The 56,880-nt window shown below is 71.5% G+C and carries 49 protein-coding genes and 1 pseudogene (2 of these 50 cut by a window edge); 25 read left to right on the top strand and 25 right to left on the bottom strand.

Going from position 1 to position 56,880, the window contains the following annotated elements:
* On the top strand, positions 1-994 hold the final stretch of the coding sequence (locus tag AB0C38_RS25110) for a glycoside hydrolase family 2 TIM barrel-domain containing protein (protein WP_360677485.1). Its footprint begins 1,805 nt before the window's first position; 994 of the gene's 2,799 nt are visible here — the last part of the coding sequence; its start codon lies beyond the left edge, outside the window; its stop codon occupies positions 992-994.
* Positions 995-1,120: 126 nt separating this feature from the next.
* Positions 1,121-1,918, top strand: coding sequence for a maleylpyruvate isomerase family mycothiol-dependent enzyme (locus tag AB0C38_RS25105; RefSeq protein ID WP_360677483.1), 798 nt, complete (start codon positions 1,121-1,123; stop codon positions 1,916-1,918).
* On the opposite strand, the gene AB0C38_RS25100 is transcribed toward AB0C38_RS25105, so the two are convergent.
* The 3 genes from AB0C38_RS25100 to AB0C38_RS25090 form a co-directional block, all read right to left on the bottom strand.
* A complete protein-coding gene (locus tag AB0C38_RS25100) occupies positions 1,908-2,876 on the bottom strand; it encodes a hypothetical protein (protein WP_360677481.1) in 969 nt (322 codons plus the stop codon). The two genes, AB0C38_RS25105 and AB0C38_RS25100, sit on opposite strands and share 11 nt — an antisense overlap.
* 138 nt (positions 2,877-3,014) lie before the next feature.
* The gene (locus tag AB0C38_RS25095) at positions 3,015-4,043 is read right to left on the bottom strand and encodes a HAMP domain-containing sensor histidine kinase (protein WP_360677479.1); all 1,029 of its coding nucleotides are present in this window, start codon (positions 4,041-4,043) and stop codon (positions 3,015-3,017) included.
* Positions 4,044-4,060: 17 nt separating this feature from the next.
* Complete coding sequence (locus tag AB0C38_RS25090) at positions 4,061-4,720, bottom strand: response regulator transcription factor (RefSeq protein WP_360677477.1); 660 nt, start codon at positions 4,718-4,720, stop codon at positions 4,061-4,063.
* 100 nt (positions 4,721-4,820) lie between these two features.
* On the opposite strand from AB0C38_RS25090, the gene mptB reads away from it, so the two are divergent.
* Positions 4,821-6,266, top strand: coding sequence for a polyprenol phosphomannose-dependent alpha 1,6 mannosyltransferase MptB (gene mptB, locus AB0C38_RS25085; RefSeq protein WP_360677475.1), 1,446 nt, complete (start codon positions 4,821-4,823; stop codon positions 6,264-6,266).
* Here the strand turns inward: mptB and AB0C38_RS25080 are convergent.
* Positions 6,173-6,937 (bottom strand): helix-turn-helix transcriptional regulator, encoded by a 765-nt coding sequence (locus AB0C38_RS25080; protein ID WP_360677473.1) that lies wholly within the window; start codon positions 6,935-6,937, stop codon positions 6,173-6,175. The two genes, mptB and AB0C38_RS25080, sit on opposite strands and share 94 nt — an antisense overlap.
* Here AB0C38_RS25080 and AB0C38_RS25075 point away from each other — a divergent pair.
* A pseudogene (locus tag AB0C38_RS25075) lies at positions 6,874-7,898 on the top strand (SDR family NAD(P)-dependent oxidoreductase). The gene AB0C38_RS25080 and the pseudogene AB0C38_RS25075 sit on opposite strands and share 64 nt — an antisense overlap.
* On the opposite strand, the gene AB0C38_RS25070 reads toward AB0C38_RS25075, so the two are convergent.
* On the bottom strand, positions 7,852-8,433 hold the full coding sequence (locus AB0C38_RS25070; protein WP_360677471.1) for a TetR family transcriptional regulator: 582 nt from the start codon (positions 8,431-8,433) through the stop codon (positions 7,852-7,854). The pseudogene AB0C38_RS25075 and the gene AB0C38_RS25070 sit on opposite strands and share 47 nt — an antisense overlap.
* Before the next feature lie 90 nt (positions 8,434-8,523).
* Between AB0C38_RS25070 and AB0C38_RS25065 the strand changes: the two genes are divergently transcribed.
* Positions 8,524-9,384 carry an SDR family oxidoreductase gene (locus AB0C38_RS25065; RefSeq protein ID WP_360677469.1) on the top strand — a complete coding sequence of 287 codons (861 nt, stop codon included), beginning with the start codon at positions 8,524-8,526 and terminating at the stop codon, positions 9,382-9,384.
* A gap of 11 nt (positions 9,385-9,395) precedes the next feature.
* Positions 9,396-10,127, top strand: coding sequence for an SDR family oxidoreductase (locus AB0C38_RS25060; protein WP_360677467.1), 732 nt, complete (start codon positions 9,396-9,398; stop codon positions 10,125-10,127).
* A 13-nt stretch (positions 10,128-10,140) separates the two neighbouring features.
* Here AB0C38_RS25060 and AB0C38_RS25055 read toward each other — a convergent pair whose 3' ends face one another.
* On the bottom strand, positions 10,141-13,200 hold the full coding sequence (locus tag AB0C38_RS25055; protein ID WP_360677465.1) for a LamG-like jellyroll fold domain-containing protein: 3,060 nt from the start codon (positions 13,198-13,200) through the stop codon (positions 10,141-10,143).
* Positions 13,201-13,403: 203 nt separating this feature from the next.
* Between AB0C38_RS25055 and AB0C38_RS25050 the strand changes: the two genes are divergently transcribed.
* From AB0C38_RS25050 to AB0C38_RS25030, 5 genes are all read left to right on the top strand, one after another.
* Positions 13,404-14,837 carry an NB-ARC domain-containing protein gene (locus AB0C38_RS25050; protein ID WP_360677463.1) on the top strand — a complete coding sequence of 478 codons (1,434 nt, stop codon included), beginning with the start codon at positions 13,404-13,406 and terminating at the stop codon, positions 14,835-14,837.
* Positions 14,838-14,965: 128 nt separating this feature from the next.
* Positions 14,966-16,240, top strand: a complete 1,275-nt coding sequence (locus AB0C38_RS25045; protein WP_360677461.1) for an MFS transporter — start codon at positions 14,966-14,968, stop codon at positions 16,238-16,240.
* Positions 16,237-17,553 (top strand): ATP-grasp domain-containing protein, encoded by a 1,317-nt coding sequence (locus tag AB0C38_RS25040; protein WP_360677459.1) that lies wholly within the window; start codon positions 16,237-16,239, stop codon positions 17,551-17,553. The genes AB0C38_RS25045 and AB0C38_RS25040 overlap by 4 nt, the downstream gene beginning before the upstream one ends.
* Complete coding sequence (locus tag AB0C38_RS25035; RefSeq protein ID WP_360677457.1) at positions 17,550-18,803, top strand: acyl-CoA dehydrogenase family protein; 1,254 nt, start codon at positions 17,550-17,552, stop codon at positions 18,801-18,803. The genes AB0C38_RS25040 and AB0C38_RS25035 overlap by 4 nt, the downstream gene beginning before the upstream one ends.
* Entirely contained in the window at positions 18,796-20,049 is a 1,254-nt protein-coding gene (locus tag AB0C38_RS25030; protein WP_360677455.1) for an ATP-grasp domain-containing protein, read from the top strand. The genes AB0C38_RS25035 and AB0C38_RS25030 overlap by 8 nt, the downstream gene beginning before the upstream one ends.
* A 63-nt stretch (positions 20,050-20,112) precedes the next feature.
* Here the strand turns inward: AB0C38_RS25030 and AB0C38_RS25025 are convergent, their stop codons facing one another.
* The 4 genes from AB0C38_RS25025 to AB0C38_RS25010 are packed head-to-tail and all read right to left on the bottom strand — an operon-like array spanning position 20,113 to position 25,415.
* Positions 20,113-21,417: an NAD(P)/FAD-dependent oxidoreductase gene (locus tag AB0C38_RS25025; protein ID WP_360677453.1), complete on the bottom strand. Its 1,305-nt coding sequence runs from the start codon at positions 21,415-21,417 to the stop codon at positions 20,113-20,115.
* 19 nt (positions 21,418-21,436) lie between these two features.
* Entirely contained in the window at positions 21,437-22,471 is a 1,035-nt protein-coding gene (locus AB0C38_RS25020) for an FAD-binding oxidoreductase (protein ID WP_360677451.1), read from the bottom strand.
* On the bottom strand, positions 22,471-24,135 hold the full coding sequence (locus AB0C38_RS25015) for a class I tRNA ligase family protein (RefSeq protein WP_360677449.1): 1,665 nt from the start codon (positions 24,133-24,135) through the stop codon (positions 22,471-22,473). Before AB0C38_RS25015 ends, AB0C38_RS25020 begins: the two co-directional genes overlap by 1 nt.
* Positions 24,135-25,415, bottom strand: a complete 1,281-nt coding sequence (locus AB0C38_RS25010) for a SidA/IucD/PvdA family monooxygenase (RefSeq protein ID WP_360677447.1) — start codon at positions 25,413-25,415, stop codon at positions 24,135-24,137. The genes AB0C38_RS25015 and AB0C38_RS25010 overlap by 1 nt, the downstream gene beginning before the upstream one ends.
* Positions 25,416-25,800: 385 nt before the next feature.
* Between AB0C38_RS25010 and AB0C38_RS25005 the strand changes: the two genes are divergently transcribed.
* The 7 genes from AB0C38_RS25005 to AB0C38_RS24975 are packed head-to-tail and all read left to right on the top strand — an operon-like array spanning position 25,801 to position 31,897.
* A complete protein-coding gene (locus AB0C38_RS25005; protein ID WP_360677445.1) occupies positions 25,801-26,562 on the top strand; it encodes a response regulator transcription factor in 762 nt (253 codons plus the stop codon).
* Between the two features lie 43 nt (positions 26,563-26,605).
* Entirely contained in the window at positions 26,606-27,013 is a 408-nt protein-coding gene (locus AB0C38_RS25000; RefSeq protein WP_360677443.1) for a cupin domain-containing protein, read from the top strand.
* Complete coding sequence (locus AB0C38_RS24995; RefSeq protein WP_360677442.1) at positions 27,006-27,329, top strand: hypothetical protein; 324 nt, start codon at positions 27,006-27,008, stop codon at positions 27,327-27,329. Before AB0C38_RS25000 ends, AB0C38_RS24995 begins: the two co-directional genes overlap by 8 nt.
* Positions 27,329-28,708: an FAD-binding oxidoreductase gene (locus AB0C38_RS24990; protein ID WP_360677440.1), complete on the top strand. Its 1,380-nt coding sequence runs from the start codon at positions 27,329-27,331 to the stop codon at positions 28,706-28,708. Before AB0C38_RS24995 ends, AB0C38_RS24990 begins: the two co-directional genes overlap by 1 nt.
* A complete protein-coding gene (locus AB0C38_RS24985; protein ID WP_360677438.1) occupies positions 28,705-29,367 on the top strand; it encodes a DUF6875 domain-containing protein in 663 nt (220 codons plus the stop codon). Before AB0C38_RS24990 ends, AB0C38_RS24985 begins: the two co-directional genes overlap by 4 nt.
* 17 nt (positions 29,368-29,384) lie before the next feature.
* Entirely contained in the window at positions 29,385-30,191 is an 807-nt protein-coding gene (ddaH, locus tag AB0C38_RS24980; RefSeq protein ID WP_360677436.1) for a dimethylargininase, read from the top strand.
* 44 nt (positions 30,192-30,235) lie between these two features.
* Positions 30,236-31,897: a S8 family serine peptidase gene (locus tag AB0C38_RS24975; protein ID WP_360677595.1), complete on the top strand. Its 1,662-nt coding sequence runs from the start codon at positions 30,236-30,238 to the stop codon at positions 31,895-31,897.
* Here AB0C38_RS24975 and AB0C38_RS24970 read toward each other — a convergent pair.
* Positions 31,866-32,432: a hypothetical protein gene (locus AB0C38_RS24970; RefSeq protein WP_360677434.1), complete on the bottom strand. Its 567-nt coding sequence runs from the start codon at positions 32,430-32,432 to the stop codon at positions 31,866-31,868. The genes AB0C38_RS24975 and AB0C38_RS24970 overlap by 32 nt on opposite strands.
* A 341-nt stretch (positions 32,433-32,773) precedes the next feature.
* Here AB0C38_RS24970 and AB0C38_RS24965 point away from each other — a divergent pair, with 341 nt between their 5' ends.
* A complete protein-coding gene (locus AB0C38_RS24965) occupies positions 32,774-33,994 on the top strand; it encodes a TetR/AcrR family transcriptional regulator (protein WP_360677432.1) in 1,221 nt (406 codons plus the stop codon).
* On the opposite strand, the gene AB0C38_RS24960 is transcribed toward AB0C38_RS24965, so the two are convergent.
* Positions 33,941-35,152 (bottom strand): oxygenase MpaB family protein, encoded by a 1,212-nt coding sequence (locus tag AB0C38_RS24960; RefSeq protein WP_360677430.1) that lies wholly within the window; start codon positions 35,150-35,152, stop codon positions 33,941-33,943. The genes AB0C38_RS24965 and AB0C38_RS24960 overlap by 54 nt on opposite strands.
* Positions 35,153-35,334: 182 nt before the next feature.
* Between AB0C38_RS24960 and AB0C38_RS24955 the strand changes: the two genes are divergently transcribed.
* Positions 35,335-36,498, top strand: a complete 1,164-nt coding sequence (locus AB0C38_RS24955) for an acyl-CoA dehydrogenase family protein (protein WP_360677428.1) — start codon at positions 35,335-35,337, stop codon at positions 36,496-36,498.
* Here the strand turns inward: AB0C38_RS24955 and AB0C38_RS24950 are convergent.
* On the bottom strand, positions 36,461-37,672 hold the full coding sequence (locus AB0C38_RS24950; RefSeq protein ID WP_360677426.1) for an MFS transporter: 1,212 nt from the start codon (positions 37,670-37,672) through the stop codon (positions 36,461-36,463). The genes AB0C38_RS24955 and AB0C38_RS24950 overlap by 38 nt on opposite strands.
* A gap of 99 nt (positions 37,673-37,771) precedes the next feature.
* Between AB0C38_RS24950 and AB0C38_RS24945 the strand changes: the two genes are divergently transcribed.
* Positions 37,772-38,857 (top strand): helix-turn-helix domain-containing protein, encoded by a 1,086-nt coding sequence (locus tag AB0C38_RS24945; RefSeq protein ID WP_360677424.1) that lies wholly within the window; start codon positions 37,772-37,774, stop codon positions 38,855-38,857.
* On the opposite strand, the gene AB0C38_RS24940 is transcribed toward AB0C38_RS24945, so the two are convergent.
* From AB0C38_RS24940 to AB0C38_RS24925, 4 genes are read right to left on the bottom strand one after another with little or no spacing between them, the layout of a single operon-like run.
* Positions 38,799-39,665, bottom strand: a complete 867-nt coding sequence (locus AB0C38_RS24940; protein WP_360677422.1) for an ABC transporter ATP-binding protein — start codon at positions 39,663-39,665, stop codon at positions 38,799-38,801. The genes AB0C38_RS24945 and AB0C38_RS24940 overlap by 59 nt on opposite strands.
* A gap of 3 nt (positions 39,666-39,668) precedes the next feature.
* Positions 39,669-40,445 carry an ABC transporter permease gene (locus tag AB0C38_RS24935; RefSeq protein ID WP_360677420.1) on the bottom strand — a complete coding sequence of 259 codons (777 nt, stop codon included), beginning with the start codon at positions 40,443-40,445 and terminating at the stop codon, positions 39,669-39,671.
* A gap of 5 nt (positions 40,446-40,450) precedes the next feature.
* Entirely contained in the window at positions 40,451-41,248 is a 798-nt protein-coding gene (locus tag AB0C38_RS24930; protein ID WP_360677419.1) for an ABC transporter permease, read from the bottom strand.
* Positions 41,245-42,246, bottom strand: a complete 1,002-nt coding sequence (locus AB0C38_RS24925; protein WP_360677417.1) for an ABC transporter substrate-binding protein — start codon at positions 42,244-42,246, stop codon at positions 41,245-41,247. The genes AB0C38_RS24930 and AB0C38_RS24925 overlap by 4 nt, the downstream gene beginning before the upstream one ends.
* 285 nt (positions 42,247-42,531) lie before the next feature.
* Between AB0C38_RS24925 and AB0C38_RS24920 the strand changes: the two genes are divergently transcribed.
* On the top strand, positions 42,532-44,685 hold the full coding sequence (locus AB0C38_RS24920; protein ID WP_360677415.1) for a DUF6351 family protein: 2,154 nt from the start codon (positions 42,532-42,534) through the stop codon (positions 44,683-44,685).
* Positions 44,686-44,707: 22 nt separating this feature from the next.
* Here AB0C38_RS24920 and AB0C38_RS24915 read toward each other — a convergent pair whose 3' ends face one another.
* Both AB0C38_RS24915 and AB0C38_RS24910 read right to left on the bottom strand, forming a co-directional pair.
* The gene (locus tag AB0C38_RS24915; protein ID WP_360677412.1) at positions 44,708-45,832 is read right to left on the bottom strand and encodes an aminotransferase class I/II-fold pyridoxal phosphate-dependent enzyme; all 1,125 of its coding nucleotides are present in this window, start codon (positions 45,830-45,832) and stop codon (positions 44,708-44,710) included.
* Positions 45,816-46,445, bottom strand: a complete 630-nt coding sequence (locus tag AB0C38_RS24910; RefSeq protein ID WP_360677410.1) for a PAS domain-containing protein — start codon at positions 46,443-46,445, stop codon at positions 45,816-45,818. Before AB0C38_RS24910 ends, AB0C38_RS24915 begins: the two co-directional genes overlap by 17 nt.
* A gap of 178 nt (positions 46,446-46,623) precedes the next feature.
* Between AB0C38_RS24910 and AB0C38_RS24905 the strand changes: the two genes are divergently transcribed.
* Both AB0C38_RS24905 and AB0C38_RS24900 read left to right on the top strand, forming a co-directional pair.
* A complete protein-coding gene (locus AB0C38_RS24905; protein ID WP_360677408.1) occupies positions 46,624-47,607 on the top strand; it encodes a glycosyl hydrolase in 984 nt (327 codons plus the stop codon).
* A gap of 72 nt (positions 47,608-47,679) precedes the next feature.
* Positions 47,680-48,069 carry an MmpS family transport accessory protein gene (locus AB0C38_RS24900; RefSeq protein ID WP_360677406.1) on the top strand — a complete coding sequence of 130 codons (390 nt, stop codon included), beginning with the start codon at positions 47,680-47,682 and terminating at the stop codon, positions 48,067-48,069.
* Between the two features lie 5 nt (positions 48,070-48,074).
* On the opposite strand, the gene AB0C38_RS24895 is transcribed toward AB0C38_RS24900, so the two are convergent.
* From AB0C38_RS24895 to AB0C38_RS24870, 6 genes are read right to left on the bottom strand one after another with little or no spacing between them, the layout of a single operon-like run.
* Positions 48,075-50,480 carry a glycoside hydrolase family 2 protein gene (locus AB0C38_RS24895; protein WP_360677404.1) on the bottom strand — a complete coding sequence of 802 codons (2,406 nt, stop codon included), beginning with the start codon at positions 50,478-50,480 and terminating at the stop codon, positions 48,075-48,077.
* A 31-nt stretch (positions 50,481-50,511) separates the two neighbouring features.
* Entirely contained in the window at positions 50,512-51,261 is a 750-nt protein-coding gene (locus AB0C38_RS24890) for an ATP-binding cassette domain-containing protein (RefSeq protein ID WP_360677402.1), read from the bottom strand.
* Entirely contained in the window at positions 51,258-52,256 is a 999-nt protein-coding gene (locus AB0C38_RS24885) for an ABC transporter ATP-binding protein (RefSeq protein ID WP_360677400.1), read from the bottom strand. Before AB0C38_RS24885 ends, AB0C38_RS24890 begins: the two co-directional genes overlap by 4 nt.
* Complete coding sequence (locus AB0C38_RS24880; RefSeq protein WP_360677398.1) at positions 52,253-53,149, bottom strand: ABC transporter permease; 897 nt, start codon at positions 53,147-53,149, stop codon at positions 52,253-52,255. Before AB0C38_RS24880 ends, AB0C38_RS24885 begins: the two co-directional genes overlap by 4 nt.
* The gene (locus AB0C38_RS24875) at positions 53,146-54,144 is read right to left on the bottom strand and encodes an ABC transporter permease (RefSeq protein WP_360677396.1); all 999 of its coding nucleotides are present in this window, start codon (positions 54,142-54,144) and stop codon (positions 53,146-53,148) included. The genes AB0C38_RS24880 and AB0C38_RS24875 overlap by 4 nt, the downstream gene beginning before the upstream one ends.
* A complete protein-coding gene (locus AB0C38_RS24870) occupies positions 54,145-55,794 on the bottom strand; it encodes an ABC transporter substrate-binding protein (protein ID WP_360677393.1) in 1,650 nt (549 codons plus the stop codon).
* Positions 55,795-56,002: 208 nt separating this feature from the next.
* On the opposite strand from AB0C38_RS24870, the gene AB0C38_RS24865 reads away from it, so the two are divergent.
* A protein-coding gene (locus tag AB0C38_RS24865) for a LacI family DNA-binding transcriptional regulator (protein WP_360677391.1) crosses the window boundary here: on the top strand, positions 56,003-56,880 show its 5' portion. Its footprint extends 145 nt past the window's final position; 878 of the gene's 1,023 nt are visible here — the first part of the coding sequence; its start codon is at positions 56,003-56,005; its stop codon lies off the right edge, out of view.

The raw sequence follows: 56,880 nt of genomic DNA, 5'->3' as shown, positions 1-56,880 counted from the left end.
GGGCCCCGGTCACCAGGTCCTGTCCCAGGGCCAGGCCGGCGCGCCGGACGTCGCGCCGGGGGCCACCGGCGCGGTGACGCTCGGCCTGCCCGCCGACTGGACCGGCGCCGACGCGCTGCGGCTGAGCGTGACGGACCCGACCGGCCGGGACGTCGCCGGCTGGACGTGGCGCATCCGCAAGGCGCCGGACTTCGCCGCGCGCCTGGTCAAGCCGGCGACCACGGGCAGCGTCACGGCGGCCGAAACCGCCACCGACGTCACGCTCGTCGCCGGAGCCACCCGGGTCACCGTCAGCAAGTCGAGCGGACGGCTGATCGGCGTGCGCCGCGGCGGCTCGCCGGTGTCGCTGGCCGACGGCCCCGCCCCGGCCGGCGGGACGGCCGCGCTCACCGCGTTCAGCCACTTCCGCGACGGCACCGGCTGGGTCGTGCAGGCCGGCTACAGCGGCGACCTGACGTCCGTGCGCTGGCGCCTGGACGCCAACGGCTGGCTGCGGCTGGAGTACCGCTACCGCGCCACCGGCGACCACGACCACCTCGGGGTGAACTTCGGCTACCCGGAGGGGAACGTGCGGGGGCTCACCTGGCTCGGGGACGGGCCGTACCGCGTCTACAAGAACCGGCTGCGCGGCGTGCAGCCCGACGTCTGGAGCAAGCCCTACAACGACACGGCGACCGGGGCGAGCGGGTTCGGCTACCCGGAGTTCAAGGGCTACCACGCGCGGACCTGCTGGGCGGTGCTGGACACCACCGAAGGCGCGGTCACGGTGGTCGCCGCGGAAGAGGGCCTCTTCCTGCGGCTGTTCACCCCGGCGGTGGGACCCGATCCGCAGAACGCGGTGGTCACCTACCCGGCCGGCGAGATCTCCTTCCTGGACGGCATCGCGCCGATCGGCACCAAGTTCCACGGCGTCGCGTCACTGGGCCCGGAGAGCCGCCCGAACGTGGGCGCGGGCGACTACCACCGCACCGTGTACCTGCGCTTCGACGCTTGAACCGGCGCGCGAACCGAAAGATCGAAGATTCTCGGGAGGGGCTGTCGATCCCGGCTATCGTCGTTCGACGCGTAGTCGAAGGCGCCCGCAAGGGGGCGGCTACCCAGACACCGAGGACGCATTCCCATGACTGAACTGAACGCCGAGACCGCCCGTCACGCGATCGTCGAGCACACCCGGCGGCTGGCGGAGTCGGCGGCCGCGGCCGGGCCGGACGCGGCCGTGCCGACCGCGCCGAAGTGGACCGTCACCGACCTGGTCGCGCACCTGGGCCAGACCCAGAACTGGGTCGCGGAGATCATCGAACGGCGGGTCACCGACCCCACGCAGCTGCCCACGGAGGTGGCCGCGCTGCCCACCGATCCCGGCGAGTGGCCGGCGTGGCTGTCGCAGGCCGCGCAGCGGGTCGCGAACGCGTTCTCCGATGACGCGCTCGAGGCGCCGGTGTTCAACGCCGCGGCCGACGAGCGGACCGGGGGGCAGTTCTGGCTCTCCAGCATGGTGAACGAGGCGGTCGTCCACGGCTTCGACGCCGCCATCGCGGCGGGCCGGCCGGTCGACGTCGACGCCGATGTCGCCGCCGCGCTGATCAGCAACCACTTCAGGATGCTCACCTCGCCCACGTGGGAGATGCAGCGGCCGGAGTCCGCGCACGCCATCCGGGGCACCGGGCAGACCCTGCAGTGGCTGGCCACCGACACCGCGGACGGCGAAGGTGCCTGGTTCGTCGAACGGCGGCCGGACGGGGCGACGTGGCAGGCCGGAACCCGGCCGGCCGACGTCACGGTGACCGGCCCGGCCGGAGCGCTGCTGGCGGTCTTGACCCGCCGCGTCCCGCTCTCCGGCATGGCCACCCTCGGCATCGACGGCGACACCGGCCTCGCTCGGCACTGGGTCGACAGCACCGCCCACGTCAGCGACTGACCGCACCGGCCTCGGGGGAGACGGGTACGTGCCGGCCGGACCAGGGCACCAGCCGGGTCCAGCCGCCGAGGGCGCTCGCGAACCCGGCGTCGTCGGCGGGGTCGAGGACGGCGACGACTTCGGGCTCGCGGTCGAGGTGTCCGAAGCGGTTGACGGTCATCGGCGCGTCCGGGCGCTCGCCGGGGGAACCGCTGTGCCCGGCCGGCGCCACCACGTAGAAGACGTCGTTGCCGGTCGCCGGGCCGTCCCGGGGCACGACGAGGTGCGCGCACAGTTCGGGGTCGTGCTCCGCTTCGCCGCGGCCGCCGGCCTGCCGGCAGGCCGCGACCAGTTGTTCGATCCGGGTCAGCCGGTCTCGCGCCGCCCACCGCTGGAGCAGGCCGAGATCGCTTCCCCAGGCGCGTGACAGCCAGCCGGCGGCGCCTTCCGGCAACGGTCCGAGCAGGCCGTTGTGCAGCGCGCGCGTGACCTCGAGGATCTGCCACGCGCGGGAGGACTCGGCGGCCGGTTCCTGCCGGGCCGGGAACACCCGGAGGGCTTCGGCGCGGCCGGCGGCGTCGCCGGCCAGTTCGTCGGCGACGGTCAGCCGCTGGGCTCTCGTCAGGCGGGTCAGCACCCCGGGCAGGTCCAGCAGCACCTCGGCGACGTCGAAGAAGCTCCATTGGTCGTGGTGGCGGTGGCCGTCTCCGGCGAGGGTGATCCGCGGGATTTCGGCGCCGGGCCCGCGCAGGTGGCCGATGAGCGTGGTGAGGCCGGCTTCGATGACCGGGGAGGTGTCGAGCCACGCAGCGGCGTCCCACGAGCCTTCCGACACGTGGGTGAGGTAGACGGCGAGGTCGCGGGCCAGTTCGCCGTCGTCGAGGGTGGTGACCTTCACGGTCTGGTCGTGGTACGCGCCGGGCCAGGTGGCGAGCACGGTGCAGCGGGGGCCGGCGGACATGACGCTGTAGCTGGTCATGGGTGTCTCCTGAACGCGCGGACCACCGGCGGTGCGCGCGGTTCGGCGCTGCACCGTCGGTGAGTGGAAGAAAGAGGTCCGGGAGCTCCGCGGCACGACCGCCAGGCCAATCCGTGCCCCGATTCTACCTCAGCCGGGTCAGGGGAGGACCACGTCGACCCGCAGGCCGCCGTCCTCGCCGGGGGCCGCGGTCACCCGGCCGTGGTGGGCGGTGGCGATCGAGTGCACTATGGACAGTCCGAGGCCGGCCCCGTCGCGGTGGCTCGTGCGGTCGGCGGCCAGGCGGCGGAACGGCTGGAACAGCGCGTCGACCGCTTCCGGCGGCACGCGCTCGCCGGAATTGCGCACGCTCAGCGCGGGTTCGCCGCCGACGACCACCTCGACCCAGCCGCCGGGCCGGTTGTACTTGAGCGCGTTGTCCACCAGGTTGGCGATCAGCCGGTCCAGCAGAAGGGGATCGCCGGGCACGGTCCGCTCCGCCGAGCCGCCGCGCAGGGTCAGCTCGCCTTCGGCCAGCGGCTCGGCGTAGTGGGCGAGGACCTCGGCCACCAGCTCGTCCAGCCGCACCGGCACCGTGCCGGGCAGCCCGCGGTCCGCCTCGGCCAGCACGAGAAGCCCTTCGATCAGCCGGTCGTTGCGTTCGTTGACCACCAGCAGCTGGTCGGCCAGCCGCCGCACGTCGGCACCCCCTCCGGTGACCACCGCGACCTCGGCGAGCGTGCGCTGCACCGCGAGTGGTGTGCGCAGCTCGTGCGACGCGTTCGCGGCGAACCGCCGCTGTCCTTCGAAGCCGAGGGCCAGGCGGTCGAGCATCGCGTTCACCGCGGCGGCGAGCGCGCGCACCTCGGCGTCGGTCTGGTCCAGCCGCATGCGCTGACCGAGGTTGCGCGGCCCCAGCTGCTCGATCGTGGCCGTGAGGTCCGGCAAGGGCCGGAGAACCCAGGACGCCAGCGGGCGGCGCACGGCGACCACCAGCACGACCAAGGCGACCAGCGGGACGAGCCACAGGATTCCGCCCGCCACGCTGTGGCAACCGGTGCCCCGCGGGCACAAGTCGTTGCTCACGAACGTGCCCAGCACGACTCCCAGCGCCTTGGTGAGCGGGTACGCCAGCGCCAGGGCGATGAGCAGTGCGCCGAGGAGGACCAGTTCGACGCGGCCGCGCACCGACGCCCGGGCGCGGCTCAGGTACCCAGCCGGTAGCCCGCTCCGGCCACGGTGTGGATCACCGGTGGTGCGCCGAGCTTCTTCCGCAACGTCATCACCGTGACCCGCACCGTGTTCGTGAACGGGTCGGCGTGCTCGTCCCATGCCTTCTCCAGCAGCTCTTCCGGGCTGACGACCCGCCCTTCGGCCCGCAGCAACACTTCCAGGACGGTGAACTCCTTGGGGGCCAACGGCAACGGCCGCCCGTCCCGGGACGCGAACCGCTTCGCCGGGTCCAGCTCGACGCCGGCGCGCTCGAGGACCGGCGGCAGCGCCGGGCGGGCGCGCCGGGCCAGCGCGTGCACCCGGGCGACGAGTTCGGCGAAGGCGAACGGCTTGGTGAGGTAGTCGTCCGCGCCGAGGCCGAGCCCGCCGACGCGGTCGCGGATGCCCGCCGCGGCCGTGAGCATCAGCACGCGGGTCTCGCCGTCTCCGCCGGCGATCTTCCGGCAGACCTCGTCGCCGTGCACCAGCGGCAGATCGCGGTCGAGCAGCACGACGTCGTACCGGTGGACCGCGACGCGTTCGAGCGCGGCGTCGCCGTCGTAGCAGACGTCCACGGCCATGCCCAGGTGCCGCAGTCCCTCCGTGATGGAGTCGGCCAGCATCCGCTCGTCTTCGGCCACGAGTACCCGCATGGTTTCCTCCCCACGGGCTCCAGTAGATCCCCGGCCGGATAAAGAGCGGATAAAAGCCGATCTTAACGGCCGGTGAGCACCCGCTGACTAGACCTGTCCCATGATCTTCGCCGGAAAGAGCGCCACTGCCTGGGGAACGGCCGGGTCCGTGCTGGTTTCGCTCGGCGCGTTCGGAGCGGGTGCGACGCCACGCGATCCCGTGCTGTCCGGCGCCTGGCAAGCCGGGTACGGCCGGGTTTTCGCGACCGCGGTGCTGTACCTCGGCCTCGCTCTCGTGCTGGCGGCTTGGGTCCGATTGGGACAGTCGGGGGACGCGCGCGAGGTCGTGCGCGCGGCGTGGCTGTGGTGCGTCCCGCTGCTCTGCGCGCCGCCGTTGTTCAGCACCGACCTGTACACCTACCTCGCGCAGGGCGCCGTGGCGCACGCCGGTCTCGACCCCTACACGCACGTGCCCGGCGAACTTCCGGGCGTGCTCACCGAGAACGCCGCCGGCGGGTGGATGTCGGTCCCGTCGCCCTACGGGCCGCTGCAGATCCTGATCGTGAAGGCCGTGGTCGCCGTGACCGGGGAGAACGTCGTCCTCGGCGCGTTCCTGACCCGGCTGACGATGGTGGCCGGGCTGGCGTTGCTCTGTTTCGCCCTGCCCGTCCTGTGCCGCCACCTCGGTGCCCGGCCGGAACGCGCCTTGTGGATGACGGTGGCGAACCCGCTGACGGTGCTGTGCGTGGTGTCCGGCGGGCACAACGACCTGCTGATGGTCGGACTGCTCGCGGCGGGGACGGCGCTGGTGCTCACGGGTGCGCCGGAACTGGGTTTCGCGTCGGTCGCGTTGGCTGCCGCGGTGAAGGCGCCGGCGGCGGTGGCCTTGCCGTTCCTGGTGTGGGTGTGGGCGGCACACCGACCGGGTGCTCGCGGGTTCTTCGCCGTGTTCGCGGCTTCGGTGTCCATTGTGGTCACGACGTTCGGGCTCTGCACGGTCGTCGCCGGGGTCGACCTCGGCTGGATCCGGGCGCTGAGCGGGAACGCGGTGCTGGAGCCATGGCTGTCGATCCCGACCGCGCTCGGCAAGCTCGGCGGCGTGGTGCTGCCCGGCCCGGTGGTCGCGACGTGCCGGCTGGCCGGCTGGGTCGTCCTCGCCGGTCTGGTGACGTGGCTGTGGTGGCGCTCGCGCGCCGGAGGTGCGGCCGCCGTCCGAGGAGCCGCGGTGGCGCTGTTCGCGACGGTCGTGCTGGCACCGGTGGCCCTTCCCTGGTACTTCACCTGGCCGTTGGTGCTCGGGGCGGCGGTGGCGTGGCCGGCTTCCCGCGTCGCGGTCGCCGCGGCGGTTTCGACGTGGCTCGTGGTGAGCACGCACCCGGACGGGAAGAGTCTGCTGCCGCCGTGGGGTTTCGGGGTGCTGGCGGTGGTTTCGGCCGGGGTCGGCGTGCTGACGGCGCTGTCCCGGAAGTCCGATCACCCGGTGCGCTCCGTCTCGGCGGGAGTTTCGTGCCAGCTCAACAGGATGCGCAAGCGCTCGTCGGACGGCGAGCCGGCATCGGCGGTGTAGGTGGAGATGAACTGGCCACCGGAGTCCGGCAGGGACAGGGTTTCGTAGTTGAGGGTCATCTCCCCGACCAGCTGCTCGAGGCCTTCGTCGGCGGAGTTCGGGTTGTACGCGGCGCGCAGCGCGGCGACGGTGGGAGCCGCCACGGCCTCCCAGTCCGGGTACCGGATCCTGGTCGTGGGGTCGAGGAACAGCCGGCGGGCGACGTTGCGGTCCTTTGTGGACATCGCGTCGAAGTCGGCTGGCAGGACCTTCGCCGAGCGGTTCCAGGCGAGGATGTCCATCCGCGAGTTCTGCAGGATCGCCGGGATCGGCTCCATGGCGGTGATCAGCGCCCGGATCCCGCTGCGCGCTTTGGCCGGCTTCACCGCCGGGCGGCGTGCCTTCCCGGGTGGGGGAGTGCTGACGAGGGAACGCAGGTGTTCGCGTTCGAGCGGGCCGAGCCGGAGAGCGTCTTCGATGGCGGTGAGCACCTGATCGGACACGTTCCCGATCCGGCCCTGCTCCAGGCGGGCGTAGTAGTCGACGCTCACCCCGGCCAGCGCCGCGACCTCCTCGCGTCGCAGCCCGCGGCGGCGGCGGGCCACGGGCGAGGCCGGCAGCCCCACCGATGCCGGGTCGAGCTGCGCCCGACGGGACATCAAGAACTCCCGCAAGGTACTCGGCTTCGTCATGGGTCCATTTTCGCCCGGCGGGCGCGACCGCGCAGGGCTTGGCGAGTACTGCGAGTACCAGGTGCGAGGGTGCGCGCCATCCCGTTCCCGCGCGCCGCCGCGGTTGCTGTCCTGGACTGGACAGCGTTTCCAGTACCGAAAGGACTCTTCTCATGGCTGACGACCTGACCGGCACGGTCGCCCTCATCAGCGGCGCTTCCAGCGGCATCGGGCGGGCCACCGTCCGTCGCCTGGCCGGGGCGGGCGCGGGCGTCGCGCTCGTGGCGCGCCGCGCCGGCGGCTCGAAGAACTGGCCGCGGAGGTGCGCGCCGAGGGCGGCGAAGCCCTGGTGGTGGCCGCCGACCTGACGGACCCGGCGGCCGCGGCAGCCGCCGTCGAGCGGACCGTCGCCGGGTTCGGCCGGCTGGACACCCTGGTGAACGCGGCCGGGGTGATGCTCAACGGCCCGTCGGAGACGTCGCCGCTGCACGAGTGGGACCGGATGGTCGACGTCAACCTCCGCGGGCTGATGTACGTGACCAAGGCGGCGTTGCCGCACCTGCTGACGGCGGCTCAGAGCAGCCCGCGCGAGGTGACCGACGTCGTCACCATCTCGTCGGTGGCCGGCCGGTTCGCCGCCCCGACCGTGGCGCTCTACAGCGCGACGAAGTTCGCCGTGACGGCGGCGACCGAAGCCTGGCGCCAGGAGTACACGACCCGCAACCTGCGGTTCTCCGTGGTCGAACCCGGGCGCACCGAAAGCGAGCTGTTCGACCAGAAGGACAACTCCGACGCGGACTTCACCGCCGCGTTCGGCAAGGTCGAAGCGTTGCACGCGGAGGACATCGCCGACGCGGTCGGGTACATCGTCACCAGCCCCCCGGCGGGTCGCCGTCAACGAGATCGTCGTCCGGCCCACCGACCAGCCCTGACCGTCACGAGCCGGACCGGGGCGGCTGGAGGAGCCCGGCCACCGCGCTGACCACCGCGGCCCGGCGGCCGGCGACGTCGTCGAAACCGAACTCCGGCTGCAGGGCCTTCAGCGACCAGGCGGCGCTGTCCCAGCTGATCACCACGCCGATCACCATGGCCATGAGCTCCGCCGGCGGGATGTCGGCGCGGAGCTTGCCCGCTTTCTGCGCGGCCGCGATCGCGACGACCCGCGCGCGGTATCCCGCGACCTCGGGCTCGAAGGACTGCTCTCGTTCGAGGCCGGCCCAGAGGTAGAGCCGCCGGATGTGCGGCCACTTCTCCAGGCGGTCGAACAGGTCGCCGGCGTAGCCGATCAGGTGCTTTTCGGTGAAGGGGATCGAGGCCGCGAGCTCCAGGAAGGCGTCGCCGACCACCTTGTCGAACAGCTCTTCCTTGCTGCCGAAGTGCATGTAGATCGACCGCTTGTTGGCTGCGGCCGACTCGGCGATGCGGTCGATCCTGGCGCCGGCCAGGCCGTGGGCGGCGAACTCGGCGACGGCCGCTTCCCTGAGTCGTCGCTTGGTCTCGGTGGCGTCGGGTGGCATGGCCTCATCGTACATAACCATCCAGGTGTTTACAGTCCGGCCGGTCTCAGGTATGAATGTAACCAGTTACTTACCTACGAAGGAGCAGGCATGAGTCGCACCTGGTTCATCACCGGCACGTCCTCCGGCTTCGGCCGGGAGCTCACCGAACAGCTGCTCGCCCGAGGCGACCGCGTCGCCGCCACGGCCCGCCGGCTCGACACCTTGGACGACCTGGCCGCGCGCTACGGCGACCGGCTGTGGCGCGCCCGCCTGGACGTCACCGACACGGCGGCGCTGCGCGAGGTCGTCGACCGCGCGTTCGCCGAGCTCGGCCGGATCGACGTCGTGGTGTCCAACGCCGGCTACGGGCTCTTCGGGGCGCCCGAAGAGCTCACCGACGAGCAGATCGACCGGCAGCTCGCGACCAACCTCACGGCCTCGATCCAGCTCGCCCGCGCCGCCACCCCGCACCTGCGCCGTCAAGGCGGCGGACGCTACATTCAGATCGCCAGCGTCGGCGGCCAGATCGCCTTCCCGGCCATGAGCCTCTACCACGCCACCAAGTGGGGGATCGAAGGGTTCTGGGAGTCTTCCGCGCCCGAGCTCGCGCCGTTCGGCATCCGCGTGACCCTCGTGGAACCCGGCATGGCCCGCACCAACTTCGGCGTCGGCGCCGCTGTCCTGGGCGCGCCGCTGCCCGAATACGCCGACGGCCCGTCCGGGCAACTGCGCCGCGTGTTCTCCGGCGAACTGCCGCCGCTGCCCGCACCCGGTGACCCCGCCAAGATCGCGGCGGCCATCATCGCCTCCGCCGACCAGGCCGAGCCGCCGTTCCGGCTGACCCTGGGCTCCGACGCCTACGCGCTGGCGACCGCCGCCCTGCGCGACCGCCTCGAAGCCCTGGAGGCCGGCCGAACCCTCGCCCACTCCACCGACGCCGACGACGCCGCCCAGGCCCTCACCCGCTGAAGGAGCTCGCCATGTTCGACTTCACCGGCAAGACCGTTCTCATCACCGGCGCGTCCGGCGCGCTGGGCACCACGCTGTCCGTCCAGTTCGCCCGGGCGGGCGCGAACGTCGTCGCCGCGTCCCGCAGCCGGTACGACGAAGTCGCCGAGAAAGCGGGAGGCTTCGGCGTCCGCCTCGACGTGACCAGCGAGACCGAGTGGGCCGAGGCGGTCGCGCGGACCGAAGAACACTTCGGACCGCTGGACGTCCTGGTCAACAATGCGGCTTACCTGCGCATCGGCAACGTCGAGAGCATCCCGCTCGAGGAGTTCCGGCGCGTGGTCGACACCAACCTCACGGGCGCGCTGCTCGGCATCCGCGCCGCCGCGCCGTCGATGCGCAAGGCCGGCGGTGGCGCGATCGTCAACGTCAACTCCATCGCCGGGCTCACCGCCGCGCCCGAGCTCGTGGCCTACAGCAGCAGCAAATGGGCGTTGCGCGGCCTCATGCGCGCGGCGGCCAAGGGCCTGGCCCGCGACAACATCCGCGTCAACTCGGTCCACCCGGGCATCATCGAAACGCCGCTGGCCTACGCGCCCGACGGCAGCGCGATCGTCCCCGTCGGCAACCTCGCCGTCCCGCGCAACGCCGCCCCCGAAGAGATCGCCGACTTCATCATGTTCGCCGCGTCCGATGAGGCCCGCTTCGCCACCGGCGCCGAGCTTGTCGCCGACGGCGGATACGGACTCGGCCCGCTCGACTGACGTACGGCGTCCGCTAGCCGCTCATGGCTGCCCCCGCCGCCTTGATCTCGCTCGCGGTCAGCACCCGGTTCCACACCTGGACGTCGTCGACGCTGCCCGGCCAGAAGTCGCTGTGCTGCCCGCCGGAGACCGCGCGGCCGATCGCCAGCGGGCCGGGCGCGGCGTCGCCGGCGGCCTGGCTCCACGTCTTGGTCTGCGCCACGCCGTCGACGTAGAGGACGTACGTGCCCGCGTCGGCGTCGTGCACCCCGACCAGGTGGTACCAGCGGCCCGGCTGCGGGGCGACGTCCGACAGGGCGCGGCCCGAGCTGGTCGAGAACGCCAGGCGGTCGTCGGCCGCCGAGTACTGGAGGTAGAACGCGCTGCTCGGGTCGCCGTCCTGGCTGACCGCCGTGGCCCACGAGCCCGTGCGGTCCAGCCGAACCCAGGCGCCGACCGAGTAGTTCCCCGTGGTGTCCAGGACGGGACCGCTCGTTTCCGCGTACTGGCTCGAGCCGTCGAGCTGCAGCGCCGTGCCGGTCACGCCGGGGACCCAGCCGGGCGTGCCCGTCAAGGTGGCGTCGTGGGCGCCCGCGGTGTCGTGGGCGACGGTGCCGCTGCCTTCGTCGAGACTCCAAGCGCCGACCGGGTTCTGCTGTCCGGCCGGGTGGGCGATCTGGAGGTTCTGGCGCTGGTGCGTGCTTTCCGCGCGGCCGCCGGGGCCGCGGTAGGACACCGTCGCGGTCAAGGCCGCGGCGCTGCCGGGTTCGGCGCCTGCCGGTGCCGTCACCGTGGAGGTCCAGGTCCGTGACTGGCCGGGCGCGATCGTGGGGGCGGGCCGCCCGGTGGGCGCCGCCGACCAGCCGTCCGCCACGGCGAGGCTCACCCGCGGAGCGATGAGAGGGCTCGACGTCGTGTTGCGGACCGTGACGGTCAGCGGAGTGGTCCGATCGACCGTGACGACACCGTTGGCGTTGGCGGGACCGACGGTGATCCGGGCGGCCGGGCTCGACGGCGTCCAGGACTGCAGTTCCGTGACGCCGACGAAGGCGCCCGGCGGGTTGGTGAACACGAGCCGGACCTTGCTGGTGGTCAGCGGGGGGAAGGTGACGCGGTTGACGCCGTTGCCCACCGGGCTAGCCTGCTCGCGGACCTGGCCGGGGATCTCCTGCCAGGCCGAGCCGGTCCAGTACTCCAGGCGGTAGGCGGCAGCCGGTTTGACCCCGCCGCCGTCGTCGTAGCCGTGCCAGCGGAGGTCGCCGACCGCTGTGGGTGCGCCGAAGTCGACGCCGTAGAAGTCGTTCGCGTTCGGTGAGGCGTAGTTCGTCCACCGGGTGTTCTCGGGAACTTCGTTGTACCAGGCCTTGCCGTCGAGGGCGTTCCACGCGTTGTCGCCGGGGAAGGTGTAGGAGGTGATCGGCCGGGGATAGCCGGTGCGCAGCGGGTTGGCGGCGTCGTTGACCAGGTCGTCGCGCGGGGGAACCAGCGTGCGGCCGACGTCGATGGTGGTGTTTCGCAGCGTCGCGGAGCGCTGGACGAGCCGTCCGTCGACGTAGAGGCGCATCCCGGCGCCCTGGCCGTAGTGCTTTCCGTCGCGGTCCCACAGCACCGTGACGTTGTGCCCGTGGTACGGCACGTTTTCGGCGGCGAAGTGGTCCCATGTGGACGGTGTCAGCGGCCGGACGTCCAGGGTGTCCCCGGTCTGCGGGCGCAGGCCGAGCAGGCCGGACAGGACCAGGTCGGTGTAGGTGGAGTGGTTGTAGTCCTCACTGTGGTTGCGGCCGTCGTAGATCCACGCGTCGCGGTCCGGGTCGTGGGCCTCGGCGACGTAGGGCTTGCCGTCCTTGGTCTGGGTCCGGGCGTAGGTGGCCAGCGCCGCGGCGTAGTCCTCTTTGGACATCGAGCGCTGCGCCGGGTAGTCGTCGAGCAGGTTGGCGAGGCCGGTCAGCGTCTGGGAGGTGGCGAAGGGCCAGCTCGGCCCGTCCCAGCGGCAGCACGAGCCGGCGTCCTTCATGAAGAACGGGCTGCGGCGCTCGGCGGTGGTCGGGCCGTAGGCGCTCGCGAACCCGCTCGGGTCGAGCAGCTGCGACCACGCCGTGCTGTCGGCCGGTTGCGCGGCGCCGAACATCCACGGGAGATAGCCGATCTGCTCGCGGCTTCCGGACAGCTGGTGGCTCGGGTTGTCGTCGCGGGCCATGGCGTAGTAGAAACCGCGTTTCGGGTCCCAGAGCCACTTCTGCAGCGAGGTCTTCAGCCGGGCGGCGCGTTGGGCGTACTCGGTGGCGAGCTTGTGGTCGCCGAGGGAGCCCGCGATGCGGCTGATCGCGACGGCGTCGCCGTACTGGTAGGAGTTGAGCGTCGGCCGGTAGCCGGCGCCGCCGTGGTACGGCTCGGCGGATTCGTAGGAGGAGGCGGAGAACTCCATGGCGTCCCACACCGGGACCGACCAGTACAGGCCGAGGTCGGCGTTGAACTGCTTGTCCCAGCCGCGGTACTGCCGCACGAGGGCCGGAAGCAGGTCGCGCAGCGGCGCGAAGTCCCCGGTCACCTGGGCCTGGCCGTAGGCCGAGGTGGCCAGCCAGACGCTGTACTCGTGGGCCCAGTCGGTGGTGTCGGCGTTGACGTCGTCGGTGGCGGGCTTGGGGCCGGCGCCCGGGCCGGTGAGCCAGAACTTGAGGTAGTCCTGGCCGTAGCTGGTGTCGCGCAGCCAGCGTCCTTCGGTCAGCTGGTGCCCGGCCGCGGCGTTGATGGCCTGGTAGGGCGCGGCGTAGCCGCAGCAGTCGAGGAACTCCGTCGAGATCCAGCCGTCGGTGGGGTCGGTGTAGCGCAGGTGCTCCTTGTAGACGCGCCAGCGGTAGTAGTAGGCACTCTGCATCGTGGCGTCGGGCAGGTCCACGAACGGGATGTTCGCCTCGTACCAGCCGGGCTCGGCGTAGCCGGCGAGGGAGGAGGTGTGGTCGAGGAAGTGCGTCCCGGCCCCGGGTGCCGGTCGGGCGGTGTCTTCGGCCGCGTCGGCGACACCGCCGAGCGCCACCTGCGCGAGCAGGCTCAGTGCGGCCGGCCAGACAGTTCCCCAGGACAGTCGCCCGCGCATCGCGTCCTCCCGCAGGTTTACAACGTTGTAAAACTCAGACTCGACCACTATCGCTCAGGATCACTCAAAAGGGAACACCCGGTTGTCGTTGCCGATGCCGACGTATCTGCTGCGACCTTCGCCGGTCCTTTAACTTGGGCCAGGTAGGGCGGGGGGCTGTCGTTACGCAGCGCGGTCGCGTTGCGCCATCCTGGGGAGGTGGCATGGGTCGGCCCGAACGTCCGCTCGACGTCACCACCGGTCCGATCGCCGCGTTCGCCCATGAGCTGCGGGTGCTGCGGAAGAGGGCGGGAAACGCGAGCTACCGGGAGCTCTCCCGGACGGCGCTCTTCGCGCCGTCGGTGTTGTCCAGCGCCGCCAGCGGCCGCCGGCTGCCGACCCTGGCCGTGACCCTAGCGTTCGTGTCCGCGTGCGGTGGTGACCGCGCGGCGTGGGAACGGCGGTGGCGGAGCATCGCCGGACAAACGGGTCGTCGCGGCCAGCCGCGGGAGGACCACACTTCCGGCGCCGTGCGCCTGGCCCGGCCGGCCCAGCTCCCCATCGGCTCGAGAACATTCGTCGGTCGGGACCGGGAGCTGGCCGACGCCGCCGGGATGATCGGCTCGAGCGGGACGGTGAAGGTGCCGCTGCTCGTCACCGGCCCGATCGGTGCCGGCAAAGCCGCCTTCGCGTTGCGGCTGGCCGAAGAGGTCGCCGCGAACTTCCCGGACGGGCAGCTCTACGCGGACCTGAGCGACCGCGGCCGTTCGATCGATGGCATCGTGCGGGGCTTCCTGCGAGCACTGGGCGTACCGGACCACCTCGCGCCCCACGACCCGGCGCACCGGATCGACCTGTACCGGTCACTGCTGGCCGAACACTGGCTGATCGTGCTGCTGACCGGCGTCCGTGACGAGGGGCAGGTGCGCCCGCTGCTCGGTCGGACGGCGCACAGCCAAGTCGTCGTGACCAGCCGCGGCCGCCTGCTCGGTCTGGAGGACTCGAACCGCGTCGAGCTGGCTGCGTTCACCCGCGAGGAATCGCTGGCCCTGCTCGGCCGGATCGCCGGTGCGCGCCGGATCCGCGCGGAACCCGACGCCGCCGGCACGATCGCCGAACTGTGCGGCGATCTCCCGCTGGCGATCACCATCGTCGGCCGCAAGATCGCGGCACGGCCGGAACGGACGATCGCCTCCACCGCGAGCCGGCTCTCGGACCGTGAACGGCTGCTCGACAGCCTGAGCGTGGGGGACGTCACCGTACGCGACCGGTTCACGTCGGCCTACGAAAGGCTTTCTCCCGCGGTTCGTGAAGCCACCCGCCACCTCGGATCGGGCTGGACGACCGCGAGCGGGATCGCCGCGGCGATGGACGTCTCGATCGAGACCGCCGACGAACTCCTGGAGTCCATGGTGGACGCCGGGCTTCTCCGGCGCGCCGACGGCGCGGGCCGCTACGCGGTCCCCGCGTTGGTCGGGATGTTCGCCGCGGAACGGGAGCGGCCATCGCACACCGCCGCGGCCCCGAGGTCCGGCCGCCGGGCGCGCAGGACCGCGTCGGAGGCGCTGCGCCACGAGGTGGGCCACTGCTCGCGAGATTCCCGGGCCGACGGGAACAGTTCCCCTACCTGCCGGGAACGGGTCGAACCTAGCCTTTGAGCAGCGGTCCGCCGGGTCGGCGGCGCGCACTGTCCCCTGTGGACGGAATCCGCGCGGGTGCGCCCCGTGCACCATCGCGAGTTCGTGACCACGGAGGTGGATGTGCGACCGACCAAGGAGGAGCCGGCGTGACCGGCGGTGCGCGGACCGGTGTCTTCGCGGTGCTGCGGGCGACCCCGGCCCCGGTCCGGTACCTGCTGGGCGGCATGCTGGTCAACCAGCTGGGCGCGTTCGTCCAGACGTTCCTGGTCCTGTACCTGACGTTCCAGGGCAGCTCGGTCGGGTTCGCCGGGGTCTGCCTCGCCGCGTACAGCGTGGGGGCGATCTTCGGTGCCATGCTCGGTGGCGAGCTGACCCACCGGTTCGGCGGCCGGACGACGATCGTGACCGCGATGACGTGCGCGGCACCGCTCGTCGCGTCGATCCCGCTGGTCCGGGGCGTGCCCGGGGCGCTGCTCGCGGTGATCGCCCTGTCCGGGCTGGCGATCCAGGCGTACCGGCCGGCGGCGGCGGTGCTGCTGGCCGAGCTGATGCCGGAAGAGCACAAGGTCATGGGCTTCTCGATGCTGCGCATCGCGCTGAACATCGGTGCCGCCGTGGCGCCCCTGCTGGCGGCCTTGGTCATCCTGGTGAACTGGGACCTGCTGTTCTGGCTGGACGGCGCGACGGCGGCGCTGTGGGCCCTGCTGGCGTTCTTGTTGCTGCCGAAGCGAAGCACGGCTCGGCAGAGTGCCGAGCCCGCCGGTACGCCTGCGCCGGCCACGAGCGCCCGTGCGGTGTACGGGACGATGGTCCGGGACACCCGGTTCCTGTGTTACCTGCTGGCCGGCGTGTTCGGGATGATCGTCTACGCCGGGTCGGTCGCGGTACTGCCGTTGAACATCGTCTCCGCCGGCTACCCGGTCGGTCTTTACAGCACGGTGCTGGTGATCTCGTCGCTCGTGCTGATCACCTGTGAACTGAAGATCACCACGTACATCGTCCGGATCCCGAAGTACCTCGCCGGGTTGTCCGGGTGCCTGGTCGCCGGGCTGGGGTACCTGCTCTACACGCTGATCGCGGACCACCCGTTCTTCGTGGTCGCCGGCGCGCTGCTGGCGGTGTCCGGGCTGATGATCCACGGGCCGAGCACGGCCGCTCACCCGGCCACCTTCCCCGTCGAGCTGAGAAGCCGCTACATCGCGACGAAGGAAACCTTGTCCGGCTTGGCCGCCACGATCGGCCCGGTGCTGGGGCTGCTCATCTGGAGCCGGTCCGGCGGCCCGGCGTTCTGGGGCTTCTGCGCGCTGCTGTCCGTCGCCGCCGGCCTGATGCACGTCTACGACCTCAGACAGCCGAAACCTGTTTCCGAGCCCGGTCCGGTGGCCGCCACCGAACCGGAAGCCGTGGGGGAGCGATCATGAACGAACACCAGGGCGTGCTGCTGGTCATCGGCAGCGGGCTGCGGACGTATCGCGAATACCTGGTCACGTCGATCCACCGGTGTGCCCGCGAGGCCGGCCTCGGGCTGGTGCTGCTGAACAACCTCAAGCCCACCTGGCAGCACGCGTACTTCGACGAGATCGTGCACGTCGACGTCTTCGACGCGGACGAAATGCTCGCCGCCGCCCGCGAGGTCGCCGGCCGGCACCGGATCGCCGGCCTGATGTGCTGGGACGAACCGGTCGTGCTCGCCGCGGGTGAGCTCGCCGCCGAGCTCGGGGTGCCCGGTTTGAGCGTGGCCGGGGTTCGCGGCTGCCGGGACAAGAACCGCACCCGGACCGTGCTGACCGCCGAAGGGCTGCTGCAACCGGGATTCGCCCTGACCACCGGCCTCGGCGAGGCCCGCGCGGCGGCCGCCCGGATCGGCTACCCGGTCGTGCTCAAGCCGCGGGCCATGGGCGCGAGCATCGGCGTGGTGTACGCCGGAGACGAGTCCGAACTGGACGCCGCGTTCGGGGTCGCGATGGGTGCGGCCACGGTCGACCAGAGCCGCTACGGCGGCGCCGCGATTGTGGAGGGCTACGTCCGCGGGCCGGAGATCAGCATCGACGCCGCCGTGCACCACGGCGAGTACCTGCCGATGTTCGTGGCCCGCAAGCAGACCGGCGACCAGCCGTACTTCGAGGAGGTCGGGCACATCGTCGACGCCGGCGACCCGCTGCTGCACGACGCCGGGCTGATGGACGTCCTGGCGCGGGCGCACCGCGCGCTCGGCGTCGCGGACGGCATCACCCACTCCGAGGTCCGGCTGACCGACCGCGGGCCGCTGATCATCGAGATCAACGGACGGCTCGGCGGCGACCTGATCCCGTTCCTCGGCAAGACGGCCACCGGCATCGACCCCGGCGAGGTGCTGTTCGCCGTCACCGTCGGGACCCGGCCGGTCATCACGCCGACCCGGCGCACGGTCGCCGGGATCCGGTTCGGCTACCCGGACCACGACTGCCTGGTCCACGAGATCGCCGTCCCGGCCGGCACGCCCGGCCTGGTCGTCGCGGCCCCGATGATCGACCCGGGGACGACCCTGCGGCTGCCGCCCGGCGGCTACCTGGCCCGGCACTCGTTCGTGGTGTGCGAGGCCGACGACCCCGCGACCTGCGACCAGCGACTGGACACGGCCGCTGCCGCGGTGCGGATCGAGGCCGACCCGGTGGACCCACCAGAACCCGGTACCGCGTTCGAGATGCCGGCCGGGCTGCTCGACGTCGACGAACACGAGGGAGTTTCCGCATGACCATGACCGAGCCCGCCCGCACCGATGTGCCGCTGACCGGCGCGCAGATCCTCGAGAACGCGAAGGCGCTCGCGCCGGTCCTGCGCGAGCGGGCCGCGGAGATCGAGGCGAACCGGAGCCTGCCCGCGGACGTGGTGCAGTTGCTGCGCGACGCCGGCGTCTTCCGGATCGGGTTCAGCCGGGCCTGGGGCGGACCCGAGATGACCTCGATGGAGCAGACCGAGGTGATCGAGGCGCTTTCGTACGGCGACGCGTCCGTGGGGTGGTGCGCCAAGCTCGGCTCGGACATCGGCCTGCACGCCAACTTCCTCGACCAGGACGAGGCTCGCCGGATGTTCACCAGCATCGACATGCACTCCGCGGGGGTGCTCCCGGTGACGGGGCACGCGGAACGGGTTCCCGGCGGCTACCGGCTCACCGGCCGGTGGGGGTTCGGCAGCGGCTCGACCCACGCCGACTGGGTGGCCTCCGGCGCCATGGTGTTCGAGAACGGCGAGCCCTACGCCAGCCCGGACGGCAGCAACCCGCACGAGTCGCGGCTGTTCTTCGTGCGAGGCGAGGAGACCGTATCCCTCGACAACTGGAACACCCTCGGCCTGTGCGGCTCCGGCAGCAGCGACTACACGATCACGGACGTCTTCGTGCCGGAGAACCACTCCCTCACGTTCGACAACCCGAAGGTCCCCAACGGACCGCTGGTGCAGCCGGACGTGATCCAGCGCAGCATGTGCGGCGTCCCGCTCGGCACGGCGAGGGCCGCGCTGGACTACGTCCGTGGCCTCACCATCGAGCGGGTCGACAACCTGAAGGGCTCGCCCTGGCGGATGAGCGGCGTCGCCTGGAAGGACAACGAGCACATCCAGATCACACTGGCCGAGTGCGAGGCCGACTACAGCACGACCCGGGCCGGGGTGTACCGGGCCCTGGAGCGGCAGTGGGAGGTGACCGCCGACGGTATCGGCACGCTGGACGACCTGACGCCCGACGAGCGGGTCGCCCCGGCTTTGACCGGGTGGCAGGCGTTCCGGATGTCCAAGCGGGTCGTGCAGCGGCTCTGCGACCTGCTCGGCACCGCGGCGATCAGGTCGGGTGACCCGATGAACCGGTGGCTGCGCGACTCGTTCACCATGGCCATGCACCCGACCGCGCGGGACCGGGTCACCCAGACCGTCGGCGCGCACCTGGTCGGCGCCAAGCCGTCCATGCGGTTCATGCTCGGCATCGTGGACAAGCCCAAGACCGATGCGTGAGCGGCCCATCCTGATCGTCGGGTTCGTGACGCCGGTGCTGCTGGCCCTGACCGGCGCCGAACCCGACGGTTCGGTCGTCCTCGTCGAAGAGCCGGACGTCGTCCGCAAGCGGGACCTGCGCGCGAAGCTGGCCGGGTCGGCCCTGGTCCGGGAACTGATCGAGTGGGAGCACACCCGGCCCGGCGCGGCCGACGAGTTCTACGCGCGCCACCGCGACCTGGACCCGGTCGCGGTGGTCCCGCTGATCGAGTACGCCACCCCGTTCGCCGCCCGGCTCGCCGAACGCTACGGCGTGCCGGGCGCGGGCCTGGGCGCCGCGCTGATCCTGCGGGACAAAGCATTGCTGCGCCGGGTCAGCGCGGCCGCCGGGGTGGCCAACCCGGCGAGCGCCACGGTGACCGGCCCGGCGGACGTGCTGGCGTTCATGCGGGCGCACCCCGGCCCGGTGGTGCTCAAGCCGGCGAACCGGCAGGCCGCCGTGGGGACACAGATCGTCCACGACCCGGCCGAAGTCGATCGGGCCTGGGCGAACTGCGTCGAGCAGGACGAGGGCATCTTCGTCCCCGACCGGCCGATGGAACTGCGCATGCTGGCCGAAAGGTACGTGCCCGGCCCCGAGTACAGCGTCGAGATGCTCGTCCGCGGCGGGCGGCAGCTGTTCGCCAACGTCACGGGCAAGCAGCTCTACCCGGGCCCGCGGCCGGTGGAGCTGGCGCACATCGTGCCGGCCGACATCCCCGAAGACCTCACCGAGACGCTGGCGGACCTGACCCGTCAGGTGGCCGCTGCCGTCGGGTTCGCCGACGGCATCCTGCACTGCGAGTGGATCGTGGCCGGCGACGGTGTCCCGTACCTCGTCGAGTGCGCGGGCCGGATCGCCGGCGACGGCATCATGGAGATCATCGACCACGCCTACCCGATCAAGCTGCTGCACTCGTACTTCGCCCTGATGCGCGGCGAAACCCTGCCGGAGCTGCCCCGCCGCGCCACCGGCGGGGCGGCCGTCCGCTTCGTCCCGATGGAGCCCGGTGTGATCGACGCCGTGCTGGGCATCGAGCAGGCCCGCGGGGTGGAAGGCGTGTTCCTCGTCGACATCCAGGTCGGTCCCGGCCGCCGGTTCGCCGGCCTGCGCAGCTCGTGGGACCGCGCGGGCCTGGTCATGACGGAGGCGGACAGCCCGGCCGAGGCCCTGCAGCGCGCCGAGAAGGCTGCGGGTCTGGTGCGGATCGAGGTTCGTCCGGAGTAAAGCGTTGTACCGCAAGAAAAGAGGCCTTCGCCGGATCAGCGGCGAAGGCCTCTTTCCGGTGCGTCAGCGGCGGAGCCTGCGGCCCACGGTGACGGCCACGGCCGCAAGGGCGGCAGCCCCCAGGGACTGGAGGATGCGGTGCTGGCGGGTCGCCCGGCGCTGGGCCTGGGCGTAGGGGATGGTCGTGTTGGTGACCATCGCGTGCAGCGGCATCCAGCGCTGCCGGAGCACCTTCTCCAGCAGCGTGTCGCAGGCTCGTTCCAGGCGGACCGCCGGCGAGCGCACGGTGTCGCGGAGTTCGGCGAAGTTGCGGTGGGACATCGCGGCCAGCGCGTCGGTGTTCGGCTTGCGGCGGGTGTAGTACCCGGCCAGCGCCGCCGTCGTGTCGGTGGCGTGGCGGGCCAGGCTGTCCGTCAGCTCCAGCGCGTCCTCGAAGGCCGAGTTCATGCCCTGGGCCAGGAACGGGTAGACGGCGTGGCAGGCGTCGCCGATCAGCACCACCTTGCCCTCGTGGGTCCACGGGGCGGTGCTGACGGTGACGAGGGTGAAGGTGGGGCGCCGCAGGAACGTCTCGCCGAGGTCGGGGACCAGCGGCAGGACGTCGGGGAAGTGCTCGCGGAACAAGGATTCCACGTCCGCCGCCGAGTGCAGCGAGTCGAAGCCGTGGGTGCCGTGGAACGGCATGACGCAGGAGCAGGTGAAGGAGCCGTCGCGGTTGGGGTGGGCGAACATCATGACGTCGCCGCGGGGCCAGAGGTGGAAGACGTTCTCGGCCATGCGGTGGGTGCCGTCGGGTGCGGCCGGGATGTGGAGTTCGCGCCAGCCCCACTCGAGGTAGCTCTGCGAGAACTCCGCGCGCTGGTCGTGGTGCATGGACCGGCGGACGGCCGAGAACGCGCCGTCCGCGCCCACCACGACGTCCGGCTTCACCACGAGCGACTGCCCGTTCGCGTCCACAAAGGACACCGACGGCAGGTCCCGGTCCACCCCGGTGCACCGCGTGCCGAACACGAACCGTACGCCGGGGACCCGGGAGGCCGCGTCCACCAGCAGCGCGCTCAGGTCCTGGCGCTGGACGGCCAGGATGCCGCCCTCGCCGTAGGCCGAGAACCGCAACCCCCCGTCCAGGTCGTGCAGCATCCGCCCGTGCATCGGCGTGACGAGCCGCTGCACGTCCGCCGACAGCCCCAGCCGGTCCAGGGCCGCCAGACCTCGCCGGGACAGCCCCAGGTTCATGGACGTCACCGCGCTCGCCGTCTCGCGAGGGTCCGGCCGGCGGTCGTACACCGTCACCGCGTGGCCTTGCTTGCCCAGCGAGAGCGCCAGGAACGCGCCGGCCATGCCGGCACCCACAACCGTGAACTCCACTACGCACTCTCCTTGTCGTTCACGCACTGACCTCCAGGGCAGCGCCGAGGATCTCCTGGGCGACGAGCGGAGCGGTGCCGAACCCGGACCCGCCGCAGGCGGAGCGGGACCACACGGACGGGCGGATCCGGCTGAGCACCGGGCCACCGGTGCCGGGATCGGTCGCGTAGTGGCAGTCCCGCACGGCGACGACCGCGTAGCCCGCGGCGTCGGCGAGGATCGGCTCGGCGAGCAGCCGGGCGGCCCACGCCCCGTGCTCCGGGTCCGCGGTGGTCGCGACCTCCCGGCACACCGCGTCCGAGCTGATCTTGAGCAGGGTGCCGCCGCCGGGAGGCAGCAGCCAGGCGCGGCGGTCGGCTCCGATCCGGCCGACCCCGGGAGCCGACGCCCACCAGCGGGCCAGGTGCGGCGGCGGGCGCAGGTAGACCATCGTCTGACGGTGCAGCACGACGGGCGGCCCGGTCAGGTCGGCGGTCCACGGCCCGGCCGCGACGAGCACGACGTCCGCTTCGGCCGTGATGCCGTCGGCCAGGATTACCTCGTGGTCGCCGATGCCGGTGACCGCGCATCCCGGCCGCAGGACCACGGCGGGATGCGCGGCGAGCCACTCGGCGGCGGCGCGCAGGAACCGGTCGGCCAGCAGCACCCCGGCGGCGGGGTCGAGCACCCCGCCGGTCCCGGCCGGGAACAGCACGGACGGCAGGGTTTTCGGCGCGACGGCCGTCGCGGACAGCCCCGCCTGACGCGCGGTGTCGAGCGCGCGCTCCAACTCGTCCGGGGTGGCCGAGGTGACCACGCCTACCGGCCGGAAGATGCTGGTCCGCAGCACCGACTCCAGCTCCAGCCAGCGGCGTCGGGCGTCGGCCATCCGCAGGGTGCCATCGAGATCGTCCGGGCGCAGCACCCGCAGCGCCCGATGCTGGTCGGCCGACGTCGACGCGGGGTTCGGGACGGGCCCCCGCTCGAGCACGATGACGCGGTGGCCGGCCCGCGCGCACCCGATCGCGGTCACCAGCCCGGTCACCCCGCCCCCGACGACGGCGACCGTGGCCATCAGGGAGCCAGCGCCCCGGCTGCCCCGGATGCGCCGGCCACCCTGGCTGCTCCGACCGCGCCAACCGCCCGGGACGCTCCAGCCGCTCCGGGCGCTTGGGCCACCCCGGCCGCTCCGGCCAGCCCAGCCACTCGAGCCACTGCGGCCAGCCGTGGAAGCCGCTTGGGGATGACCGTGTCCGCGTCCGGGTGGCCGGGCAGCATCGTGTCCGGCAGCGCGGCCGCCGCGAGGTCGATCAGGATCGGTGCCGCACAGCGCAGGAACACGTCCACCTGGTGACACAGGTCGCCCGCGGTCTCGGCCGTCGCCACCGCGGCCAGGCGGTCCAGCCGGCCGAGCTGCTCGGCCAGCGTCGAGGCCGCGGCCGTCAAGCTGAACCGGCGGAGCTCGTACCCGTCGGCGAACCGCTCGGCCATCCGGCGCGCCGTCCGCCGGGCGGTCTCGGAGACCGGCAGCGGACCGCGGTCGACCCAGTCGTCGACCACCGCCGCGACCCGGTTCCACGGTCCGGTCAGCCGCGTCTCGCTGACCCGGAGCAGGGCCTCGCGGGTGAAGTCGGTGCGCTGATATTCGGGGCTGGTGGCGCAGAGATGGAAGCGGATGAGGTCGCGCGGCACCTCGGCGGCCAGCTCGCGGCCGGACACCACGTGCCCGCGGCTGGTGGAGAACTTCTCGTTGGCCAGCTCGTAGAACTCGTTGGTGAGGTACTGCGCCGGCAGCACGTGCTCACCGAGCGCGGTGAGCATCGCCGTGCCCACGATCGCGAACGGGTACGTCGCGTCCAGGCCGAGGAAGTACACCACCGTCGTGCCCGCGTCGGCGTGCCACAGCTCGTCGTCGACAGTCAGGACCGCGCCGCGTTTCTCGGCGGCCAGCGCGGTGGTGAACATGCTCCACGGCATGCCCTCCATGTGGGGGTAGATGACTTGCCCGGCCACCTCGGGGAACGGCGCCGGGATGCCCCACGACGCCGGCTGGGTGATCGGGAAGTCCGGCAGGGGGCCCGCCAGCGCGGACTCGATCAGCCGGGCCATGCCGGGGCGCATCGGCATCCGGGCGAAGTACGCCTCCAGCTCCGCGCGGTACCGCTCCACCGGGAAGACGAGGATGTCCGTCTCCCGGTGTTCCAGCGGCTCGTCCGGGCAGACGGTCGAACGCGGGTCGAGCAGGTCGCCGGGGGCGATCGGCAGCCCGCAGCTCTCGCAGATCCCCGCGTTCCCGTGGGCGAGGCAGAACGGGCAGCCGCCGGTGAGGTAGGCGTCCGTCAGGTACTCGCCGGTGCTGGGCAGGTACGGGAATCGCACCGTCCGCAGCTCCAGCAGGCCCAGTCCGTGCAGGCGCCGGTAGAAGCCGGTCACCAGCTCGGTGAACCGGTCGCCGAGGCAGCCGAACCCGTCGACTTCGACGCCCATCGCGGTGAAGGTCTGCCGCACCTGCTCGGCCGAGCGCTCCCGCAGGTCCTCCGGGGCCACGCCGAGACGCCGGGCCGCGGTGACGACGTAGTTCTGGGTGAAGTGCATGCCGGTGCCGTACAAGGCTTCCCGGCCGGTCGCGCGGGCGTACCGGGTGCAGACGTCCGCGGCCAGGAACGGCCCCGCGAGGTGACCGAGGTGCAGGTCCCCGTTCGCCGTCGGCGCGGGCGAGATCACCACGAGCCGGTCCATCAGCCGGCCTTGCGCTCGCCGGCGCCGCGGCGGGCCAGCAGGTCGTCGACGATGTCGCGGGAACGGTGGGCCAGCACGCTGATCAGCGAGTCGGCGATCCCGTGCGTGGCCTCGTTCACGCCCTGCAGGTACACCGCGCCCCAGGCGGAGTCGCCGAGGTCGACCCGGTAGCAGCGGCTGACCGAGATCTCCGCCAGGCCGACGCGGTCGGCCAGGTCGCGGACCATCGCGGGCATCCGGTGGTCGAAGCCGGTGCCGAGCAGCACCAGATCGCAGTGCAACGGCTCCACCTTGCCGCTGGTCCGGTCGCGCAGGTCGAGGACGACCTCGTCGCCGGTGACCCGGGCGCCCACCACCTCGGTCAGCGTCCGCACCTCCGAACGGTGCTGGCCGATGCCGCGCTGCTGGTAGAGCGTGGTGTAGATGTGGTCGAGGAACGGCGGCGCCGCCCCGGCGTAGTTGGTCAGCCGCATCTCGTCCAGCACCTGCTGCCGGATCTCGGGCGGGCTGTCGTAGAAGCGGTCGACGAACGACGGGAAGAACAGCTCGTTGACGAACTTGCTCGTCTGGTAGTTCTGCGGGCCCACCGACCGCACGATCATCGTCCGGGTGCTGTTGGGCAGGTTGTCGTGCAGGGCCATGAACATCTCGGCCGCGCTCTGCGCCCCGCCCACCACGACGGCGCGCAGGGGCGCGTCCGCGGGCAGCTCCGCGATCCGGCGCCGGTACTGGGCGCTGTGGATGAGCCGGTCGGCCGGCAGGTCGGCGAAGACCTCCGGCACGTGCGTGTCCCGGCCACCGCCCACGACCAGGTCGCGGCAGTGGATCGTGTCCCCGTCGGTGAGCGTGGCGACCCAGCCGGTGATCGACCCGCCGGCGTCGCGCGCGGGTTCGATGCTCCGCACCTTGGCGTCGTACCGGATGTGGACCTGCTCCAGCGACTTCGCGACCCACTGCAGGTAGTCGGAGAACTCCCAGCGGAACGGGTGGAACGTGCCCAGGTTGACGAACTCGTCGAGCCGCCGCTGGTCGTGCAGGAAGTTGAGGAACGAGAACTTGCTGCGCGGGTTGCGCAAGGTCACCAGATCCTTGAGGAAGGAGACCTGGCTGCGCGCCCACGGCATCAGCAGGTCGCGTTGCCACTTGATGTCCGGGCCCTGCTCCAGCAGCAACGTCTGCCGGGCCAGGTCCGGGTTCCCGGACTCCTCGATGGCCACCGCGAGCGCCAGGTTCGCCGGTCCGGCCCCGATCGCCAGCAAACCCACCTGTACTTCAGTCACAGATACACTCCGTTTTCTAGGAATAGGTCGGCGTGCGGCGAGGCCATTCCTCGGCTCATGGTCGCCTGGTCGGTACGCGGCGTCCGCATGACGCCCGGACCGATAGTAAGGACGGCTGTTTCCCGGGTGGTAGGGACGGTTTTCCCGGGTGCCGGGGAATCTCGTCCGTGGTCGCGGGGTCGGCCGGCCCGGGGATCGATCGCGATCAAGAAAATTGATTGCGATCAATTCTTCCTAACGAACCGGGTGATATGTCCGATACGAAGGACGTGCACGCTTCCTGTGGGCTGCCGCAACCTGAACGCGGTCGGGCGCGCACTCTCCGGCATTTTCACCGAATGGAGCCGATCGGAACGGATCGGTAGCGCTTGACGTAGGGGGAACGATGACTCAGGTCGCCACTTTCGGAAGCACCGCTCGTCTGCGGCCGGTCGAACACTGTGACCCCGCCTCGCCGACCGTGGTGCTCGCCGACACCCAGCCGGCGGTCCGCCACTGGGTCCGGTCCGCGCTGGAACACGGCGGTGGCGCGTGCGTGGTCGGTGAGGCGGCCACGGCGAACGCGGCGATCGCGGAGACCTCCCGGCACCGGCCGGACGTGCTGGTCATCGACCCGCAGATCGGCGAGTCCTTGACCGTGGACGTGATCGGCCGGGTCTCGCTGGTCTCACCGGGAACGAAGGTCCTCGTCCTGAGCTCGGTCGACGACGACAACGCCATCAGGTCGGCGATCCACGCCGGGGCGCGCGGATATCTGATCAAGGGTGCCGACGTCGACCAGATCGTGCGCGGTGTGCAGGTCGTGGCGGCGGGTGAGGCGATCGTCGGCAAGGCGATCGCCGCCCGGTTCAGCGCCTTGATGCGGGCCGCGGCCGCTCCGGAGCCGTACCCGTTCCCCCAGTTGACGACCAGGGAACGGGAAGTGCTCGACCGCATCGCCGCGGGCCGGTCGAACGCGGCGATCGCGCGCGATCTCGGGCTCGCGTCCAAGACCATCAGCAACCGCCTGTCCGCGGTCTTCGCCAAACTCGGCGTAGCCGGTCGCGCACAGGCGATAGTGCTGGCGCGGGACGCGGGTCTCGGGCGCGGCGAATTCACCGGCAATCGGGAACAGTTCCCCTATCGCCGGGAAACCGGGCGAACATAGCCTCGATCGGCGCCCGACAAGACCGCGCCGATCGGAGTGGGATGTGACTGACCAAGACCTTGCCGCCGTGGACATCCGCAGGCTGGAGCCCGGGAACCTGACCCGGGCCTACGGACTGGACATGAAGCTGCTCCATCCGTGGAACGGTTTGACCGCACCGTTTCGAGGGGCCTGGTGCGTGCTGCGCCCGGGTGACGTGTCGGTGGCCCACGCCCATCACGAGCACGAGATCTTCATCGGGATGGCCGGGAGTGCCGAGGTGGTCACCGGCGACCGCCGGCACGCGTTCGCGGCTGGGGACATCGTCTTCCTGAGACCGGGGATCGAACACCACCTCGTCAACGCTCCCGGCCACGACGAAGACTTCTCCTACTACGCGATCTGGTGGGATCGGGAGATGTCGGCCGAGTTCGTCGCGCACGAGAACGGTGAGGCCGGGTCCCGTGATTGACTACGACGGGCGGAAGTTCCGCAAGGCGGGCGACGACGCCAACGCCGTGGCCGTGTACCGGCAAGAGGACGACGTCGTCTGGGCGGAGTTCGCCGGGGGAGAGGTGCGGCGCGGGTCGATCGCCGGCACCCAGCGCGCGGACGGGGCTCTCCACCTGGGGTACACGGTGGTGCTCGCCACCGGCGAGGTGATCTGCGGGCACACGGTGAACACACCGGAGGTGGCCGAAGACGGCCGCCTCCGGCTGCGTGAGGTCTGGGAGCGCTACGGCCCGCACGCCGCCACCGGCGTCTCCTACCTCGACGAGGTGAGCTAGTGACCCGACGTCCCTCCGACGCGGACTGGCGACGCCTCGATCGCGCGGTGACCGGCCGCGTGCGGCGGCCCGGCGAAGCCGGTTTCCGCGCGGTCAGCTCGCCGTTCAACAAGCGGTTCGCCGGGATCGTCCCCGCCGGCGTCGTGTCCGCAGTGGACACCGCGGACGTCCGGCGGGCCATCGAGTGGGCCCGCGAGGCCGATGTCGACGTCGTCGCCCGGTCCGGCGGGCACAGCTACGCGGGACATTCGGTCAGCACCGGCCTGGTCATCGACCTCAGCGCGATGAACACCGTGTCCGCCGACGGGGCGAGCGGTCTCGTGACGGCCGCGGGCGGCGCCCGGATGGCGGACGTCCACGCCGCCGTCCAGCCCCACGAGATGGCGTTCGCACTGGGCAACAGCGCCACGGTCGGCATCTCGGGCCTCACCCTCGGCGGGGGGTGCGGGGCCGTCTCGCGCAAGTTCGGGCTCACCGCCGACGCGCTCGTGGCGACCACGCTGGTGACCGCGGACGGCCAGGTGCTGCACTGCGACGCGGACACCAACGCCGACCTGTTCTGGGCTTGCCGCGGGGGCGGCGGCGGGAACTTCGGCATCAACGTGTCCTTCACGTTTCAGGCGCGGCCGGTGGCCGACTGCGCGACCTACTTGCTGGTCTGGGAAAGCGCGGACGCGCCGAAGGTCCTTTCGGTGCTGCAGGAGATCGTGCGGCAGGCGCCGGACGAGTTCGCGGCCAGGATCGGGGTCTCCGACGCGGGCGGGCCGGACACCATCGTGTCGGCCATCGGGCAGCACCTCGGGTCCGCGCAGGAGCTGCGGGAGATCCTCGACCCCGTCCTGTCCGTCGCCCGGCCGATCCGCCAGGACCTCGCGGACCGGACCTTCTGGCAGGCCAAGGACGATCTGCGGCACGAGACCGCCGAAGGCGCGTTCGCGGTGCGGACCAACATCGTCACCCGGCCGCTGCCCGACGAGGCGATCGCCACGATGCTGTCGTTCGTCGGACGCCGGCCCGCCAGCGGCAACCCGGACGGTGGCGGTGCGGCCCTGTTCTCCTGGGGCGGCGCGATCAACCGGGTGGGCGCGACGGACACCGCGTTCGCCCACCGGAACGCGATGTTCCTGTTGTCCATGGACACCTCGTGGGCCGAGGACGACGAGCCCGCCGTGGTCGAGGCCAACCTCCGCTGGCTGGCGGACCTGGGCGACGCGCTGTCGCCGTACGTGTCCGAGGGCGCCTTCCAGAACTTCATCGACCCGGACCTCGCGGACTGGCGCACCGCCTACTACGGCGTCAACTACCCGCGCCTGAAGGAGATCAAGCACCAGGTCGACCCGGACGGCGTGTTCACTTTCTCGCAAAGCATCGGATCATGATCGGCGACCACGACGTCCACATCTGGACGGCGGCGGAGGTCGGCGCCGGCGCGGTGCCGGCGGAGCATCTCCCGTACGTCCGGGAGATCCTCGCCTGGGCGGGACGTTACCTGGTGTCCTCCCATCCGGACCTGGGCCGGAACGGCCCGGTGTGCCCCTACACCCAGCCGTCACTCCACAAAGGACTGTTCCACCTGGCCGCACTGACCGCCGCGAACGGCGAGACGGACGTCCGCGACGCGATCGAGAGCCTGCGTTCGTGGTACGAGCGGCTTTCGAGCCGGCTTCCGCCCGCAGACCGGGAACTGCTGACGATCCTCCTCGTGCTGCCGCAGCTGGACCACCACGACGCGACGGCGCTGGACGACCTGCAGCGCGAGGCCAAGGACAAGTTCGTCGCCGACGGCCTGATGATCGGGCAGTTCCACCCGGTGTGCGACCAGCCGGGCCTGTGGAACGACGAGTTCAAGGCGCTGCGCGCACCGGTGCCGTTGCTGGCCATCCGCAAGCTCGTCGTCTTCGACCTGCCGTTCCTGATGGACAGCGCGGTGCACGCCGAGAGCTACTTCCGGCGGTTCGCCCCGGACATCCCGCCCCGCATCCGCGACCAGCTGGTCAAGCGGCTGGCGGGCACCGAGAAATCCTTGCAGACGGCCTGAGCCCCTTAGGAGAACACGTGCGGCACTACCTCATGGTCAGACCGGGGTACTTCGACGTCGAGTACTCGATCAACCCGTGGATGGATCCCGGCAAGCCCACCGACACCGGGCTCGCGGTCGCCCAGTGGGAATGGCTGCGTGACCTCTACGTCGAGCTGGGCCACCGGGTGGACCTGCTCGACCCGGTGCCGGGTCTGCCGGACATGGTGTACGCGGCCAACGGTGCCACCGTGGTGAACGGCCGGGCGCTGGTCGCGCGCTTCCGGCACCCGCACCGGCGCCGGGAGTCCGCGGCGTACCTGAAGTGGTTGTCCGAGCACGGTTGCCGCGACGTCCGGCAGGCCCGGTGGCACAACGAGGGCGAAGGCGACTTCCTGCTCGCGGGCTCCCGGATCCTGGCCGGGACCGGCTTCCGGACCGACCGCCGGGCCCACGAGGAGGCCGCGGAGTTCTTCGGGCTGCCGGTCGTGGGGCTCACCCTGACCGACCCGCGCTACTACCACCTGGACACCGCGCTGGCCGTGCTGGACGACGACGTGGTCATGTACTTCCCCGGGGCGTTCACCGAAGACAGCCGCCGGCAGCTCGAGAAGCTGTACCCGGACGCCGTCATCGCCTCGGCCGCCGACGCCGCGACCTTCGGCCTGAACGCGGTCTCCGACGGGCGGCACGTCATCCTGCCGCAGGCCGCGACCGGGCTGATCGCCCAACTGCGGGAGCGCGGCTTCGACCCGATCGGCGCCGACCTGTCGGAGCTGCTCAAGGGCGGCGGCAGCGTCAAGTGCTGCATGCTGGAACTGCGTCATTCAGGGGGAGAACAGTGAAAAGATCTTTCGCGCTGGCGCTCGTGGTACCGCTGGTGAGTGCGATGGCCGCGCCGGCGCAGCCACCGCCGTCGGGGCCCGTCACCGAATTCTCCGTCCTGGCCCGTGAAAGCAATGGCGCCGGGGGATACGACGTGGCGGCGGCCGAAAAGGCCGTTCGCGCGGCCGGCGGCACCGTCGTCACGAGCAACGCCGCGGCCGGCCTGCTCACCGCGGCCGCGCCCGCCGACGGTTTCGCCGACCGGGTCTCCGGTGCCGTTTTCGGTGTCGCCAGGGCGAAAGCGATCGGGACCGTGCCGAAGGACGGCAAGCCCCGGCCGAAGCCGGACGCCGTCGAGACGGACGCTCTCGACGCCGCGTCCGCACCGAGGGCCGCGGCGACGTCCGCCGGCCTCGACCCGCTCGACGGTCAGCTCTGGGGCCTCAAGTCCGTGCGGTCGGACCTCGCGCGCACCGTCCAGCCCGGGGACAAGCGGGTCAAGGTCGGCATCATCGACAGCGGTGTCGACGGCGGTCACCCCGACATCGCGCCGAACTTCGACCGCGCCGCGTCGCGCAACTTCACCAAGGACATCGTCGCCGACGTCAACGGCGTGCCCGTCGACGGGCCGTGCGAGTACCGCGGCTGCGTCGACCCCGTCGACGTCGACGACAACGGGCACGGCACGCACCTCGCCGGCACCATCGGGGCGGCCGCGAACGGTTTCGGCGTCTCCGGCGTCGCCCCGAACGTGACGCTGGTGAACCTCCGCGCCGCGCAGGACTCGGGCTTCTACTTCCTGCAGCCGACCGTCGACGCGCTGACCTACGCCGGTGACGCGGGCATCGACGTTGTCGACATGTCGTTCTACATCGACCCGTGGCTGTTCAACTGTGCCGCGAACCCCGCCGACTCGGCCGCGGAGCAGGCCGAGCAGCGCACGATCATCGAGGCGACGAAGCGCGCGCTGAACTACGCGCACCGCAAGGGCGTCAGCCAGGTCGTCGCGCTGGGCAACCAGCACAGCGACCTCGCCACTCCGCAGCCGGACGCGACGAGCCCCGACTACCCGTCGAACAGCGCGCGCCCGCGCCGGATCGACAACGCGAGCTGCCTCACCCTGCCGCTCGAGGGACCGCACACGATCGGCGTCGCCGGTTTCGGTCCTTCGCAGGCGAAGGCGGACTATTCGAACTACGGCACCGAGCAGATCTCGGTCTCCGCGCCCGGCGGGTACAAGCGGGACTACTTCGGCAGCCCGTGGTACGACAGCCGCGAGAACGAGATCCTGTCGACCTACCCCCGCAACGTCGGCGTCGCCGCCGGCTACATCGACGCGGCCGGCGACCTCACACCCGCCGGGGTTTCCGTCGGCATCCAGAAGTCCGCGGCCGGCGGCCGGGTCGGCTACTACCGGTGGCTGCAGGGCACTTCGATGGCCGCACCGCATGCCGCGGGGGTCGCCGCCTTGATCGTGTCGGAGTACGGCTCGCCGTCGTCCGGCGGACTCGGGCTGGACCCGGACGTCGTGCAGAGAGTCCTCGAAGGCACGGCTTCGGACGTCGCCTGCCCGGTACCCCGCACGGTCGACTACCTCGACGAGGGCCGGGATGCTTCGTACACCGCGACCTGCGTCGGTGACGCTTCGTTCAACGGCTTCTACGGCCACGGCGCGGTCGACGCCTGGTCGGCCGTCACTCGGGGCGGACCGTACCTGCGAGGGTGACGTCCTGGGCGCGCAGCAGCCCTTTGTCCACCTTTCCGCCCGCGTTGCGGGGGAGTCCGGGGACCACCACGAGGTCCTTGGGCATCTTGAAGGACGCGAGCTTCCCGTCGAGGAAGCCGGTCAGCTCCCGCAGGGACAGGCCGGCTTCCGGGGCGAGAGCGACGAACGCGACGGGCACCTGGCCCCAGCGTTCGTCGGGCCTGCCGAGCACGGCGACCTTCCGCACCGACGGGTGATCGGCGAGGTCTCGGTCTGCCCGAACACGGCCACGTTCAGCGCGCCGGGGAACTTCTCGGCCATGGCCCGCAGCGTCGCGTCGCTCGCCGGCGCGGCACCCCAGCTGATGATCCGCAGCTTCAGCGCGCTCGCCGATGTCCGGCTGGGCGCAGAGCAGGTCCCATTGCTGCGGCACGTTGAACACGACGGTGGCGCCCTCGCGTTCGTACGCGTCGAGCACCGCCTTCGGGTCGAACGCGCCCAGCGGGTGGATCACGACCGTGCCGCCGACGACGATGTTCGCCACGATCGACCCCACCACCGGCGACCCCACCACCGGCGACCCCACCACCGGCGACCCCACGGGCGGCGAGCCCGGCCGCCAGCCGCAACGACCGCCGGGACAGCTGCGCCCAGGTCGTGGTCTCGCCGAGGTGGCGGAGGGCGGGCTCGCCGCCCGTGGGGTCGCATCACGGCGTGGGTGGCCGCGTGGGCCATCCAGTGGTGCCGGTAGGACCAGGCGGGAGGTGCGTCGATCGGCATGGGTCACTCCTCGGGAGGTGGGGTCAGGTGGTCGTGCTGATCGCGGGCAGTGGGTCCGGCTCGTGATTGACTGGCACGTATGGCCCTGCTCCCGCGTCCGTTCGCCCGGGTCCGCCGATGACCGCCGAGTCGCCCGCGGCCACCCGCCCGCGCAACCGCCGACAGCTCATCGTCGAAGCGGCGGGCCGGGTGTTCAGCGAGCGCGGCTACCACGCCGCGTCCATGGAGGAGATCGCCACCACCGTCGGTATCACCGCGGCGGCGCTGTACCGGCACTTCCCGAACAAGTACGCGCTGTTCGCCGAGTGCGCGAACGTCATGGTGGACCGGCTCGTCGCCGCGGTCGACGAGGTGCCGCCCGAGGCGGCCCTGGCGGACCTGCTCGCCGCCGTCACCCGGGTCACCGTCGCCCATCGCGCGTCGGGCGGGCTGTACCGGTGGGAGGCGCGGTACCTCGAGCGGGCGGACCGCCGGGTCCTCAGGGGGAAGTTCGCGCACGTCGTCGAGCGGGTGACCGAGGTGGTGCGGCGAGAGCACCCGCTGCCGGACGAGCACCTGCGGGCCGCGGCGGCCCTCGGGGCGATCGCGTCGATCACCATGCACCGCACCTCGATCGCCCCGCGCCGGGCCGAGGACCTGCTGCTCGCGTCGGCCTTGCGCGTGGTCGCGACCAGTCCCGCGGCGCCGGTCGGGAGCGCGCGCTCCGTCGAGCTGCCCGTCCTGCCCGTGCCGCGCACCCGGCGCGCGGAGATCCTCGCCGCCGCCATCCCGCTGTTCGAACAGGACGGCTTCGCCACCGTCACGAACGGCCGGATCGCCGAGGCCGCGGGGCTGGTCCCCTCGACGATCTACCGCCATTTCCCCGGCAAGGCCGACATCCTGGCGGCGGCCTGCCTGCAGGCGGCGGGGCTGCTGGCCCAAGCGGTGGAACAGAACCTGCACGGGGTGGCCGGCCCGCACGACGCCGTGGTCGCCCTGGCGGCGACGTACGTGGCCTACAGCTTCGAGCACACCGCACTCACCAGCGTCGCCGACGCCGAGGTCGCCGGGTTGCCGGCCGCCCTGCAGCGCCCGTTGGCCGTCGCCCAGCGCGAGCACATCGCCATCTGGGAGCAGCAGCTGCGGCTGGCCCGTCCGGACCTCGACCCGCGCCAGGCCCGCGCGTTGGTGCACGCGGGGTTCGGCGTGGTGGTCGAGGCCGGCCGGAGACTGCGGTGGCAGGACAGCCCGGGCCACCGCGCCGCCGTCACCGCCTTGGTCGTGGGGGCTCTCGGGCTCCCGGCGTCAGGCGCCGGGCCGGTTGCCAGTGGGGATCACGATGGTCGTGGTGGTCGGTGAGGTCCCGTTGTTGAGGAACAGCATCGCCAGCGCGCGCACGAACTGGTCGAACATGTAGAACCCGACCGGCAGCACGGGCAGCAGCCCCTCGCGGAACGCGATGTAGGTGGGCCACCCGGTGCGGACCAGCGCGGCCGCCGCGTAGTCGCGCGGCAGGGAGAGCCAGTCGCCGATCTTGTCGTTCAGCACGTAGCGCACGAACTCGTTGAGGAACCCGCGGGTGACGCCCAGGTCGACCTGCGCGGTCAGGCCGAGCAGGTCCTTGGCCAGCGCCTTGCCCTCCGTCGTCGGGGCGAGGATCGGCGTGAGCGCGTACGCCGACTGCGCGTTCGCGTCGGCCCACGTCTTGGGGATGAACTCGTCCCGAACGCCGAGCAGGTGGATGGCGACCTGCCACATGTGCAGGAAGGCCTCCTCTTCCGCGGCCGTCATCGGAACCTTCCACTCGAGCAGCTTCCGGTGCACGAAGGTGCCCAGGCTGTGGAAGGTGACCAGGATGTCGCCGTTGCTGATCGGGATCTGCGTGTCCGTGGTCGCCTGCCAGTGCGACGACTGCGGCAGCAGATGCCGCACCGCGGCGTGCACCAGCCGCGTCTTGTTGGCGGTGACCACGAACTGCCCGGCGGGTTCGTAGGCGGTCAGCTCGCTCAGGTCGTAGCCGAAGGTGAAGGTCTTGGCCGCGCGGTCCTTCATGGTGGCACCGCCCGCGGACCAGTAGACCGACGCGGCCTCCCGCGGGATCACCGTGCTCATGATGCCGCTGCCGAGGCCGTAGAGCATGAACAGGTAGGTGTCCTTGCGCCGGTTGAAGTCGGCGGCGAGCCGGAGCTTGGCGCGGTCGGCCCAGGAGGGCAGGTTCTTGGCCTGCTGCAGGTGGGTGGCGAGGGCGGCGGGCAGGCCGCCGGGCACCGCGTCGTCGTTGTTCGCCCACGACGCCAGCGCGGCGTTGACCGCCGGGATCTGGCCGTTGTCGAGAAGACCGGCCACCAGGCTGTCGACGGGGTCGTCCCAGACCTGCCACGGGTCGGCTCCCGAGCCGGTGCCGGCCACCGAGCCCGTGGATGACCAGGCCCACGCGGGAGCGGCCGTGCTCGCCACCCCGGCGAGCCCCAGGGCCGCGCCGAGGGACAGGACGCTCCGCCTGCTGAGATTGCTCATTTACATACCTGCTTCCTTGGAGGTGTAACCGTGCATCTCTGCTTGGGGGCCTGGACTTGATGGCACGGCGTCGTGCCCGAGCTTGTCTAGTTGTGCGATTTCTCGTTAACATATCCAAGCGGGGCGCCTCTCAGCAAGGCCCTCACCGGCCGGAACCGGTTCGCAACGTCGAAGGAGTTCGTGTGACGACTGTCTTCCCTGCCAAGCGGCCGCTCTACGACGAGGACCACGAGCTCCTGCGGGACACGGTCCGCGCCTTCGTCGACAAGCACGCCGCGCCGCACGCCGAGCGGTGGAAGGCGGCGGGCAAAGTCGACCGTGAGCTCTTCCGGGAGGCCGCCCGCGCCGGGATCCTCGGCTTCTCCATCCCCGAGGAGTACGGCGGGGGCGGCATCACCGACTACCGCTTCAACGCCGTGATCGGTGAGGAGTTCTCGCGCAACCCCGTGTCGGACGGGCTCGCCTGCGTGGCGCTGTCCAACGACATCGTCGTGCCCTACTTCACCGACCTGACCGACGACGAGCAGAAGGCCCGCTGGCTGCCCGGGATCGCCGCCGGGGAGCTCGTCGTCGCGATCGCCATGACCGAGCCGGGCGCCGGGAGCGACCTGGCCGGGATCAGCACGACCGCCGTCCGCGACGGGGACGACTACGTGGTCGACGGCAGCAAGGTCTTCATCTCCAACGGCCAGAACGCCGACCTCGTCGTCACCGCGGTGCGGACCGGTCAGGACCGCCACGGCGGGCTCAGCCTGCTCGTCATCGAGGCCGATCGCGCCGGCTTTTCCCGCGGCCGCAACCTGGAGAAGATCGGCCTGCACGCCCAGGACACCAGCGAGCTCTTCTTCGACGCTGTCCGGGTGCCCGCCGCCAACCTGCTCGGCAAGGAGGGCGCGGGCTTCCTCGGCCTGATGCGCAACCTGCCCCAGGAACGGATCTCGATCGCCGCCAACGCCGTGGCGTCTTCGGAGGGCGTGCTGGAGCGCACCCTGGACTACGTCAAGCAGCGCACGGCGTTCGGCAAGCCGATCGGGTCGTTCCAGAACACGCGCTTCGAACTGGCGGAGATGGTCACCGCCGTGCGGGTGAGCCGCAGCTACGTCGACGACCTGCTCGCCCGGCACTCCCGCGGCGAACTGTCCGCTGTGGACGCCGCGGCGGCGAAGTTCTGGACCACCGAGCAGTACGTCGACATCGTCGGGCGGTGCCTGCAGCTGCACGGCGGCTACGGCTACATGCTCGAATACCGCATCGCGCAGGACTACCTCGACTCGCGCATCTCCACCATCTACGGCGGCACCACAGAGATCATGAAGGAGATCGTCGGCCGCGACCTGGGTCTCTAGCCACGGTGGCGGACGCGAAGAGCGTCGCGGCCGTGAGACCGCCCCAGAGGACGGCCGGGCCGCGGGAGGCGAGAGCCGTGATGACCGCCGGGGAAACGGCGAGGCCGAAGCCCGTGGAGAGCTGGAAACGCGCGAGGGCACGGCCCAGGACACGGGGCGGGGCAAGGGCGGTGACGAGCGCGGTGGCGCTGCCGGCGTAGATGATTTCGCCGATGGTGCAGACCACGGACACCGCGGCGACGGCCGGGGCACCCCAGCCGGCTCCCAGGGACGTGGCCGCCAGGAAGCCGAGGTAGGACGCGGTGAGCACCACGCCGGAGAGAGCCAGCACGGTCCGCCGGGCGAAGCGGGACAGCAGGACGGTGACCGGCACCTGCAGGGTGACCACCAGCACCGTGTTCGCGACGAAGATGGCCGCCGGCCACACCGGGGACGCGTGCAGCTGGGTCACCAGGACCAGCGGCAGCGCGATTTCGGGGACGTTGAGGCAGAAGACGTAGATCACGTTCGCGGCCAGCAGCGCACGCAGCCGAGGTGCGGGCCCGCCGTCGCTGTCCTCGGCCGCGACGGCTGGGTGAGCGTGCACGTGGACCGACCACGCCAAGGCCGCCGCGGCGAAGTAGGCGAGCCCGGTGCAGGCCGCCAGCACCTGCAACGCGGTGGTGCCGCCCGCCAGGCACGCGGTGGCGACGAGCGCACCCACCCCCAGGCCGGCGTTGCGCAGCGCGCGGCCGCCCGCGAGCGCCGCGTCGCGGTCCCGGCCGTGGGCGACCGTGGCCACCAGGGCCGCGTGGGCGGCCGGCCACGCCTGGTTGCCGATGCCGAGGAAGAGCGCCGCCGTCGTGAACAGCCCGACGTGCCCCGCGGGGGCGGCCAGCAGCAGCGCCACGCCCAGCACGCGCACCAGCATCGACGCCGCCACGACCGTGCTGCGCGCGCCCCGGTCCAGCCACCGGCCGACCGCGGGCACGCACACCAGGCCCACGACGATGCCGACCGTCATGGCGATGCCGGTGACCGACGCGGACAGCCTCAGCACCGTCACCCCGTAGAGGAGCAGGAAGGGCCGCAGCATGCCGGTGCCGAGCGCGTCCACGGCCAGCGCGACGGCATAGCGGGGACCGCCGGAAGCCCGGACGAGGGCGCCGGGCCGGATCTTGGTGGTGGTGACCATGGCGTCCACGGTGCGGCCGGCCGACCGGCTTGCCCCGTCGATTGACGGACCCCGTCAACCGACGCGGCCACCGGCGGGCTGACCAGCGATGATGAGGGGATGACGTTGAGGATCGACATCGCCGGCCTGCCGGCCGAGCGGCTGCGGTTCGCCGCCTCCCCGCTGGCCGAGCTGACCGCGATGCTGCACGTGCTGGCCGAACCCGGGCACCACCCGCAGCTCGCCGGCTGGGCCGGGGACGTCTGGGCCGGGCTGCGGCCGGAGCTGGCCGAGCGGCTCAAGGAGGCGGAGTTCCTCTGGCGGTCCTCACGAGCCGACTTCCTGGTCCCCGCCCGTCCCCGGCCGACCCTCGCCGAGGAGCTGGACGACGTCGACCGGATCGACGACGAAACCTACGTGACCGCCGCGCTCATCACCACGTGCGGCAGCAACCGGGTCCACTTCGGCGCACCGTCACCGCTCGCCGACGCGACGGCGCGCGAGCGGGCCCTGGACCTCGCCCAGGCCCGCGGCGCGCTCCAAGAGGCCTTCGCGGAACGGCTGCTCGCGGACCCCGCGGCCGTGCGGGCGCGGGTACGGCACACCCTCGAACAGTGCGCCGAGGCGTTCTTCGACGCCGCCTGGACGAGCGTCGCCGGGCAGCTCGCCACCGACCTGCGCCTGAAGAACGACCTGCTGCGGCGCCAGGGCATCGGGGCGGCGCTCGCGTCAGTCTCCGGCGCCGTCACCCTGGCGCCGGACGGCACCCGCATCATCGTGGACAAGCTGCAGGACAGCGCGACCGCCGCCGACGGCACCGGGGTCACCTTCCTCCCCAGCGTCTTCGGCCGCCCGCACCTGGTGGCGGTCCACGCGCCCGGGTGGCAGCCGGTGGTGCAGTACCCCGTCGCCGAGGCGAGCCCGTCGAAGCCGGTATCGCTGGAAACGGTCTCGCTCCGGCTGGAGGCACTCGTGCACCCGGTCCGGCTGCGGCTGCTGCGCACCCTGGCCCGCGGCCCGCACACGACCGGTGAGCTGGCCCGTGCGTGGGAGCTTTCACCCCCGGAGGTGTCCCGTCATCTCGCTGTCCTGCGTCGCGCGGGCCTGCTCACCACCCGCCGGCACGGTAGGTACGTCCGGTACACCCTCAACGTGCCCGATCTGACGGCGCTGGGGGCCGACCTGCTGGCGGCCGTACTGCGCTGAGTTCGGGGACGGTCTCGGGCCGCTCGCCCTTCTTGGCCCGCTGGACCAGTTCGTAGACGCGGGTCCGGGTGTCGGTGAACCGCTGCGACGACCGGGTGCGCAGCTGGTCGCGTTCGCCGGGCAGGTCGACCCGGACGTCCTCGAGCACGACGGTGGGCCGGTTGGACAGCACCAGCACCCGCTGTCCCAGGTAGACGGACTCGTCGATGTCGTGGGTGACGAACAGGACGGTCACGCCGAGCTGCCGCCACAGAGACCGCACCAGGTCCTCCAGGTCCGCGCGCGTCTGGGCGTCGACGGCGGCGAACGGTTCGTCCATCAGCAGCACGGTCGGCTCGTAGGCCACCGCGCGGGCGATGGCGACCCGCTGCTGCATGCCGCCGGAGAGCTGCCACGGATGGGCGTCCGCGCTCTCCGTCAGCCCGACGGCCGCGAGCGCGGCGTCGACCTTGGTGGTCCGCTCGGCGCGGACGAGTCCCTTCTCCTTCAACGGTAGCTCGATGTTCTTGCGCACCGTGAGCCACGGGAAGAGGCTTCGGCCGTACTCCTGGAACACCACGGCCATGCCGGCGGGCGGGCCGGTGACCGGCGTCCCGTCCAGGGTGACGCGGCCGCTCGAGGAGTCCAGGAGGCCGGCGATGCAGCGCAGCAACGTCGTCTTGCCCGCGCCGGACGGGCCGACGATGCAGACGAACTCGCCCCGGTCGACGTGGAAGGTGAGTTCGCGGATGGCTTCGACGTCGCGGCCGTGCCCGCGGTAGGTCTTGGCGAGCCCGGTGACCTCGAGCGCCGCGGTGGGGTGAGCCATGTGTCAGCCTTCCCGTTCGGCCTGGCGGACCCCGCGGTACCAGGCCATGGTCCGGTGTTCGACGAGGCGGAAGAGCCCCGACAGCGCGACGCCGATGATGCCGAGCAGGATGATCCCGGTCCACATCTGCGGGATGGCGAAGCTGCGCTGGAACTGCACGATCGCCGCGCCCAGCCCGCGGTTGGCGCCGAACAGCTCGCTGATCACCATGAGGATCACGCCGAGCGACAGCGCCTGCCGGGCGCCGGTGACGATCCGCGGGCTCGCCCCGCGCAGCACCACGTGCCGCAGGGTGGCCAGGCGCCCGAACCGGTAGGAGCGGGCCGTGTCGCGCAGGACCTCGTCGACCGAGCGGACGCCTTCGACGGTGTTCAGCAGGATCGGCCACAGGCAGCCCAAGGCGATGGTGACGACCTTGGTGGTCGACGCCGTGTACCCGGCGAACAGCGCGATGACGGGGATGAGCACCGGCGGCGGGATCGCCCGGAAGAACTCGAGCACCGGCTCGCAGAGCGCGCGCAAGGTGCGCGACGAGCCGATCGCGGTGCCCGCGGCGACCCCGGCGACGACGGCGATGAGGTAGCCGGCGGCGAGCCGCGCCAGGCTGGGCAGCACGTCGTTCAGGATCGGGTCCGCCGTCCACGTCTCCGGGAACGCCCGCACGATGGTCTCGAGCGGGGGCCAGAAGAAGTCCGTGCTGCCGGCGGAGGACAGCCACCACAGGGCGACGAGGACGACGGGAAGGCCCAGGGTGAAGAGCGCGCGCCGTACCAGGTTCATGGCTTTCACCGGTCTCCCCGGATCGAGGTGTGCCAGTGCAGGACGCGGCGTTCGACGGCCCGCGCCGAGGCGTTGACCGCGACGCCGATGACGCCGACGACGAGCACGAGCGCGTAGGTGTCCGCGACGGCGCCGGAACTCTGCGCGACGCCGATCGAGCGGCCGAGGCCGGGCACGCCGATGATCAGCTCCGCGGTGATCTCCAGGATGAGCGCCACGGCGGCGGCGAGGCGGAAACCGGTGACGACGTAAGGCAAGGCGGTCGGCCACACGACCGTCCGCACCGTCGCCCAGCGCGAGAACCGGTAGGAGCGGGCCGTGTCGCGCACGACCGGGTCGACGTCGGCGACGCCGTACATGACCTGGACGAGCACCTGCCACACCGCGGCGTAGACGACCAGCACCAGCGCGGACTGCGGCTGGCTGCCGTAGAGCAGCACGACGAGCGGGATCAGCGCGACGGAGGGAATGGGGCGCAGGAACTCGATCGTGGAGGAGGTGACCTTGCGCACCACCGGGATGCTGCCGATCAGCACCCCGAAGACGATGCCCGCGGCCATGGCGATCAGCAACCCGAGCGCCCAGCCCCGCACCGTCTGGCCCAGCGCCTGCCAGAACCCGCTCTCGGTCACCTGCGTGGCCAGGCTGCGGACCATGGCGCTGAACGGCGGCAGGAACCGCGGGTCGACGATGTGCAAGCGGGGCAGCGCTTCCGCGACGCCGATGACGATCACCAGCCCCAGCACGCCGAGCGCGGGCTGCCGCCATCGATCGGGCGCGCGCCCGCGGACGACGGCCGTCACGGCAGCAGGGTGCCGAGGTTCAGCGGCTTGGTGATCAGGCCGTCCCGGGTGGCGAGATCACCGAGCAGCTGCACGGAGTCGCGGTCGACCGCGCCGGGCCAGCGCGGCAGCACCATCGCCTTCTGCACCGCCGGGTCGAGCTTGGTGTAGCCGCTCAGCACCGCGCGGGCCTCGTCCGGGTGCGCCGAGGCGTAGTCCAGGGACTTCTTCATCGCGGCGGTGAACCCGGTGACGGTTTTCGCGTTCTGCGCCGCGTACTGCTGGGACGTGAAGTACATCCCGATGGTCAGGTCGGGATCGGTGCCGGCGTAGTTGGACGCCACCTGCCGGTCGCCCTGCCCGGTGGCGATGGTGAGGAACGGCTCGACGACCTGCCCCGCGTCGACGTCGCCCTTGGCCACCGCGGCGGCGATGTCCGGGAACGGCAGTTCGACGTAGGTGATGGTCGACGGATCGCCGCCCGCCTTGCGGACCACGTTGCTCACGGTCGTGGTGTTGATGTTCTTCAAGGTGTTCACGGCGACCCGCTTGCCCGCGAGGTCCTTCGCCGTCTTGATCGGGCTGTCCGGCTTCACGATGACCGCGCCGAAGTCCTTGCCGTCGGTGCCGGTGGAGGCGACTCCGGTGCTGACCACCTTCAGCGGCAGGCCCTGGGAGTGGGCCAGCAGCAACGAGGTCGTGTTGCTGAACCCGAACTGGTACTGCCCGCTGACCACCGCGGGCACGATCGCCGCACCGCCCTGGGCGGTCTGCAGGGTGACGTCGAGACCTTCCGTGGTGAAGAAGCCTTTTTGGACCCCGAGGTAGATCGGTGCCACGTCCACGATCGGGATCACCCCGACGGTGATCTTCGCCGGCCCACCCGAGGAGGACGAGTCGCCGGACGACCCGCCGCACCCGGCCGCCACGAGGGTGACCGCGGCGATCCCGGCGACCGCGGTGAGCAAGCGGCGGGTGTGGTGGCGGACGCGGGCCGTGCCGGCGTTGGCGCGGGGCATGGGTCCTCCTGCGGGAGAGAGCGCCGACGGCGCTGGCGGGGGAGCGATGGGCGAACGTTACCCACATTGTCAACAATTGTGAAGCCAATCTTGACCGCGAAGTTGTGAGCGTGTCCGTCTCGTACTCATCGGCCGCGCACCCGCCCGGACCGTTCGCCGGCGTTTCGGTTCTTCCGCAACGGATGCGGCCCGGTACCGGATGTTGTTCCCGCCGGGCCGCAGGTGCTATACCGGCAGCTGCGCGGTGTCGCGAGGACGCGATGCCACAAGCGAGCGGAGCTGCTGGTGGCGAACCGTACTGTGCGCTCATCCATCGTGGTGGCGGTCCTGACCGCGCCCGTCCTCCTGCTGGGGACCGCGACCGCGGTGGCCGCTCCCGGCACCCCGTCCGGGCGGCACCTGACGATCGAGACCGTGTCGAACCCGCGGCCCTCGCTCGTCAGCGGGGGACAGGTCCTGGTCAAGGTCGTCCCGCCGGAGCGAACGCGGGTCACCGTCAGCACCAACGGCCACGACGTCACCTTGAGGTTCCACGCCCAGCCGGACGGCAGCCTGCTCGGCCTGGTGACCGGCCTGCGCGACGGGTCCAACGACCTGAGCGCCCGGACCAGCGGACACGGCCCGGACCAGCGGGCGAACCTGCGCGTCACCAACCACCCGATCACCGGGCCCGTCTTCTCCGGCTCGCAGCAGCGCCCGTTCTACTGCGAGACCCCAGCCTTCGGCCTGCCCGCGGCGTCGCAGCCGCTGTGCAGCGCGCCGACCCAGGTGAGCTACCAGTACAAGACCACCGCCGGGGCGTTCGCGCCGCTGACGGACCCGGCGACCCGGCCCGCCGACCTCGCGACGGCCACCGTCGGCGGGCACGCGGTGCCGTACGTGGTCCGCGTCGAGCGCGGCACGATCGACCGCGCCGTCTACGAGATGGCGGCGCTCTACGACGGCGCGCCGTCGCCCGTCGCGCCGGACAGGAGCTGGAACGGGAAGCTGGTCTACACCTTCGGCGGCGGCTGCAACGCCGGCTACCACCAGGGCAACGCGACCGGCGGGGTCGTCAACGACCTGTTCCTGGCCCAGGGCTACGCGGTCACGTCGTCGACCCTGAACGTGCTCGACAACAACTGCAGCCCGATCATCTCGGCCGAGGCGGCGATGATGGTCAAGGAGCACTTCATCGAGACCTACGGCCCGGTCGCGCACACCATCGGCTGGGGCGGCTCGGGCGGGGCGATCCAGCAGTACGACATCGCCGAGAACTACCCCGGCATCGTCGACGGCATCATCCCCGGCGTCTCGTTCCCGGACCCGCTGAGCGTGGGCGGCCCGGTGTCGGACTGCCGCTTGCTGGACCGGTACTTCGCCGGGCCGGGCGCGTCGTTCACCGCGGCGCAGAAGCAGGCCGTCGCGGGCTTCGCCAGCTATGACACCTGCGTCTCGTGGGACCAGACGTTCGCCAGCCGCGCCACCGCGACCGACAGCTGCAACGCGGCCATCCCCGTCGCCGCGCGCTGGGATCCGGTCACCAACCCGCGCGGGGTGAAGTGCAACTCCAACGAGCAGCTGGCCAACCAGATCGGGCGGGACCCGAAGACCGGGTTCGTGCGCAGCCCGCTGGACACCACCGGCGTGCAGTACGGCCTGTCCGCGCTGAAGGCCGGGACGATCACCGCGGCGCAGTTCGCCGACCTCAACGCCGCCATCGGCGGCCTCGACCACACCGGAAAGCCCGCGGCGCAGCGGATCGCGGCCGATCCGAAGGCGCTCGACGCGGTCTACGCCGACGACATCCTGAACTCGGCGTCGCAGGGCTTGCGGGAAACGCCGATCATCGACCAGCGGACCGACCTCGACCTCGCCGGGTTCGGCAACGACATCCACACCACCGAGTGGTCGTACGTGATGCGGCAACGGCTTCTGCGGGCCAACGGCACCGCGGCCAACCAGGTCATCATCGAAAACCACGCGACTGCGGGCGAAGCGGCGGCCGCCAGCGTCTACGAGCTCGACGCGATGGACCGCTGGCTCACCGCGATCGACGCCGACGGCTCACACCGGACGCCGCAGCAGAAGGTGCTGGCGAACCGGCCGCGCGATCTCGGCGACGGCTGCTACCTCTCCGCCGCGTCGCGGATCACCGAGAAGCTGACGTACCCGGCGAGCGGCCAGTGCGGCGCGCAGTACCCGGTGGCGGCCAACACCCGGATGGTCGCGGGGGAGAGCCTGGCCCTCGACGTGCTGAAGTGCCGGCTGAAGCCGCTGAACTTCCGCGACTACCCCGTCGCCTTCACCGCGGCGGACCGGAAGCGGCTGCGGGACGCTTTCCCCGGCGGCGTGTGCGACTACAGCCGGCCGGGCGTCGGGCAGCGTGCCCCGATCGGGACCTGGCTGAGCTACGGCGACGAACGGACCGGCACCACCCCGCCGACGAAGGTGCGGTGAGTCTTTCCCCGCCACGGCGCTGTCACCGGTTCTCCAGCCACGACGTCCACGTCGCCAGCGCCTCGTCCGGCGACCGCCGGCCGACGCCGACCCGGAAGCGGTCCGGTGGCGTCGGGGTCAGCTCCGAGCGGTAGATGCTCGCCGGGAGCAGGAGGACGCCGCTCTGCTCGACGAGGTCCCGGCACATCGCGTCGACGCCGTCGGCGCCCAGGTACCGCGGGAAGCAGACGCAGCCCCCGCGCGGGGGCGCCCAGTCGAACAGGTCCGGGAACCGGGCGAAGAACGCGTCGAACCGCGGGATGTTGCCGGCGATGATCGCGCGGTTGCGGTCGAGGATCCGGTCCCGGGCGCGCAGGCCGATCAGCGCCAGCACCTCGGCGGGCGCGGAGTTGCAGATCGACGTGTAGTGCTTGGCCCGTTCGAGCCGGCCCAGGATTTCCCGGTCCCGGCAAGCGATCCAGCCGATGCGCAGGCCCGGCAGCCCGTACGCCTTGGACATCACGTTCAGCGAAAGCGCGCCGGGGGAGAGGTCGGCGGCCTGCGGGAGCGCCGGTCCGGCCTCCAGGCCGCGGTAGACCTCGTCGCTGAACAGCAGGATGCCGCGGTCTTCGCAGAGCCGGACCAGCCGCGTCCAGGTCTCGAGGTCCGGGACCGCGCCGGTCGGGTTGTTGGGGAAGTTGACCGACACCAGCCGGGTGTTCGGGCGCAGCTGCCGCTCGACCTCGTCGACGTCGAGCGCCCAGGCGTCCTCCGGCCGCAGCGCGACGCCCGTCACCTCGCAGATCGACAGCGGGATCGTCTCGGCCGCCTGGTAGTTCGGCGTGACGACCACGACGTGGTCGCCCGGCTCCAGCAGCGTCCGCATCGCCAGGTAGAGCCCCTCTTCCGCGCCGGCGAAGCAGAGCACGTCCTCGGGGGCGAGGCCGGTGTACGTCGCGGCGATCTCCTCGCGCAACGCGGGCAGGCCGTAGGTCTCGGTGTAGCCGAGCGAGAGCGTTTCCCAGCGCTCGCGCCCGTCGTCGTCGGCCAGCGCCAGCAGCTCGGCGAGCGTCATCGACTGCGCGTCGGACGCGGTCAGGTGGTAGCGGGCTTCGAACTCCCACCGTGAGAAGAACGTCTCCAGCCGGAAATCAGGGAGTGTCGGCATCGGGTTCCTTCCGGGTCTCGGCGAGCAGCTGGTAGGTGGCGGACCGGGAGATCCGCAGCGCCCGCGCGACGACCGGCGTCGAACGGCGGTGGGAGAAGACGCCGGCCCTGTCCAACCGGGACAGCAATGCGCATCGCTGGTCCTTGTCCAGCCGCTCGACGGGCGTGCCGCTGTCGCGGACGAACTCCGCCACCAGCTCGTCGAGCTGATCGGTCCAGTCGCGTTCGAACAGCACCGGCGGCCGCCCGCTCGCCGGCGCCGCGAAGCCCGAGAGCAGGCGGGCGGCGTCGTCGAAGGCCGTGCGGTCGACGTTCACGCAGAGCACGAACTCCGCGCGCCCGTCGCCGTCGCGGACCACCGCGCTCACGCTGGACAGCCGCCGCCCGTCGGGCAGGGACTTCGGGTAGGGCCCGTAGACGTCCTGGCCCGACGGCGGCAGCTCGTCCAGCTCGCCGAGCAGCGACGGGTCGCCGGGTGCGCGGCCCGAGAACGCGTTCCAGATGCCGAGCACGCGGTCGGTGCCGGGGTCGTGCAGGACGACCTCCGCGTGCGGCGACAGCAACCGCACGATCGCCTCGCACACGGGCGCCCAGCGCGCGGTCACGTCGCTCATGCCTGGACGGTACATCCAGACTGGACGAACTGTCTACCGGCAGAGGGAAGTCAACCGCTTAAGTGTTGTCAATGAACAGGACAGACCACGCTGGATTGTCGCCCGGCATCTTGACGTCGAACCCGTCGAGGGCGGCATACTTAAGCGCTTAATCATCCTCAATGCAGAGGAGCAGCCTGTGTCCCCACGTCTGCGCAAGACCCTCGCCGCGGCCGCGCTCGCCGTCACGGCTTTGGCCGCGCCCGGCAGTGCCGTCGCCAGTCCCCGCGCCGGTGGCACCCTCGACTACCTCAAGCAGATCTCCGGCCAGTACACGATCGCCGGGCAGCACAACAAGGAACCCGCGAACCAGCCGTCGTTCTACACCGGCAAGGTGCACGACATCACCGGCCAGTACCCCGGCCTGTGGGGTGGTGACTTCTTCTTCGGCGGCTCGGACGTCGCCCACCGGCAGACGGTGATCGACCAGGCGAAGCTCGAAGGGAGCCACGGCGCGATCGTCACCATGACCTGGCACATGTGCCCGCCCACCCAGGGCAGCTCGTGCGACTGGTCGTCCGGGGTGATGAGCAAGCTCAGCGACGCCCAGTGGAGCGAGCTGATGACGAACGGTTCGAACCTCAACAACCGCTACAAGGCCCGTCTCGACGAGGTCGTGCCGTACCTGCAGCAGCTGCAGAACGCAGGTGTCCAGCTGCTGTTCCGGCCGCTGCACGAGCTGAACGACGGCTGGGCCTGGTGGGGCGGGCGCCCGGGCCTGGGCGGCAGCGCCGGTCTCTACCGGATCACCCACGACTACCTGGTGGGCAAGGGGCTCACGAGCATCGTGTGGGACTGGGCGGTCAAGGACGTGAACATGGGGTCGATCGCCTCCTACTACCCGGGTGACGGCTACGTCGACGTCGCGGCGCTGGACGTCTGGATGAAGGCGAACTCGTCGGCGTCGGACTACCAGGCGATGCTGAACGTCGCGCACGGCAAGCCCATCGCGCTGGGGGAGACCGGGACGATCCCGTCGCCGGAACTGCTGGCGTCGCAGCCGAAGTGGACGTACTTCATGGAGTGGTCGGAGTACCTGCAGGGCAGCAACTCCAACGCGGCCATCCAGCGCACGTACTTCGACGGGCGCGTGCTGGTACTCGGCGAGCTGCAGCGCGGGTAAGACCATCGCACTATCGGATGATCAGTCTTCGGTGCGATGCCGGGCCGGCGCGCCGCATCTACCGTTCGGAGCATGAAGATCGAGGCAGTGCTCGGGACGGTGGTTCTCTGCGGCGCGCTGGCCGGCGTCGCGGCCTGCTCCAACCCGACCGGCAAGTCGTGGGCCATCACCTACGAAGTGACCGGCCAGAACGGCGGGACGCTGGCGAACGTCGGCTACGCGAACTCGCCCGACCGCTACAACGACGAGGTCAAGCAGCAGACCGTCCAGGGCCCGGTCGGGGTGCCGTGGAAGCAGGACGTGGTGGTGACCGCCGGCCAGCAGGCGGCGATCACCGCCACGCCCACCGGGGCTCTCACGCTCACCTGCCGGATCCTGCTGGACGGTGAGAGGGAGCTGGCCCGGGCCTCGGCTGCGGGGCCAGGGAAGCCCGTTTCCTGCACGAAGACCACGGACTCCTGAGCGCCTCAGTCGTTGAGGCACCGCAGGACCGGGCGCGCGGTCAGCCGGTCCGGGTCCAGGGTGTACCGCGTGGCCACCCGGATCGTCGCGTGGTCCCCGGGCAGCAGCGTGAGCAGGCACCGGTCCGCTTCCGCGTCGGGAGCGAGCCGGTCGGCGAACACCGCCAGCTCGTGGACCAGGGTCCGGGCCGTGACGGTGAGGTCGTAGCCCGACTTCGTGCGCTTCACGTCGGTGTCGAACCGGGGCTCGGGGTAGGCGATGTCGAGGTCGTCGGCGAGGAACCGGATCACCCGCTCGTCCCCGGTGTCGGCGACCAGCAGCTCCCGCGACGGGTCCCCGGCGACGCCGACGTCGCCGAACGGCAGGGTCACGGTGTCGCGCGGCGATACCTGCACCGTCGTGCCGGTCTTCGCCAGGATCTCCCCGGCCACGGTGATCCGGCGCAGTTCGATGGGAGTCTCCCAGGGGGACGCGGAGTCGTTGACCAGGATCGCGACGAGGGAGCCGGCCCGCTCCTGGATGGTGACCAGGCGGTCGGCGTAGGCGTCGCGCAGCGCGTACCAGAGCGGCTTGCGACGCTCCGCGCCGTCGATCGCGCTCCAGGACGTCACCGGCCAGCAGTCGTTGAGCTGCCAGACGATCGTGCCCATGCACCGCGGCCGGTGTGCGCGGAAGTGCTCGATCCCGGTCCGGATCGCGCGGGCCTGGGTCACCTGGGTGTGGTAGTGCCAGTCGTCCGTCGACGTCGGCGCGGGGAAGTGACGCGCGAGGCCGCGGGCGAGCTTACCGTTGCCGTCCTGGGCTTTCTGGTGGTGCAGGAGGCCCGGGGACTTCGGCGTCAGCGGGGTGTCGTGGACGGCCGCGGTGAGTGTGGCCCAGGCGGGCGGGGCCTGCCAGCCGAACTCCGAGACGAACCGGGGGACGCGCTCGAGGTACCCGCGGTAGTCACGCTCGTTCCAGACGTCCCAGATGTGCACGCAGCCGTGGCCGTCGTCCTGGGTGTCGCGGGCGGGGTCGCCCGACCACGGGCTGCCGGGCACGTAGGAGCGGGTCGGGTCGAGTTCGGCGACGATGCCCGGCAGCAGGTGTTCGTAGTAGCCGGCGCCCCAGTCGCGGTCGGCGAGTTCCCGCTGCCAGCCCCAGTGGAACCAGCCCATGTAGTTCTCGTTGTTGCCGCACCACAACGCCAGCGACGGGTGCGGGGCGAGCCGCACGACGGCTTCACGGGCTTCGGCCTCGACCTCGCCGCGCAGGGGCTCGTCCTCGGGGTAGCCGGCGCAGGCGAACAGGAAGTCCTGCCACACCAGGACACCCCGCCGGTCGCAGGCGGCGTAGAAGTCGTCGCTTTCGTAGATCCCGCCGCCCCACACGCGCAGGAGGTCGATGTGCGCGTCGGTGGCCTGCTTGACGCGGCGGTCGTAGCGGGCCGCGTCGACCCGGTGCGGGAAGCAGTCGTCGGGGATCCAGTTCGCGCCGCGGACGAACAGCGGCACACCGTTGACCCGGAAGGTGAACGCGCCATCCCGCTCGTCGAGTTCGATGGTGCGGAAGCCGATCTCACGCGACCACGTGTCCACAATGGATCCATCGGCGGTTTCGAGAGTCACGGTGAGCGGGTACAGCGGCTGCTCGCCCATGCTGTGCGGCCACCACAGCCGCGGCTGCTCGACCGTCACCGACAACGCCGACCCGGCCGGACCGGTGACGTCGGCCCCGGCCACCCGGGCGCGCAGCACAAGATCGCCGCCCTCGGTATCGGCATGGATCTCGACCACGCCGTCCCCGTCGGGAGTGACGGTGACCAGAGGCCGGACCTGACGCAGCCGCCCGACGTCCCAGACGTCGAGGGCCGCGGCCTTCCAGAGGCCCGCGGTGACCAGCTTCGGACCCCAGTCCCAGCCGAAGTTGCAGGCCATCTTGCGGATGAAGTTCGACGGCTCGTCGTTGCCGAGGTTGGGCAGGTCCCCGAGCCTGCGGCGTTCGTCGCGGGCGTAGCGGACCGCCGAGCTGAAGGTGACGGCCAGGGTGTTCCCGTCGGCCAGCAGGTCGGTCACCGGGATCCGGTAGGAGCGGTGCATGTTGGCGGTGGTCGCGACGACCCGGTGGTTCAGCTCGACCTCGGCGATGGTGTCGAGGCCGGCGAAGACCAGCTCGGCCACGCCGGGCGCCGCCGGGCGGTCGAACGTCGTTTCGTAGCGCCAGCCGGTGAGGCCGATCCACTGCAGGTCGTTCTCGTTGCGGTCGAGGTAGGGGTCGGGGATGAGCCCGGCGGCGAGCAGGTCGGTGTGCACGGTCCCGGGCACGGTCGCCGGGACCCCCTCGGCGAGGGGGCGGGCCAGCTCGATCGGGACGTGGGTCAGAGGTCCGCAGGCGCGCAGCGTCCAGTCGTGGGCGCCGAGGTCGATCCGCACGGGTGGGTCCCTTCTGGTGGATGGGAGGGGGTCAGCGCCACGGGTCGGGCGCGGCGGCGGCGAGCCGGCGGGTGTAGTCGTCCGCCGGGTGGAAGATGACCTGGTCGGAGTCGCCGATCTCGACGACGCGCCCGGCGTTCAGCACCATGGTCGTGGCCGAGAAGTGGCGCGCGGTGGCGAGGTCGTGGGTGATGTAGAGGACGGCGAGATCGTTGTCCCGCTTGAGTTCTTCGAGCAGGTTGAGGATGTCCAGCCGGACCGAGACGTCCAGCATGGACACCGGCTCGTCGGCGAGCAGTACCTTCGGCCGGGGCGCGAGGGCCCGGGCGATGGCGACGCGTTGCCGTTGCCCGCCGGACAGCTCGTGCGGGAGCTTGTCCGCGTACTGGTCGGCCGGCCGCAGGTGGACACGGTCCAGCAGCTCCAGCACGGCCCGCCGGTCGCCGTCGAGCCCGTGGACGCGCAAGGGCCGGGCCAGCTGGTGGTGCACCGGCTTGACCGGGTTGAGCGAGGCGAACGGGTCCTGGAACACCATCTGCACGTGCTTGCGGTACTCCCGCAGCGCCCGGTAGCCGGGGCGGCGGGGTTCGCCGTCGATCGTGATGGTTCCCGAGGTCGGCCGATCGAGCCCGCTCAGCAGGCGGGCGATGGTGGACTTCCCGCTGCCGCTCGCGCCGACCAGCGCGAGGGTCTGCCCAGAGGTGACGGTGAAGCTGACCCCGTCGACCGCGCGGAACCCGGAGTAGTCGCGCACCAGGTCGTGCGCGCTCAGCTCGGTCATCGGGACACCTCCTGGCGTTCGGTGGTGTAGAGGTGACAGGCGACGTCGCCGCCGCCGATCGGCAGCAGCGGAACGTCCGTGGTGGTGCACTCCGGGCGGACGAACCCGCACCGGTCGGCGAACGCGCACCCGGCGATCGGCACCGACAGATCCGGTGGGTGGCCGGGGATGCCGTGCCGGTCGCGCCGCTCCGAGCGCAAGGTCGGGAACGCGTTGAGCAGCCCGGTCGTGTACGGATGCTGAGGATTCTCCCGCAACCGCGCGCTGTCGCCGAGTTCGACGACGCGCCCGGCGTACATCACCGCGATGCGGTCGCTGATCTCCAGCAGCAGCGACAGGTCGTGGGTGATGAAGACGACCGCGAACCCGAGCCGGTGCCGCAGCTCGGAGATCGCGTCGAGGATCTCCCGCTGCACGAGGACGTCCAGCGCGGTGGTGGGCTCGTCCATGACCACGACGTGGGGTTCGAGCGCCAGGGCCATCGCGATCATGACCCGCTGCCGCATGCCGCCGGACAGCTGGTGCGGGTACGAGCGGGCGACGCGGCCGGGCAATCCGACCAGGTCCAGCAGCTCGCCCACCCGCGTCCGACGCTCGGCCTTGCTCATCCGCGGGCGGTGGGCGTGGAAGAGGTCCTGCAGTTGCGCACTGACCCGCTGGACCGGGTTGAGGGCGTTCATCGCGCCCTGGAACACCATGGACATCCGGTCCCAGCGGAACTTCCGCAGCGCGCCGCCGGTCAACGCCGTCACCGAGACGGGCGTGGTGTCGTGCACGCCTTGGAAGGTGACGCTGCCGGCGGTCAGGTGCGCGGGGGCGCGCAGCAGCCGTGTGATCGCGTAGGCCAGAGTCGTTTTGCCGCAACCGCTTTCGCCCACGATGCCGACCAGTTCGCCGCGGTGCACGTCCAGGTTGACCCCGCGCACGGCGTGCACCGGTCCGGTGGCCGTTTCGTAGTCGACGTGCAGGTTGCGCACCTGCAGCACCGGTGTCATCGGATGTCTCCCTGGGCGCTACCGCGGCGCTGCACGCGCAGCCGCGGGTTGATGAGTTCGTCGACGCCGATGTTCAGCAGCGTCAGGGCCGCGCCGAGCACGGCGATGCACAGGCCCGGCGGGATGAACCACCACCAGGCGCCTTGCGAGAGCGCTTCGCCGTTCTGGGCGAAGAACAGCATCGTGCCCCAGGTGACGGAGTTGAGGTCCCCGAGCCCGAGGAACGACAGCCCGGCCTCGCCGAGGATGGCGCCGATCATCGCGAAGACGAACTGGGAAATCAGGATGGGATAGAGGTTCGGCAGGATCTCGACGACGACGATCCGCCACGCGCGTTCGCCCGACGCGCGGACGGCGTCGACGTAGTCCCGGTGCGCCAGCGACGCCGTCTGGGCACGCAGGACCCGCGCGGAGGCGGCCCAGCTGGTGACCGCGATCAGCAGCGCGATCACGGCGATCCCGCTGGAGTGCAGATAACTGGCGGCGACCACGATCAGCGGCAGGGCCGGGATGACGAGGAAGACGTTGCCGATCAGGTTGAGCACCTCGTCGGCCCAGCCGCCCGCGTACCCGCCGACCACCCCGACCAGGGCGGCCAGCAGCATCGTGACCGTGCCGGCCAGCAGCCCCACCAGCAGCGACGACCGGAAGCCGACGATCAGCTGGGTGAACACGTCCTGGCCGTTGTTGGTGGTCCCGAGCAGGTGCTGCGCCGACGGCCCGGCGAGGAGGTCCACGCCGGTCGCGTGCGGGTCGCCGACCACCAGCGGCCCGATGACCGCGACGGCCGCGTAGACCGCGACGATGCCGGCGCCCAGCAGGAACTTCGGCCGCCGGGTCAGCGCGGAGACCCGCCCCGCGGCGCGGACGGGCGTGATGACGGCCTGGGTCACCGGGCACCTGCTTTCGCCGTGGTGCGCACGCGCGGGTCGATGACCGCGTAGAGCAGGTCGACCAGCAGGTTCGCGCCGAGCACCGCGAGGGTGATGATGAGGAAGATGCCCTGCATCAGCGGGTAGTCGCTGTTGCGGACCGCCTGCAGCAGCGTGAACCCGATACCGGGGTAGGAGAACACGGCTTCGGTGACGATCGCGCCGCCGACGACGAACCCGAGCGACACCGCGACGCCGGAGACACTCGGCAGGACGGCGTTGCGGGCGGCGTAGGTGACCATCACCCGCCGGAGGCTGAGGCCTTTCGCCTGCGCGGTGACGACGTAGTCCTCGCCCATCGTCGAGACCATCATGTTCCGCATCCCCAGCAGCCACCCGGCCAGCGAGCTGACGACGATCGTGAGCGCCGGCAGCAGCGCGTGGAAGACGACGTTGCCGACGAACTCGCCCGACCAGCCGGGCTCGATCTCGACGTCGTAACCGAGGCCGAGCGGGAACCAGCCCAGGCCGGCCGAGAGGAAGTACAACGCGGCCAGCGCCAGCCAGAAGTAGGGGATGGCGGCGAGCATCGTCGAGCCCGCGACGAGCGAGTCCACGATCCCGCGGCGGAACCACCCCGCCAGGGCGCCGAGCGAGATGCCGAGCGTGAACGACACGACCGTCGCGACACCGACCAGGCCCAGCGTCCACGGCAGGGCCTGGCCGATGATGTCCCCGACCGGCGCCGGGAAGAACGTCACCGAACGGCCGAGGTCGCCGGAGAGGATCTGCCCGAGGTAGCGCAGGTACTGCTGCCACAGCGGCTGGTCGTTCACGCCCAGCAGCAGTTCCAGCGAGTGCCGCGCCTCCGGGGAGACCGGCGCCATCGACGACTGCCGGGCCAGCACCGCGTCCACCGGGTTGCCCGGCGCGAGGCGGGGGATGAGGAAGTTCAGCGACAGCGCCGCGAGCAGCGCCACGGCGTAGAACATCAGCTTCTTGCCGAGGAACCGCATCTACTTGACCGGCTTCAGGTTCTTGGCGACGAACCCGGTGTCGGGGAAGCTGTCCGCCCGCGACAGCGCGTAGGCGTTGTCGTCGGTGGGCCAGCCGGTGACCTTCGTGGCGAGGAACGTCGCGTTCGGGCTGTTCTGGAAGATCGGGACGTAGGGCAGCTTGTCCAGCATCACGCGGCCGATCTCCTGGGCGCGCTGCTTGAGCACGGCCTGGTCGTCGGTGCCGGCCATCGCGCTCAGCGCGGCGTCGACCTGCGGGTCGGAGAAGCGCGACCAGTTCGACGCGGCCTTCTGCCCGATCGGCGCGGTGGTCGCCGAGGCGAGCACCTGGTTGTAGAGCTGGTACGGGTCGGGTTTGCCGCCGAGGCCGTCGATGAGGAGCTGGAAGGTGCCGGTGGAGCGGTCCGAGTTGAACTGGGCGCTGGAAACCTGTTGCACGGTCAGGGCGATCCCGGCTTCGGCGAGCTGCTGCTGCATCAGCTGCAGTGCCTGGATGTAGTCGGTGTAGCCGGTGACGACCTTGATCGAGACTTCGAGCCGCCGGCCGCCCTTGTCGACGTAGACGCCGTCGCCGCCGCGGGTGTACCCGGCCTTCTCCAGTGCGGTCCGCGCGGCGGCGGGGTCGCGGGTGACCGGGCCGGTGATCCGGAAGCCGTCGTCCCGCGGGGTCTGCAGCAGCTCGGGGCTCGGCACCTTCGCGATTCCGAAGTAGACGGTGTCGACGATCCGCTTGCGGTCCAGCGCCAGGTTCATCGCCTGCCGCACGGCGAGGTCGTTCGTCGGCCAGGTCGTCAGGTTCGGCACGAGGCTGGTCTGGTAGATCCCGGCGGACGGGACGAGGTGGGTCTTCGGGTCCTTGGCGACCCAGTTCTTCTGCGGGTCGGGCACGAAGGTGTTGCCCCAGTCGATCTTCCCGGCCAGCAGCGACTGGTTCGCGCTCGTGTTGTCGCTGAAGGAGATGAAGCGCACGCCGTCGATGGCCGGCTTGCCCTGCTCCCAGTAGTTCGGGTTCTTCTTGAGCAGGAAGGTCTGCGGGGAGAACGAGTCGAGGGTGAACGGCCCGGTGCCGACCGGGTTCGGGTTCAGCTCGGTGGCGGGGTCCGCGATCTTCTCCCAGATGTGCTTCGGCACGATCAGGGTGCGGCCCGCCGCGCCCCACAGCTGGTTGAACGCCGGCTGGGCGAAGGTGATCTTCGCGGTGTGGTCGTCCGGCGCGGTCGCGGCGGCCAGCGTCAGCCCGTTGGTGTTCAGCTCGGGGTGCTTGATGATGCTGTCGAAGGTGAAGGCGACGTCTTGGGCGGTGAACGGCTGCCCGTCCTGCCACTTGACGCCGTCGCGGGTGGTGACGGTGAGCGTCTTGCCGTCGGGGGAGAAGGTCGCCGCGGTGGCCAGCTGCGGCACCGGCGGACGCCGTTCGGCCATGTCGAAGAACAGCAGCGACTCGTAGACGGTGCCGCCGTAGCCCGCTTGGGCCTGGTTGGGCAGGAACGGGTTGAAGTTGCGGACGAACGCGCCCGACGCGCCGGTGTTGGCGGTGATGATCACGCCGTCGGTGCCGGTCGCGGTGCTGGAGCACGAACTCAGGGCGAGGCCGAGCGCGAGGACGACGGCGGCGGGGGCGAGCAGGCGGCGGTGCCTTCCGGCCTTCATGGGGACTCCCGGGTGTGCTTAAGCGGTTAACTCGACGGTGCGCCACGGTGCCGCGGCGCCGGAGAAGGGTGGTGTCGTCAGGCCGCGGTCGGAGGCGGGCCTGGGTTAAGCGCTTCACATCTTGTAACCTCGGTCACGTCATGTCAATGGACCGGACCGACGTCGGGGTAGCCTCCTCCGAGGTGAAGCGATTGAGTCGAGGAGCACGATGAAGCGGCTGACCATCTCGGACATCGCGGACGCGGCCGGGGTGTCCACGGGGGCGGTGTCCTACGCGCTCAACGGGAAGCCGGGGGTGTCGGCGGCGACGCGCGAGCGCGTCCTGGAGATCGCCGACCGGATGGGCTGGCGGCCCAGCACCGCCGCGCGCGCTCTCACGAGGTCCAGGTCCGGGGCGATCGGGCTGATCGTCGACCGGCCGGCCCAGGTGCTGGGCATCGAACCGTTCTTCATGCAGCTGGTCTCCGGCATCGAGGCGGCCCTGCGCGCGGACCCGTCGACGGCGCTGATGCTGGCCGTCACCGAGGACCGCGACGCCGAGATCGAGACCTACCGCCGCTGGTGGGCCGAGCGGCGGGTCGATGGCGTCATCGTGGTCGACCTGCACGAGAACGACATCCGCACCGGCGTGCTGGCCGAGATCGGGCTGCCCGCCGTCGCGCTCGGCTACCCGCAGACCGGCGAGGTGCCGTGCGTGTGGGCCGACGACGCGGCCCCGATGGAGGAGACGGTCGGCTACCTCGCGGCGCTCGGGCACCGCCGGATCGCCCGGGTCGCGGGACCGGGCCGGTTCGCGCACACGCTACGCCGCGACGAGGCGTTCACCCGAGCGGTCGAGACGCACCGGCTGGAGTGGTCGAAAACCGTCCACGGCGACTACTCGGGCGACAGCGGCGCCCGGGCGGCGCGCCGGCTGCTGTCCGAACGCGACCGGGCGACGGCGGTGATCTTCGACAACGACGTGATGGCCCTGTCGGCGATGGCCGCGGCCCAGGAGATGGGCGTCTCGGTGCCGGCACAGCTGTCCATCGTGTCCTGGGACGACTCGGCGCTGTGCCGGCTGGTCCGCCCCGCGGTCACGGCGCT

This window comes from Amycolatopsis sp. NPDC048633 (assembly GCF_040650695.1).
Taxonomy (GTDB): domain Bacteria; phylum Actinomycetota; class Actinomycetes; order Mycobacteriales; family Pseudonocardiaceae; genus Amycolatopsis.
Note: the sequence above shows the minus strand (reverse complement) of the source record. Positions and strands in the feature narration are given on the sequence as shown.

What these genes read in the sequence shown, in the direction of transcription:
- AB0C38_RS24950 (WP_360677426.1), bottom strand. Translation starts at nt 37,672, where the DNA reads ATGGTCACCACCACCAAGATCCGGCCCGGCGCCCTCGTCCGGGCTTCC.
- AB0C38_RS25080 (WP_360677473.1), bottom strand. Translation starts at nt 6,937, where the DNA reads ATGACGAAGCCGAGTACCTTGCGGGAGTTCTTGATGTCCCGTCGGGCG.
- AB0C38_RS24925 (WP_360677417.1), bottom strand. Translation starts at nt 42,246, where the DNA reads ATGCCCCGCGCCAACGCCGGCACGGCCCGCGTCCGCCACCACACCCGC.
- mptB (WP_360677475.1), top strand. Translation starts at nt 4,821, where the DNA reads ATGATCTTCGCCGGAAAGAGCGCCACTGCCTGGGGAACGGCCGGGTCC.
- AB0C38_RS24875 (WP_360677396.1), bottom strand. Translation starts at nt 54,144, where the DNA reads ATGCGGTTCCTCGGCAAGAAGCTGATGTTCTACGCCGTGGCGCTGCTC.
- AB0C38_RS25040 (WP_360677459.1), top strand. Translation starts at nt 16,237, where the DNA reads ATGAACGAACACCAGGGCGTGCTGCTGGTCATCGGCAGCGGGCTGCGG.
- AB0C38_RS25100 (WP_360677481.1), bottom strand. Translation starts at nt 2,876, where the DNA reads ATGACCAGCTACAGCGTCATGTCCGCCGGCCCCCGCTGCACCGTGCTC.
- AB0C38_RS24885 (WP_360677400.1), bottom strand. Translation starts at nt 52,256, where the DNA reads ATGACACCGGTGCTGCAGGTGCGCAACCTGCACGTCGACTACGAAACG.
- AB0C38_RS24960 (WP_360677430.1), bottom strand. Translation starts at nt 35,152, where the DNA reads ATGAGCAATCTCAGCAGGCGGAGCGTCCTGTCCCTCGGCGCGGCCCTG.
- AB0C38_RS24935 (WP_360677420.1), bottom strand. Translation starts at nt 40,445, where the DNA reads ATGAACCTGGTACGGCGCGCGCTCTTCACCCTGGGCCTTCCCGTCGTC.
- AB0C38_RS25065 (WP_360677469.1), top strand. Translation starts at nt 8,524, where the DNA reads ATGAGTCGCACCTGGTTCATCACCGGCACGTCCTCCGGCTTCGGCCGG.
- AB0C38_RS24940 (WP_360677422.1), bottom strand. Translation starts at nt 39,665, where the DNA reads ATGGCTCACCCCACCGCGGCGCTCGAGGTCACCGGGCTCGCCAAGACC.
- AB0C38_RS24965 (WP_360677432.1), top strand. Translation starts at nt 32,774, where the DNA reads ATGACCGCCGAGTCGCCCGCGGCCACCCGCCCGCGCAACCGCCGACAG.
- AB0C38_RS25070 (WP_360677471.1), bottom strand. Translation starts at nt 8,433, where the DNA reads ATGCCACCCGACGCCACCGAGACCAAGCGACGACTCAGGGAAGCGGCC.
- AB0C38_RS24945 (WP_360677424.1), top strand. Translation starts at nt 37,772, where the DNA reads ATGACGTTGAGGATCGACATCGCCGGCCTGCCGGCCGAGCGGCTGCGG.
- AB0C38_RS24900 (WP_360677406.1), top strand. Translation starts at nt 47,680, where the DNA reads ATGAAGATCGAGGCAGTGCTCGGGACGGTGGTTCTCTGCGGCGCGCTG.
- AB0C38_RS25055 (WP_360677465.1), bottom strand. Translation starts at nt 13,200, where the DNA reads ATGCGCGGGCGACTGTCCTGGGGAACTGTCTGGCCGGCCGCACTGAGC.
- AB0C38_RS25020 (WP_360677451.1), bottom strand. Translation starts at nt 22,471, where the DNA reads ATGGCCACGGTCGCCGTCGTCGGGGGCGGGGTGACCGGGCTGGTGACC.
- AB0C38_RS25060 (WP_360677467.1), top strand. Translation starts at nt 9,396, where the DNA reads ATGTTCGACTTCACCGGCAAGACCGTTCTCATCACCGGCGCGTCCGGC.
- AB0C38_RS24910 (WP_360677410.1), bottom strand. Translation starts at nt 46,445, where the DNA reads ATGAGCGACGTGACCGCGCGCTGGGCGCCCGTGTGCGAGGCGATCGTG.
- AB0C38_RS24870 (WP_360677393.1), bottom strand. Translation starts at nt 55,794, where the DNA reads ATGAAGGCCGGAAGGCACCGCCGCCTGCTCGCCCCCGCCGCCGTCGTC.
- AB0C38_RS25030 (WP_360677455.1), top strand. Translation starts at nt 18,796, where the DNA reads ATGCGTGAGCGGCCCATCCTGATCGTCGGGTTCGTGACGCCGGTGCTG.
- AB0C38_RS24915 (WP_360677412.1), bottom strand. Translation starts at nt 45,832, where the DNA reads ATGCCGACACTCCCTGATTTCCGGCTGGAGACGTTCTTCTCACGGTGG.
- AB0C38_RS25090 (WP_360677477.1), bottom strand. Translation starts at nt 4,720, where the DNA reads ATGCGGGTACTCGTGGCCGAAGACGAGCGGATGCTGGCCGACTCCATC.
- AB0C38_RS24890 (WP_360677402.1), bottom strand. Translation starts at nt 51,261, where the DNA reads ATGACCGAGCTGAGCGCGCACGACCTGGTGCGCGACTACTCCGGGTTC.
- AB0C38_RS25005 (WP_360677445.1), top strand. Translation starts at nt 25,801, where the DNA reads ATGACTCAGGTCGCCACTTTCGGAAGCACCGCTCGTCTGCGGCCGGTC.
- AB0C38_RS25035 (WP_360677457.1), top strand. Translation starts at nt 17,550, where the DNA reads ATGACCATGACCGAGCCCGCCCGCACCGATGTGCCGCTGACCGGCGCG.
- AB0C38_RS24985 (WP_360677438.1), top strand. Translation starts at nt 28,705, where the DNA reads ATGATCGGCGACCACGACGTCCACATCTGGACGGCGGCGGAGGTCGGC.
- AB0C38_RS25015 (WP_360677449.1), bottom strand. Translation starts at nt 24,135, where the DNA reads ATGGACCGGCTCGTGGTGATCTCGCCCGCGCCGACGGCGAACGGGGAC.
- AB0C38_RS25105 (WP_360677483.1), top strand. Translation starts at nt 1,121, where the DNA reads ATGACTGAACTGAACGCCGAGACCGCCCGTCACGCGATCGTCGAGCAC.
- AB0C38_RS24975 (WP_360677595.1), top strand. Translation starts at nt 30,236, where the DNA reads ATGGCCGCGCCGGCGCAGCCACCGCCGTCGGGGCCCGTCACCGAATTC.
- AB0C38_RS25050 (WP_360677463.1), top strand. Translation starts at nt 13,404, where the DNA reads ATGGGTCGGCCCGAACGTCCGCTCGACGTCACCACCGGTCCGATCGCC.